This window comes from uncultured Alteromonas sp., from assembly GCF_963976965.1.
Classification (GTDB): Bacteria; Pseudomonadota; Gammaproteobacteria; order Enterobacterales; family Alteromonadaceae; genus Alteromonas; species Alteromonas naphthalenivorans.
In genome coordinates, this window is record NZ_CAXBMP010000012.1 from 1 (window position 1) to 57,671 (window position 57,671).

Sequence of the window (57,671 nt, forward strand, 5' to 3'; positions counted from 1 at the left end):
GATCACTGAAAATAAATATATTTAGCTGTCAATAGGGCCCTGCTGAACGGTTACAATTGTTTATATTACCGAATTGTAATGTGCCGGTAATCTGGTTGTCAGGCGAGGGTGCTAACATCTCATTCAGTGATTAAGCTGTCATCGACTGCTGTCTGTCAAAAACTATGGAATGACGAGAACTTGAAAAGCGCTTTCATTAAAATGTTTATTGTTATTGCATTGCTCAGTGTGCAAATGAGTGAGTCATTTGTATTCGCGCAAATGCCATGCAGTGACGAAATGGCAGCGGTGATGGATCTCGGATCTCACGATATGCAAAGCGCTCATGACATGATGAAACACTCACAAAGCGATGATATGAATGATTGTTGTCAGCAAGATTGCTGTTGTCCAATGGCGATGTTTCATATTGGTCTTCTCTCTAGTCAAGCTCATTCGTCACCCGATGGCGTGTCGCTGAGTATTCAGTCTCTTAACCCAAACCTAAACCAAATCTTTTTAGGTGGATTGCAGCGCCCTCCGAAACACTCTCTCATTTAAGCAGGATAAGTCCGTCTAGAATCCGGGCAATGATATCGCTTGTTAGTCGAATGTTCGTAGCAAGCCATTTATTTAAACAATAGAAATGAGAAAGTAATTATGTCAATTATTACGCATCGCTCGATGTGGATAGCCTTGGTGTTTGCACTGTTTTTATCAGCATGTACCGACGCAACACAGATTAATAACGATTCAGAGGCAGTGACTGAATCCCCGATAACATCCTTAACAGTCTACAAAAGCCGTTCTTGTAAGTGTTGCCAAAAGTGGGTGAACCATATTGAAGAGCACGGGTTCGACGCAGACGTATCCAATGTTACGTTAATGTCTCGAATTAAAGACAAATATGGTATTGCGCCTAATTACCGTTCGTGCCATACGGCATTGTCCCCAGGCGGTTTTGTTTTTGAAGGTCACATTCCAGCAAAATTCATTCAGCAATTTTTAGACAATATACCTGAAGGCGCCATCGGACTCAGTGTGCCGGCTATGCCAATTGGCTCACCTGGTATGGAAGTCGGTGATCAATTTCGTCCTTATCTTATTCTGCAACTCAATGACGATGGCAGCGCAACCACTTATGCCGAAGTTAATACCTATGAGGAGCAATTCTAATGAGACGCTTTTCATTTCATGTCATTGTACTAATGACGCTTTTGAATACTGGGCTCGCCCAAAGTCAAACCAAGTCGGTATTGACATTGGAGCAGGCTGTTGAAATCGCGATTAACAACGACCCTTGGCTTGTAGGCAGTGAGTATCGCGAGCAAGCCATTGTTTCAAGTAGCGTGGCAGCCGCTAGTTTGCCGGACCCGGTAGTTAATATTGGTTTGGCGAACTTACCAACAGATGGATTCGCATTCGATCAAGAACCCATGACGCAACTTAAGGCAGGGGTTTCGCAGATGTTCCCCAGAGGGGATTCGTTAGATATTCGTTCTCGTCAATTAAGAGAGCAAGCCGCCGAGCACCCATTAATGCGTGCTGATCGCATCGCCCGCACACGTGTGCAGGTCTCTGATATTTGGCTTGAAATTTATCGCGCGCAGCAGAGTATTAAGCTAATCCATCAAGATAGGGCATTGTTTGAGCAACTCAGTGACATTGCCAAAGCGAATTATGCGACCGCCCTTGGACGCGTGCGACAGCAAGACATCATTAGGGCAAAGTTAGAATTGACGCGGTTAGAAGACAGATTAACAAAACTACAAGCACTGGAAGAACGCGCCACAGGTAAGTTATTGGAATGGATCCTAAAAAACCAGCAGTCTGCACGCCAACTTGGCTTTGATGCATTTAGCGCGTTGCAGTTGCCTAATACATTACCTGCCATTGCAAAAATCACTGACAACACGTTGTTAATGGTAAAAAGGAAAAACCAACAACAGCTCGCGGAATTACTCGCAGATCACCCTTATATTTTATCCATTAATCAACGTATCAGAGCGAGTCAAACCGGGGTTGAGTTAGCTAAAGAAAAATACAAACCCCAATGGGGCGTAAATGCCAGTTACGCTTTTCGCGATGATACCCCGGCAGGTGCAAGTCGAGCTGATTTTTTGTCAGTCGGTGTTAGTTTTGATTTACCTATTTTTACTGAAAACCGTCAAGACAAAGAAGTCTCTGCAGCCGTAAATCAATCAGAAGCCATAAAGACTGACAAGTTACTCGCACTGCGCGAAATGATGTCTGCCATCCAGTCGTTATACGCTGAGCGAGAACGTTTAACTGACAGGCAATCGTTATACAACGACGAGTTATTAGCACAAATGCAAGAACAAGCTGATGCGTCCTTGAATGCCTACACCAATGATGACGGCGATTTCGCCGAAGTTGCTCGCGCGCGTATCGCGGATTTGAATGCGCGTATTGATGCATTGGATATCGATGTGGATCTCGTCAGAACAAACATTCGACTTAATTATTACTTCAATACCACCGCAGGTATTTCCAAGACTCAATTCGGAGAACAATAATGAATAACACGAAAGCCATTATTTTAGGATGTGTTATCGGCGGTGCAATGACTGCGTTAGCATATACATTCCTACTTCCTTCTGATGCACCATCTAACGCAGCAGGGCAAAGCACAGAACCCCAGCCACTCTATTGGGTGGCACCGATGGATCCCAATTACCGTCGTGATGAACCGGGTAAATCTCCGATGGGAATGGATCTCGTCCCCGTTTATGAGGAGAGCACGGGAGGTAATGAAGGTCCGGGAACCATTAGCATATCACCCAATGTAGTTAATAATTTAGGGGTAAGAACAGCATCGGTTCAACGCCGCTCGCTGCATGTCCCTATTCGTACGGTTGGCTATGTGCAATACAATGAAGACACTTTGATACATATCCACCCACGCGTTGAAGGTTGGGTAGATACACTGCATGTGAAAGCCTCGGGAGAGTATGTCAAAAAAGGCGAACCATTGTATTCGCTCTATTCCCCAGAATTGGTCAATGCGCAAGAAGAGCTGCTGATCGCGATGCGCCGCGGGAGCGACGATTTGATCAATGCTGCTCGGTCGCGGTTAGACGCGTTGCAAATGCCAAATGAAGCGATTCAGTCCTTAATATCGAGCAAAAAAGTTCGTCAAACGATCACTTTTTCGGCACCGCAAACCGGGTTTGTTGACAATTTAAATATCCGCGAAGGATTCTTTATCAAGCCAGGCAATACCCTCCTATCCATTGGTGCGTTGGATGAGGTGTGGGTTGATGCTGAAATCTTTGAACGGCAATCCGCGCAAGTCACTGTTGGACTTCCCGTCACAATGACGTTGGATTTTTTACCCGGCAAAACATGGGAGGGTGAGGTTGATTACGTCTACCCCACACTTGAACAGAGCACTCGAACGCTGCGGGTTCGGTTACGCTTTAAAAATGCCGATTACGCGCTTAAGCCGAACATGTTTGCCCAGATCACAATACATTCAGACTTTGACTCAGACAACGTTCTTGTGCCATCAGAAGCGGTTATCAGAACCGGCACGCAAGATCGTGTTGTCTTGGCGTTCGGTGACGGGCAATTCAAGTCCATTGCCGTAGATGTAGGTCGAGTGGTAGAGGACTACACTGAGATTACTACAGGTCTCATCGACGGGGATCAGATTGTCACCTCTGCACACTTTTTACTCGATTCAGAAAGCAGTATCAGTTCAGATTTTAAACGTATGGAAGCACCTGATGCACTCCCGTCGTCGGTTTTTACCGAAGCCACCATCACCGATGTTATGCCCTCACATAACATGATAACAGTGAACCATGGCGCCATCAGTGAATGGGATTGGCCAGAAATGACAATGGATTTTACTGTCGCCAACCACGTAGACCTAACGAGTTTGCGGCAAGGTATGGGGGCGCATATTGAAATTAGTAAAGAAAACGATGGTCAGTATGTGGTAACGACGGTGCATATCATTGACGACAATGCTGATACACAGACTATAAATGGACGCACTATATGGACTGAAGCAACGATTAATTCAGTTATGTCCTCACACAAAATGCTAAATCTTGACCACGGAGCAATTGAAGCGTGGGATTGGCCCGCGATGACAATGGATTTCTTTGTTGCTGACACTATCGATTTATCACAGTTGGAAGCTGGTATGGATTTGCATATTGAAATCACCAAAACCGGTGATAGCGACTATCTGGTAACAACCATCCATGTAAAATCAGCAGAACCAAGTTCAGCGCAAAGCGCAGTGGTGACAGGCACCATTAATGCCATCAATACGCAGTCTCGTGTAGTCAATATTTCACGTGAAGCGATCCCAAAGTGGGATAGGCCTGCGGCAACTCTTGACTTTACCGTGAGCGACGCTATCGATATCAGCCAATTTACGGTCGGTGCTGACATTACATTTACGTTTGAGATCACTGACGGCAACTTTAGGATCCTGAGCATTCAGTCTGAAAGCCAAGATGCTTCGATGGATCATAGCAACCATGGAGGAGCACACGAATGATCGCTGCTATTATTCGATGGTCAGTTTCCAACCGCTTCTTCGTATTACTGACGACCTTAATTATTATCGGCGGTGGTTTATTCACGCTAAAGAATACACCAATTGATGCATTGCCCGACCTATCTGATGTCCAGGTCATCATTAAGACGAGTTACCCTGGACAAGCACCTCAGGTGGTTGAAGATCAAGTGACTTATCCGCTTACCACAGCGATGTTGTCGGTACCAGGCGCTAAAACAGTCAGGGGTTATTCTTTCTTTGGCGACTCATATGTCTACATCATTTTTGATGACAGCACGGATCTCTATTGGGCCCGAAGCCGTGTATTAGAATACCTGTCTCAAGTTGCTCCCAATTTGCCTGAAAATGCTCGGCCACAATTAGGCCCAGATGCAACGGGTGTGGGTTGGGTTTACTTGTATGCATTGGTTGACCGCACAGGCAAAAACGACATATCACAACTACGTAGTCTGCAGGATTGGTTCCTCAAGTACGAACTGCAAACCGTTCCCGGTGTCTCTGAGGTTTCTGCGTTAGGCGGCATGATAAAGCAATATCAAGTTAAAGTTGATCCTGAAAAACTGCGGGCTTATGGGATCCCGCTATCGCATATTCAAATGGCCATCAAAAGAGGCAACCAAGAAGTTGGCGCATCTGTTATTGAAATGTCTGAGGCTGAATATATGGTCAGGGCGACAGGGTATATTTCAAGCAAACAAGATATCGAAACGATCCCTCTCGGCGTGAATGAAAATGGTACGCCGCTGTTGGTTAGGGATATCGCGGATGTGCAATTAGGTCCTCAAATGCGCAGGGGTATCGCTGAGCTGAATGGCGAAGGAGAAACCGTAGGCGGCATCGTTGTTATGCGATTTGGAGAAAATGCTCAAACAACCATTAACGGAGTCAAAGCTAAACTCGACGATCTTAAAAAAGGATTGCCGGATGGCGTCGAAATCGTCACGGTTTACGATCGCTCAGCTTTGATTGAACGGGCGGTAGATAACTTGGCCTCTAAACTGGTAGAAGAGTTTATCGTCGTTGCCCTAGTGTGTATCGCGTTCTTATTTCATGTACGTTCATCGCTGGTCGCAATTATAAGTATTCCTGTCGGGATCATCACGGCAATCATCGTGATGTATATGCAAGGTATCAATGCGAACATCATGTCCTTGGGGGGGATCGCTATTGCTATTGGTGCAATGAGCGATGGGGCCATTGTCATGATCGAAAATATGCATAAGCATATGGAGCGAACCCCCCTGACGAAAGAAAATCGATGGCAGGTCGTCATAGATTCAGCGTCTGAAGTCGGACCTGCGCTGTTTTTCAGTTTGTTGATCATCACCGTTAGTTTCGTACCAGTGTTTACGCTGGAAGCGCAAGAGGGCAGGATGTTCTCGCCGCTTGCATTCACCAAAACATATGCGATGGCCGCTTCCGCAGCGCTTGCGATCACCTTGGTGCCAGTTTTGATGGGGTACTTTGTGCGCGGTAAAGTACTTGCGGAGCATAAGAATCCTGTAAATCGGTTCTTGACGTTTTTATACATGCCAACACTGAAAACGGTATTACGTTTTCCCAAGTTGACCATGCTGGTCGCCGTTATAGTACTGGGAATTGGGCTTTGGCCAATTGATAAGATCGGTAGCGAATTTATCCCGCCGCTTGATGAAGGTGACTTAATGTATATGCCGACGACTTATGCCGGTATTTCGATAGGTAAAGCACGCGAGTTATTGCAACAAACCAATAAACTGATCAAGACCGTTCCTGAGGTCGAAACGGTGTTTGGCAAGGTCGGACGAGCCGATACGGCAACCGATCCTGCGCCATTAACAATGATAGAAACGTTTATACAATTAAAACCTCAAGATCAATGGCGTGAAGGCATGACGACCCAGGATCTGATCAAAGAATTTGATGCTGTGGTTAATTTGCCGGGGTTAACGAACGCATGGGTTATGCCAATTAAAACGCGGATTGATATGTTGGCTACCGGTATTAAGACCCCCGTGGGCATCAAGATTGGAGGTCCAGATCTTATGGAAATTCAAAAGATTGGTCAACAAATTGAAACGATACTTTCAGATGTTGAGGGCACTGCATCCGTTTATTCAGAGCGCGTTGCCGGCGGGCGTTATGTCAAAGTCGATATCCAACGTGAACGGGCCGCTCGCTATGGTCTTAACATAGCAGACGTTCAACAAGTTGTTTCTAGTGCGATTGGAGGAATGAATGTTACACAAAGCGTCGAAGGATTAGAGCGCTACCCAGTGAATATTCGATATCCACAATCATATCGCTCATCACCTGAATCATTGTCATTGTTGCCTATTGTCACACCACAAGGCAAACGCATTGCGTTGGCTGATGTCGCGGATGTGTATATTGAAGATGGTCCCCCAGGCATTAAAAGTGAAAATGCACGCCTTAATGGCTGGGTGTATGTGGATATTGATGGTGTAGACATTGGCTCTTATGTCGTCGCAGCGCAGCAGGTCGTCAGTGAGGAGCTGGTATTGCCTGCAGGATACTCCATAACGTGGTCGGGACAATATGAATATATGTTGCGGGCAAAAGAAAAATTAACCTATGTAGTGCCATTGACTTTAGCCATTATCGTGATCTTGTTATACCTCAACTTCCGCAATTTTATTGAAGTAGCGATCATCATGGGAACGTTGCCTTTATCGATGGTCGGTAGTATTTGGCTTATGTACTTAGAGGGGTTTAACTTTTCAGTGGCAGTGGGCGTTGGCTTCATTGCATTGGCCGGGGTCGCTGTCGAGATTGGCGTCATTATGCTGGTGTACTTGAATCATGAGTACCAGGCGTTAATCGACAAATGCAAAATGGACGGTATCAAACCCACCGTAGGAATGCTAACCGAAGCCGTATTGCATGGCGCGGGTTTGCGTGTCCGGCCAGTCATGATGACGACCGCAACCATTATATTCGGACTATTACCGGTACTTTATGGCTCAGGTACGGGGTCTGAAGTGATGAGTCGTATCGCTGCGCCCATGGTGGGCGGGATGGTCAGTGCGATTTTATTGACGCTACTTATTTTACCAGCCATTTATTTAATATGGCGAAAACAGCAGCTCAAAACGATGAGTAATTGGTAGTTATGCGTCGCCTTGCTCGTCGGTTACATCGTTTTCTAATGCTGTTAGTCGGCGGGCAGATATTTCTGTGGGCGATGAGTGGACTCTACATGGTGTGGTTTGATATTCACTATATTCATGGCGATCACTTTGTAAAAGGGCCTCCTGTACTCTCGTCATCATCAAGGTTAGAGATTAGCTTCAAAGATGCACTTAGTCGCTTTCCTGAAGCGACCTCAATCATCTTAGAAACCTTGAGAGGAGAGCCTGTTTATCGATTAATGCATGCCGGTGAAACAGTTCTGATCAGTGGTTTGTCTGGTGACATTATAGAGCCACTTTCAGATAAGCGAGCCGCTGCCATCGCAATATCGCGTTTAAACCAACCGTATGAAGTTGACAGTGTCACGTTGCTGGGTGAAAACGAAGAGGATAGTCCGGTTGGGCAACGAGGACGTCCATTATGGCGAGTTGAATTTAAAGGCGCACTTGCGCCAACATTTTACGTCAGTCAAGACACAGGTACGGTTGAATATATTCGACATGCCCCTTGGCAAGTATTTGATTGGTTATGGCGCCTCCATATTATGGATTACCAAGAAGGTGAAGACGTTAGTAATACACTATTAGTGAGCATGACTATCATAGGGCTGTTGGCCGCATTAGCAGGCTTGCTATTGCTGCCTTATTCCTTTTCGTCATCGCGAAAGGCAGCTGACTGAAATGTTCTGGCGGATCATTCACAAATACCTTGCATTAATTGTGTTTTCACAATTAATGGTTTGGCTCGCTACGGGTTTTTTACTCGGACAGGCTGAGCACAGTAAACCGCTCTCCAGAATCGCAAGTGACGCTATTGCAGGAAGTGTATTAACGCCAAACCTAATATCCGTCGAGAACGTCCTTATACGCTCACCCAATGCACTCTCTATTGAGCTGCTTAGCTTGTTGGGAAACCCGACCTATAAGGTTATGACGCACTATGCTAGACATGCCAATGAAAGAGAGTATGAGTTAATAGACGCGATAAAGGGAAATAAAATAGAACTAACAGCGAACGATATCCGTGATCTGGTCAACAATCAGTTCCGGCTAACTTCGCCTATTCAAGATTTGCGCCGTGTTGATCCGCCGATAGAGCATCTACCCAAAGAGCAACAATCGGTTTGGCATGTACGTTTATCAGACAGAGAAACGACACACATTTATGTCCGAGCATCGACAGGGGAATTAGCCGGCGTCGTCGATAGCAACAGGGAATGGACAAACTTGTTGATGCTATTGCACTTTATGGATTATCAGAACACCGGCTCATTTAATCACTGGTGGATCAAGGCTCTCGCGTTACTGACTGTGCTGTTGAGTATTTCAGGAATTACGTGGCTGGTTAGCCTCGTTAAAAATAAGCAAGTATTCATTGGGTGGTCGTATAGAAAGCAAGACTTAGTGGTACGAGATCAGCAAGGTTACCTCCAAAACGTCGTTGCTAAGGACAATGAATCACTTCTGGATTGTCTACAGCACAACGCCCTTTCTATTGGGTCAGTATGTGGGGGAGGGGGAACATGCGGCCAATGTATTGTGCGCCTTGATCCATCGGCTGCCATTTCAGTTGCAGAACGATACCGCTTATCTCAAGACAGGTTGTTGTCCGGGTATCGTTTAGCTTGTCAGCAAAACACTGATTTGAAAGGCAACGTTCAGCTTGTAGAGTCTCCAAACCCCAAAACAGTATCATGCGAGTTGCTCTCAAACACATTCATTACACCCTTTATCAAAGAATTAAGATTTAAATATCAAGGCAGTGTTCCACTGGATTTTAAGCCTGGCAGTTTTGTTCAATTCACGATTAAAGAAGGTCAATCTTTAGCGTTTCCGAAAGACTTACCGAGACGCTATCAGCCTTATTGGCCGCGTTTTGAATCAGCTACATTTTCCCATCCAAACACTGTCAGGCATTATTCAGTTGCAAACCGAAATGATGGTAGTGGCGTGCTTACATTCAATATAAAAATGCAACCGGCACAATCTAACAACCAAAGACCTGGCATCGGTTCTTTTCACCTTGGTAATTTAAGCATCGGCACGGTGGTTGATATAGTTGCGCCTCGAGGGGGATTTAACTTACTTGATGACCTTGGTGTACGAGAAATTGTGTTGGTCGGTGGGGGCTCGGGTATAGCACCTCTAAAAGCTCTAATCGATGAACTAATATTTGGCTTGCATTCGACACTGCCTATAACCCTCTTTTATGGCGCCAAACACCCTGTTGAATTGGCAAATCATTGCTGGTTAAAAGCGGTTGAAACACAACATTCTAATTTTACCTATCAACCGATTGTTTCAAACGCCTCTTCAATTTGGTGTGGACCGGTGGGGCGCGTGCAAATACCTTTGGCCGTATTTTTAGATACACATCGCGACCTCCATCGGTGTTTGTTTTTCCTCTGCGGTCCTCCGGCAATGATGAACGATGTAACCCAATTACTATTACGCTACTCCGTCAATGAAAATGCTATACAAATCGATTCATTTTCACCATTTACTACTACTTAAAACTACCGAGGTTTATTTATGAAAACACTATTGTCAACGTTCTTACTGACCGCTCTTTTCTTGAGCACAAGCAGTTATGCTCACACATCGTTGAAAACGTCCATGCCAAAAAACAATGCGATGTTAATGTCATCGCCTCCACAATTGTCCGTTGTTTTTACTGAGCCAGTTCGTTTGGCCAAATTGACGTTAAATTCTCAAAACGGCGAGCCTGTCGACTTTAATTTTTCTCCATCGATGGAGTCTAGCACTTTCTTTAATTACGACTTACCGACGTTATCGCCGGGTAACTATACCGCACAGTGGATGTTACTTGGTGAGGATGGGCACAAAATGGACGGTTCATTTGACTTCATGGTTCACGGAAGCAAGTCCATGCAAGATGACAAAAAAGCCCATAGTCAACACAAAGACCATTAAAGAGGAAGATTAAAATGGCAATTTGGGAAGTATTGATCCTATCCACGAAGCTTACTGTCTATCTAGGACTGTCGGCGCTTTTAGGCGGATTTCTTATCCTTCTTTTAGTGCCATTTAGTCTGGAAAAACAATCTCAAGTTCGTCTGCTTCTGCAAGGTCATATTATTAAGTATATGGCTATGTTTGGTTTAGTTGGTGTTTTCGCGACTACGTTGGATTTCTTTTTCCAAGTGGGGTCGCTATCTCAAACGGGTTTCACAGGCATGTTTGATGCGGTCATGCGACGTATGGTTGCACAATCTACTTTAGGGACTATTGCAATAAGTCGGCTGTGCATATTCATCGTCGGCATTGCTTTTTGTGGATCGTTTTATTGGCAACTCGCTCGCAAAAAAACGCCTCAATTTATCGTGACTCTTCTTGGTGCAATAATTCTGTGGGGGAGTATTGGATATGTATTCATGCTTTCCGGGCATACCGTGCAACTGGAACGTTCATATGGTTATGCGTTAGCTGTGCATGTGATCATCGCGCTAAGCTGGATGGGCGCTCTTTGGCCGTTGTCAGCAGCATGCCTACACCTATCGCCTACACCGCTATACACTCTGATGCGGAAATTTGGTCATCTTGCTATAGGACTGGTGAGCCTGCTGCTCCTTGCCGGCACTCTGCTAGCATGGGAGCTAGTTGGTTCTGTAGGTAATTTATTCAATCAAATCTATGGACAAAGCCTGCTGTTAAAGCTGGGCTTTGTCAATGCGATCCTGCTGCTTGCCGCATGGCATAAATTAAAATCAACCCCCAAGCTTTTAACGCACAGTAACGCAGCGATAGAAATGCGCCGTTCGATCCAAATTGAAATGCTCATTGGACTATGCATTTTTCTGATCACCGCTGTTTTGACTACTGTTCTTGGTCCTCAATCTTAACTTTGGATTTATATGAAAATTAATTACGTTTTAACGATTGTTTTGTCTATTGCGCTGCTTTCATTTAGTACGTTTGCTCATGAGCCACTCAAATCAATAGAGCGCTCTGCAACTCACTTCAGTGGCTTGGATACTGCAGCGGGTCGCAGTGTGCTCGCTTATCACGAAGCATTATCTAATGGCCAAGCGGATGACGTCATGAGTGCATTGACATCCGAAGTCATTATTTTAGAGGGATCGCGAATAGAACGCAGTGCCGAAGAATATCGGCAACATCATTTACACGCTGATATGCGATTTTCTGCGGCTGTCAAAACCACAACAATTGAACATCATGTTCGCGTTTATGGGGATACGGCGGTCTCAATTGCCAGAAGCCACACCCTTGGCACATACAAAGGTAAACAAATTGATAAGCAAGGAAATGAAACACTGGTACTTAACCTTATCAATGGTCATTGGAAAATAAGTCATATCCATTGGTCCCATTAACACTTTAATTTATAGGAAAACTTTAAATGACGTTACTTATACGAATCTCACTCGTCCTGATGTTAAGCACAACTACACTGGGCGTCTTTGCATCACAGGCAGATGAAGACAAAGCGACGATTGAAGAAATTATCATTGCTATTGAAAACGGTTGGGAGTCGGGCCAAGGACGGCCTTTTTATGAACACTATCTCGACCATAAAGGTGCTCGATACATTGAATCAGGCGGCCAAAACACAGGATTAAGTGATCTCGTCGAAAATCATGTGGAGCCAGAGAAAGAAGTACTCAAACGCCTCACCATCGATATATTGGATATGGATATTACAATTGATGACGATATGGCATGGGCGATTACGACCGTAAATGTGTCTGGTGAAGTAAGAAAAACTGGCTCAACATTTGACAAAAAGGGCTACCAAACGTACTTGTTTAAACGAACGAGTAATGGATGGAAAGTCATACATTCACATTCGTCTACCCGCGATAAAAAGCCCCACAAGCATCATTAAGCGACGTCAGTATGCCCATCACTCGCAACGTTACCCTAGACATCATGCGCACGGTCGCCATTGTATTAATGGTGATCTTTCACTTCGCGTATGACTTGCGGTTCTTTGGCTGGGTAGATTGGAATGTGCCAAATGGTCCTGGTTGGAAACAATTTCGGTATGTCATTTTATCACTCTTTTTCTTAAGTGTGGGTGCATCATTGGTGTTCGCTCATCACCAACGCGTGGATTTGAAATCCTTTGCGAAGCGAATAATGTGGATAGTGGTATGGGCATGCGTTATATCACTATTTACTTATTGGTTTTTCAATAGTAATTGGATATTTTTTGGTGTTTTACACTTTATCGCCGTGGCCAGTGTACTATGCCTTCCCTTCGCACGTTATCCAGTCATGGCTTGTTTTATTGGGATAGGGATTATTACACTGTTCTTAACGAATGTGGTTACAAGTAAATGGCCGTTTAACTTATGGGAATTGGGGCTGCCGTCATCACCCAACGATTATGTTGCACTATTTCCTTGGGTTGGCGTTGTATTGCTGGGCATTGGCGTTGGCCATATGTTTATTAAGGGTATAGATCCCTGTGCTTCACTGAAATTATCAACTAAAATCACGTTTTTAGGACGTCACAGTCTTGCTGTGTATGTGTTACATCAACCTCTGTTTTTTGTAACATTAGGCAGCGTGTATTGGCTTTCGCATTCGGTTATGTGAGTCTAAGTTGAAGGTGAGACAATGATAATAAGGGACCTTTGACAAAAGTAGAGCGTTGTTTGTTTTACAAGTAGTCTCGGCGTTTCTAGCACTTGTATATCAGTAATAGTGTGGGTTCATCCAAGCAATAACCGCAGAAATAACGGCAACTAGGATGGCTGTTAATGTTAATACTGTGTTGGCCAAATTGCGTGTCGCTTCATTATATAACGTTTTCACCGCATCAATATCTTGTTCAATACGCGCAAGTCGACGATTAACTTCTGCATTGGAAAGCGTAGCATTTTCCAATAGTCGTAAATCTCGATTAATCTCATCAACCTGTTTTTTAAGGCCAACTAATCCGCGATAGAAGTCTGCGTGAACATAGTCATCGGTATCGGCAAAGCAAATGGTGGGAAGAAGTAGAGTAAAAACTAACATCCATTTAAACACTGTATATATCCTAATTACTGCAACTGACGGTTGATCGCCATAGCGCTTGAGTAAGTATTACACCAGCTTAACGGTTTATTGTAAATCCCGCTGCAAAGAGCCTGCAAACCTAAGTTGAGGGTCGTATTTCTTTTTTAAAGCAATCAAACGCTCTACATGGTGACCGAAATAACTGGTCAATGGACAGTCGTTGCCCATGTCATAATTTTGGTAGGCATGGCCATTAAAAAATGGGGATAATCGTTCATAGGTTTGATTAACCCAGTCTATAACCTTGGTATTGTCTTGATCGGGCAGAGTCACACCCGTGATGCTACATACAAATGAGGCATCGCGATGAATAAATGCGGTTTCATGGGTCTCGATATCCTGGATCGCGCCACATAACGGATCGAGCATAATGCCCGCTGCGTTGTCTGGGCAAGACTGATAGCATTGCAAAAGCGCATCAATAAACTGTTCCGTAAGTTCACCTTCAATGATCCCATTGCGCCAATAAAGTGCGTGCCCTTGTTCATATTCATTTGACTGGCACTCTATGTATTGTTTATGCGTAACAGAGATATCGGCATCCGTTTCCCATTTTGCTATGTTATTTAGGTTGGAGTCAGGGTCTTCACTAAACCCCATAATTGATATTTTTGCATTTTGTAACGCTGAACGAGCGATGTATGCATATAAGAATTGCGTTCTCGGCCCCTGCAGTACAGCATCGCTGTATTGCTTTAAAATAGGCTTTGCCTTTTGAATTGGCCATTCAATGATACCTCCTTGAACATAAGCTGGAGCCGGGTGCAGCCTAAATGTTATGTGGGTGATAACGCCAAATTGAGAGCCGCCACTGCCGCGTAGTGCCCAAAAAAGATCAGAGTGTTCCAAAGTGTTTATAACTCTTTGCTGACCATCTGCTGTGATCAGATTAAACGCCAAGACATTGTCGCAACTTAACCCATGTTTGCGTGACAAAAAACCGATCCCGCCGCCTAACGTTGCTCCTACAACACCGACATCCGGGCAGGTGCCTAATGGGATCACTTTCTTATATTTCGATAAGAACAGATCCAAATTATGATTTTTCACACCCGCGCCCACTCTTACTGACTGACCAACTGCGCAAAGTTCTATACTTTGAAAGGCAGACATATCAAGGACAATGCCACCGTCAATAACGGCCGCACCCGTTACCCCATGGCCGCCGCCTTTAACTGATATTTGTAAATTAAGGCGATTGGCATAGTCAATTGTATTAATGATATCGACGTCTGACTCAGGCACGACTATCGCATATGGAAAATGTGAAATGGCTCGATTAAAAACATGACGCCGCGCTGAATAGCCTGTACTTCCAACGTCCCAGACACTGCCGCTTAACTTGTTTCGCAACGACAGTGAGTCAGATTCAGTTGGCTTCGTTGAAATAGTTTTATTGGTATCAATTGGGTTGAGCGGCGCTTCGTCAATGCTTTGCAATAAATCCCAATTTGTTCTGCTAAATGTCTTTGGGTCTATACGATTTAACAATTGCCAAAGGTATTGTGCAACAAGGCGCGGCGGTAGTAGCTTGTTCTCTTCATGTAAGCCTCTTAAAAAGGCCGACATCGGCAGTACATCGCTTGGCACTTGCCGGATTTTTTTTTGCATCGCTGTATCAACATTTCCGGGAGCTGCGGTGGCAAAAACAGCTACATCTTCATTAACTTCTTGTCTAAAACAACTACACACCATATTTAAAGCCGTTTTACTCACACAGTATGCTGATGCGCCTTTCACTGCACTAACGGGTTGCTCGCTTGTCAAATACAGTACGCGGCTATGTTTAAACTTATCCAGGCACAGTTGTGTTATCAAAAAGGGGATATCGCAGTTGATTCTTTGTGCCGTGCGCCATTCTTTGTAGCCTATTGATTGAATAGGTTTAAGCGGTGTGACAATACCTGCACAATGCACTAAGTAATCAATCTGTTCGTATTGGCTAAGCGTTTCTTGAATTTCAATCGTTGCCGCTTCGTTATTAAAATCAACGTGTTCTATGATGAGGCGGGGTTCAAATTTTTCATTGAACGCTCCTAGTCCTGAGCTATCACGACACAGTGCAACAACAAGCATATTTGGATCCCTTGATAAGAATTCATTAGTCAATGCTAATCCAATCCCTGATCCTGCACCGGTAATTACCGCAATTTTGTGTTTCGTCATTTCTTATTATCCGCTCACCCAATTAAAAATTGCATCTGGTATTCAGCATATGCCGCTGCAAAGTAGCTATGAGGAGACCTGTTGACGCAGCTTGAGCATAGATAATTTTGAACCAAGGATAAATAAATCGATGATTAGATTACGGAAATGTAATGATTCTGTAATCCGATTGTCGTGAAGGATTGATCTAAATCAATTACATTTATCGTGTGATTTATAGGATGGATTTCATCAAAAGCAAAGGATAAATCGGGTGCAAAAAATTACGATAGCACTAATCTGCAATGCCACAAATGCCTATAACAGATGAAGAGCTTGAGGTTTTGGCCGAATTTTTATCGCCCAAATAGCACCTTGACCTGAGTCTAAGACATAGGATTAAGGTGACAAGTCGTCTATTTCAAACCTAAACCGCTCATGTGAGCACAATTAAAGGAAAAATTATGAAAACATTAACGTCATTATTACTGGCCAGCGCCCTTGTCGCTGCGCCAATTGCGACTTCTTACGCGCATCAACACACTGATAAATCTGACATGCCGATGATGGACGGTCAGATGATGAAGAAAATGCAAACACATATGGAAGAAATGCAAGCAGTTTTAGATGCAGTAAAAAGTGAATCTGATCCTGAAAAGCGTGAAGCCATGTTGCATGAGCATGCCCAAAAGATGCAAGACATGATGGGCATGATGGAAGGCAAAGATTCGATGGGAATGAAAGATGGAAAAGGAATGAAAGGCGGCATGGGCATGGAGCATAAACACAGTGATATGTCGACCGATGAGAAAATGAAAATGATGGAACAGCGTATGGCCATGATGGAAGACATGATGGGGCAAATGATGGGACATACGGCTGAAAAAGCGAAGCCAATACACAAGCATAAAAAGAACTAATCAATGCGTTATGAGGCTGGAAAAGCGACTGCCTCTTTTCTTTTAATAATCGCGGGAGTTTTACATGAACAAATTAATCAAGCTTTTATCAATTGCAGTCTTGTCTGTTGGGCTACTAGGGGGCTGTGCAAGCCAGGTATACCATGACTACATCATGAGTGGGCAGGTTGTTACCGTCGATGATAAACAAGTAGTGGTGTGTGTCTCTGACACCGATGGTCTCAAAGAACATCAAGTCTTTAATGTTTATCGCACCGTTTTTGATGCGACAGCAATTTCTGAAGGGGAAGACGGCTACTCGCGCGAATTCGTGGGCAAAATTCGATTAGGTAAGACGAAGGATGAGCATTTTGCAGAGGCTATTGTACTTGATGGCGAACTTGCACGTTATGACATGGTCGAGTTTGATCGTGGGTTTTAATCGATATTTTTGAATAGGAGCATGCCGTTGTGAAGATTAGAGAGTGTCACCAAACCTACCGTTTAGCGGCTATTGTGAGTCTGGTATTATCTAGTGTCTTATTCACAACCGCGTGTTCAGCGGTAACACAACAAACTAGTTCGAAAGAAAAATCTCAAGAAACACAATCTTCAGACACTGCGCCCGAGTTAGCACCGGCTGACTTTGCAAAGATCCAATCAGCTTTGCGCTCATTAGACAACTCACTGGCAGCGCGATCAAAAAGCAATATCGGCGTTAAACAAAGCGATGCCAGCCCTCAACTCAACGAATCATCTACGCCCCCCAAAGCGACGAGCAAGATGAAGATGGGCATGGGAAAAGGGAAAAAGAAGATGACAATGAACGGAAAGTCTTGCATGGGGATGATGTGTAAGATGATGATGAAAAATAGTTCGATGATGGGTATGCCTCCTGAACAAAATACACCGGAGATATCCAAACCTTCATCAACGATAAGCTTGCCAGGTGCGAGTAGTGCACCTCATATTTACCACCTTGGTGAACAAGCCTTTTTCTTAAACCACACAACAACATTAGAACTAACAGATACGCAGTATCAAACGTTGTTATCGATTCAATCTGAGTGGGAGTCTTCCCAAAAAAGCCTTGCGCAGCAGCGTAGTGCATTAGAGGCATTATTGTGGGAATTGACAGCCCAAGGATTGCCTCAATACGACAATATTAAAGACACCATTAGTGAAATAGAGGCCATAAACAGCACCCTACGCCTACAGTTTATTGCTTCGGTGGGGAAAGCCGTCTCAGTATTAACACCCCCGCAGATTGCGAAAATAAATGCGCTATGGGCGGCTGAACAAAAGGATGCGTCATGACTAGGGGGAGTAAACGCGCATCAATCATTCACCGCTATTGTGTCATTCTAAACGTCGTTCTTTTTTTCGTGATTATAAATGCGCACGCACAGCAACAGACTGAGGATAGTGAGCATGCCAGTCATCATCCTGAGGCAGCGAATGGGCCGATTGTTGCGGCAAGCACAGATTCTCCGCCTTTAGCCAACCAAGTTAAAGGTCAGCCGGGCAATGCCAACGCAATGATGGGGCCAGGTATGGCAAAAGGCATGGATAAAATGATGGAGAAAATGGGAGCGCCTAAACCTAAAGATCTCTATCCAACTTTAATGCGGATGCAATCAACCACGCCGGAACAAAGAGATAGTATCTTAGGCAAAGCGTCGGCGCGTATGCAACAAGGAAGTGAACAACTGACTACCGGGTTTGAATCGCTCGCCCGTGCCGCAGCCGTTGATGACTATACCCAAATGCAAGTAGCTGTTGAGACCGTTAAAGAAGGGATCGCGCATTTTGATAGTGGTCTTGCGGCAAAACGGGCAATACAAGATGGGCAAGATCCCAGAAGAGTGGCATTAACCTGGTTTAAATCGCAAATGAATTTGCTACCCAGTTCACCAGTGAATGATTCCTCAACACTATTTGGCATGACGCCGTTTCATACTGCAGTGATGCTTGTTCTGCTGATCTTCACTGTCGTCATGGTGTATGTTTATGGATTTAAAATGCGCAGAGCTGCCGCATTGCTAGAAGAGCTTAGGTCCACTGAGACCGCAAGCGCTTCTGCGCCCACTAAGCAAACATCACCTAACGAGATACCTACTAACGCACCTGTAGGGACTGACGCTGTTTTAATACCCGCTACAGCGCATGTATTACCTTCTACGACTATGTCACCGCGTAAAGGTGTCTATAGTGGCAGTATGCAAGTCACCGGTATTTTTCATGAGACCCATGATGTTAAAACGTTTCGACTTGCCAGCGCCGATGGTCAAGTCATCCCATTTAGTTTTGAACCTGGACAATTTGTGACTTTTACGCTCACGATTGATGGTGTTGAAAAACCGGTGAAACGGTCTTACACCATCGCATCATCACCCACTGAGCAGTATTACTTTGAAGTCACCATCAAACGCGAGGAATTCGGTGTTGTTTCTCGTCATATGCATGACGTCGTAAATGTGGGAGATACGCTTTCAATTAAAGCGCCTGGCGGCAAGTTTTACTTCAATGGTCAAGATGCAAGTAGCGTTGTATTGATTTCAGGGGGGGTTGGGATCACGCCCATGATGAGCGCGGTACGTTATTTAACCACGACGTGCTGGGACGGTGACATTTATTTTCTGTTTTGTACGCGAACGTCTAACGATTTTATTTTTGAACAGGAATTAAAATATCTACAAGCACGTCACCCAAGGTTGAAAGTACTCGTCAGTATGACACAGGCGGATGGCACATCTTGGATGGGACCTCAGGGGCGTTTTTCATCGGCATTGATAAATGAATTCGTGCCGGACATAGCATTAAAAACAGCACACATTTGTGGGCCGCCGGCAATGATGGATGCAACCAAGGATATTTTATCTGAATTGGGTATGCCTGAAGCGAATATTAAAACAGAAGCTTTCGGTGGTGCGAGTCCGAAGAAAACGGCCACTAAAACGGAGGTCGCCCCAAACACGCCTGTAAACAATACGCGCCAAGTGCGATTTAGTTTATCAAATGCACAGGCACAAGCCGGCACAGATGAAACCGTATTGGACGTTGCTGATGGACTTGATGTTGATATTGAGAATTCGTGCCGGGCAGGCTCTTGCGGCAGTTGCAAAGTGAAATTACTGCGCGGCGATGTTGATATGGAGGTTGATGATGGGTTGGAGCCAGAAGATAGGGTCAGTGGTTATATTTTAGCCTGTCAAGCCATCCCTAAAACTGATGTGGAGGTGGAAGCATAGTGAATAGTCAAGAACGAACCATTGTAGGCAGCTTGGTGGTCTTAATGATCTTACTTTGGCTAGGGTTTGTGTGGCACCGTGACCCAGCATTCCCTGGCAGCTTTGCTGGATTTGTCGTTGGTTTGACTGCGCTGGTATTGATGTTTATTCCGTTGCTTTACATGATCATTAAACGCAACAAAGCACTTAAGAAAGTCGTGACCAAGCAAATAGCCATGCCTACGCTACTGCGCATTCATATTTATGCTGGAGTATTGGGACCTATTCTTGCACTCATCCATAGCGCCCATCGTTTTGATAGTGCTACTGGAGTCTCCATCATCATCTTTATGATGGTCGTTGTGATCAGTGGGTTTGTTGGTCGGTATGTACTAGGACTTATTTCCTCAAATGTGAAAGAGAAAAAGCGTCAAGTGACCGAACTCCAAGGTGCACTTTCAAGCGCCAAACAATCTCTAAAAGACGCGGTCTGCGACGTAAGATATTCGACTTTCGCCCAAACATCAGCGAGACACATTCCATACATTGCTTTAAGTGTACCTACTTCAGCGCAAAGTAAGCTGTTTCGACAAGAGAGTAAGGTTCTATCTATTATCGATGCCATTTCTGATGTTGAATACAGCATTCTGATTCACGACACTGCGAAAACTTGGTTTGCTCGTTGGTTGAAATTTCATATCGTGATTTCGATAACGCTCTATGGCGTATTGTTCTTTCACATTTTCAGTGAAGTTTACTTTGGACTACGCTGGTTATGATCAAGTGGATAATAGTCATTCTGGGCTTAGTCGCAGCGGGCTTTGGTGTTAGCCATTTTTTTCACACACCAGAGGATCTTTCAAAAATTCCATGGGAACAAATGGTAGAGCCTGGTTCACTGAGCAAAGCGCATGCGTTTTTGGCGGATGACTGCTTGAGTTGTCACACGCCAGTAGAAGGCGTTGAGCGCGACAAGTGTGTCGCCTGTCATGCAAATGATACCCATATCGTCGCGCGTCAACCTACTGCGTTTCACGCCGACATAACAGAATGTGCTAGTTGTCATACTGAGCATCAAGGTGAGGATGCTAGGATTTCACTGATGAACCATATTGCATTGGTCGATATTGGGTTCAATATGCTCCCCAACCCAAACGTGCCATTTGACGAAGGCGCAGCCACGATGGCTTTTTTAGAAAATGTTCTAGCGAATAAGCAAACGGCTGATCCCCTATTTGTGCATCCCGACGTCAGTGATAAAGAAGCATTATTGAATTGTTCACAGTGCCACAGCAACGATGATCGCCACTTCACGTTGTTCGGAGAGGATTGCGTGCAATGCCACAGTACAGACAAGTGGTCACTGCCGACGTTTATTCACCCCTCGAGTCAATCTCGTGATTGCAATCAATGTCATGAAGCGCCGCCCAGTCACTACATGCAACATTTTAAAATGATTTCCGCCAAAGTCGCTGGCGAGCCAAAAGCCAAAGTGGAGGCGTGTTATGCCTGTCATCAATCGACTTCCTGGAACGATATTAAGCGTGCCGGCTGGTACAAGCATCATTAAGGGGGAGAAACTGTGATCACAAATTCCATTGCGCTGGCAACCTCACTGTTGGTAGCAATAGTATTGTTTCTGCCTCGCCTACGACAATCTGTCCAATGGCGAGCGACAGTAACACCGCTGGCTTCAATTATTGGCAGTGGCTTTTTGATCATTGCACCACTGCTGCATTCGGTAATGGGTAAATGGGCGCTACTGGGCATTATTTTATTGTCGACTCTGGCATATTTGTTGGGTTCAGTCATTCGCTTCAATATACGTCATGCAGAGCCTGAGCTTGCTCGCAATTCACACGGCAGTATCGCAACGCTTGAGAAAGCCAGTCAATGGGCCCTCGGTGCTGCATACGCAATTTCTGTGGCGTTTTACATTAGCTTGTTTGCCGCGTTTGTCTTTGACCGCTTTGCTATTGACGATACAACGCTCATCAAATTGTTTACCAGTGGGCTGCTTGTCATTATTATGTTGGTCGCTTGGCTTCGTGGTGCAAGAGGATTGGAAACCATCGAGTTATTCGCAGTCACAATTAAGTTGGCGATTATTATTGGTGTACTAACAGCACTAGCAACTTACGATATACAAGTAAAAAGTGCGTGGTTTAAACATGAGGCGATACAATCCCTCAGCCATTTTGAAACCCTTAGCATGCTTGCCGGTATGCTCATGGTGACACAAGGGTTCGAAACCACGCGTTTTATGGGCAATAGCTATAATGCAGAGCAGCGTATTAAAGCGGGACGATATGCCCAGTGGATTGCCATTTTCCTTTACGTTGTTTTTATTGGTTTAACCTGTCCCATTTTTCTCGATTTTCCGATAACCGAACTGAATGAAACAACCATTAGTTATACCCTGGGTCAAGCCATTTGGGTATTGCCGATATTATTACTTGTGGCCGCGACGGCAAGCCAGTTAAGTGCCGCATTAGCCGATACCATAGGTGGCGGTGGTTTGCTAAAAGAGCTCTTCCATTTATCTATATCTCCTCAGTTTTATTATGTTCTTGTCATCGCGATTGCCGGCATATTAGTTTGGTCATCCAACGTATTTGAAATCATTAATCTCGCGTCAAAGGGATTTGCACTTTATTACCTTATACAAACACTCATCGCATTCAAGCTCGTACTACTGCGGCCCAAAGAACAACGCTTCAAATCGCTTCAATTGCTTGGTCTTTGCGCGATTGTTGTTTCCTTATCCTTTGTGATTGGCTGGTCAATACCAGCACCGCACAGTTAATAGAGGACAGAGGCTAATGCAATCCGCAAAAACATGTACGCCAGCAGTTCGCGTCGCAAACAAGGTTAAGCAATATACCATAATAGGGGTAGGAAACATTTTACAGCGTGATGATGGCGTTGGTATACATGCTATCCAAGCCTTACAGCCCATGTTTGAAGACTATTCAAATGTGTCGTGCATTGATGCTGGGACACTGAGCTACGAATTATTAGAATGGGTGTCAAATTCAGATCATACCATTGTCATAGATGCCGCCTATATGCGATGTCCAGCTGGCACGGTTAAAGTCTTCAAAGATGATGAAATCGCGCAGCAATTTGAACAGGCAACGGCGCACTCTGTTCACCAAATTACGTTACGCGATACCTTATTAACCAGCCAAACATTGTTCTCAAAACCGACTGAAGTGACGTTAATTGGCGTAGAGCCTGAAACAATCGAGTGGGGGACGTCCTTAAGTCCAAAAGTCAGTGTCGCGCTCTCTTCCATCATGGATATCGCGTGTGCGTGTCTTTCTACCGATAATTTTCACGCCAATACTCCAGCGATTGAAAAGGAGTCACGATGAACGAAGAACTCATTTTTATAACATCTAATGCTGACACTACGGGCAATGTGATCCCGCTTTTGCATCAGATTCGTCATGCCTTATCCCAGTTACTTGCGCAGCAAGAAGAAACCACGATAGACCTGCGGCGATTGCCATTGAGTGCAAGTGAAGAATCACAGTTGGAGACTTTTCTGGGTCATGGAGAAGTGAAAGCAGATATTCAGGCACTGGGTGACACAGTGGTAATCGAATCACGATATACCGGCGTCTGGCTTGAAACGCATTACAACGAGGAAGCCGAGATCATGGGCAAATATGTGCATATCTGTGACTGTCCACCGCTCATAAAATCTCAACCAGAAGATATGGTGTTATCGCTCAATAATATCGTATCAGACATTCAATCAATGTCTGATACATCGACGAATGACGCGGCTGAGGAGGATTAAAATGTCTCTACCCACACTAAATGCGCAGTTACAAGCGTCAGGTATATCCAGACGCACATTTCTAAAGTTCTGCGCTACGACAGCATCATTGCTCGCCTTACCTCAAAGTGCGGTTGCCGACCTCGCCAATGCACTGGGGAATGCAAAACGACCTTCTGTTATTTGGTTGCCCTTTCAAGAATGTACTGGGTGCACCGAGGCGATTTTACGCTCTCATGCCCCCACTCTGGAAAGCCTTATCTTCGATCACATTTCATTGGATTATCAACATACAATAATGGCTGCCGCTGGAGAGCAAGCAGAGGAGGCACGACGCGCTGCAATGGAAGCGCACAAGGGACAATATTTGCTGTTGGTCGATGGTTCGGTTCCGATGGGGAATCCCGGTTACTCAACGATCAGTGGAATGAGTAATGTTGATATGTTGCGTGAATCGGCCAAAGAGGCTGCGGGTATTATTGCCATTGGTACCTGCGCATCTTTTGGCGGGATCCCCAAAGCTAACCCAAATCCGACGGGCGCTGTTGCAGTCAGCGACATCATTACTGATAAACCAATCGTCAATATTTCAGGATGCCCACCACTGCCTATCGCGATAACAGCAGTGTTGGTTCACTACCTCACATTTAAGCGTTTTCCTGACCTTGATGCACTGCAACGACCACTCGCCTTTTTTGGTGAAACCATTCACGACCGATGTTACCGGCGTCCGTTTTTTGAACAACGTAAATTTGCAAAATCGTTTGATGACGAGGGGGCTAAGAAGGGCTGGTGTCTGTTTGAGCTGGGTTGCAAAGGGCCTGAAACTTTTAATGCGTGTGCAACCGTTAAGTGGAATCAAGGCACCAGTTTTCCTATTGAATCTGGGCACCCGTGTCTTGGCTGCTCTGAGCCCGACTTCTGGGATAAAGGCAGTTTTTACCAAGCCCTTTTTCCATGGGAACGATACAAATCTAAACCGGGTAAAGGTGGACAGAAGCACGCCGGTAAAAACGCATAAGACACAATAGGCAAAGCATATGGACAAGACATCAAATAATGACCGATTGGTCGTCGATCCCATCACTCGAATCGAAGGCCATCTTAGGATAGAAGCTGAAATGGATGGTAATACGATCAAACAGGCGTTCTCTTCGGGTACCTCTGTACGAGGAATTGAACTGATCCTGCAAGGCAGAGATCCTCGGGATGCGTGGGCGTTTGCTCAGCGTATCTGTGGCGTTTGTACATTGGTACATGGCATGGCATCGGTTCGCGCAGTCGAAGATGCCCTCAGAAAAGCGTGGCGTACAAACGCCAAGTTAGGAGTGGCTATTGGACATCCGGCCATGACGTCCATGCCAAAAGGGCCGCTGCAACATGGTAAAAAAGGCAAAGGGCACCGTCATTCAGGCACCGTGATAGGTTCATTGAGTGAAGCTGAGATGGCTATCCCACAAAATGCACAATTAATCAGAAACATCATGATCGGCACCCAGTATGTGCATGATCACGTGATGCATTTTTATCACTTACATGCCCTTGATTGGGTTGATGTTGTATCGGCTTTAGATGCGGATCCAGCTAAAACGGCAGCGCTTGCTGGTCAACTTAGCGATTATCCTCGTTCATCTCCTGGTTATTTTAAGGATATGAAACAAAAAGTTAAAACGCTGGTTGAGTCGGGACAACTGGGGATATTTAACAATGCATATTGGGGGCATCCGGGCTACAAACTGCCACCTGAAGTAAATTTAATGGCGCTAGCGCATTATCTAGATGCGCTAACGTGGCAACGTGACGTTGTTAAAGTTCACACCATATTTGGTGGCAAAAACCCTCATCCCAATTTTGTCGTCGGCGGTGTACCGTCACCCATTAATTTGAATGCATCAACAGGAATTAACACACGACGATTAGTGCAATTACAAGATGCCATCACCCAAATGAAGACATTTGTCGATCAAGTGTACTATCCAGATATTTTGGCCATTGCGGGTTATTACAAAGAGTGGGGAACACGAGGCGAGGGGCTGGGTAACTTTCTAACCTATGGGGACCTACCGACGACCTCAATGGATGATCCCGCGTCATTTTTATTTCCCAGAGGCGCAATACTGGGTCGCGACTTGAGCAAGGTATATGAAGTCGACTTAGATGATCCATCTGAAATTCAAGAATTCGTTTCTTCATCTTGGTATCGCTATAGCGGCGGAAATACAAGTGGCTTACATCCTTTCGAAGGGCAAACAAACCTTGAATATACCGGCCCAAGGCCCCCGTATAAGCACCTTAATACGAGTGCTGAATATTCATGGTTGAAAAGTCCGCGTTGGAAAGGCCATGCAATGGAGGTCGGTCCGTTAGCGCGTGTATTAATGATGTATGCGAAAAAGGATGCTGCAGCGCAAGACATCGTCAACCGCTCTCTTTCTATCTTGGACTTAGCGCCCTCAGCACTTTTCTCGACACTCGGCAGAACGCTCGCCAGAGCGGTTGAAACCAAAATTATCGTCAACCAGCTACAGGATTGGTATGACCAATTGCTTGATAATATTGCGAGCGGCGATACCGATACGTTCAACCCTTTATATTTTGACCCAGCGAATTGGCCTGTAAAAGGTCAAGGCGTCGGGGTTATGGAAGCGCCCAGAGGCGCTTTAGGGCATTGGTTAGTCATGCAAAATGGAAAGATTGATAACTACCAATGTGTCGTGCCCACTACATGGAACGCAGGACCTAGGGATCCTAATTCACAGGCCGGCGCGTATGAAGCCGCGCTGCAAGATAAACATACACTACATGATCCTGACCAACCTTTAGAGATTTTGCGAACGCTTCATAGTTTCGATCCGTGCCTTGCATGTGCTGTGCACGTGATGGATGAAACCGGTGAAGAGCGTCTGCAACTGAAAGTTCGTTAGTCATAGTTGAGGAACTATTATGAGCATCCAAAATATTACAAAGCATCTTACTAACCCACTAATATTAATTTTCTACTCGGTGTTGGGCTCACCAGCGAGCTACGCGCATCCGGGCCACCAAGGCGATCATTCCTTACTGTTAGTCGCACTCCTGTCAGTCACAGTGTTAGTGGCGGTTGGGCTCTTTGTGTACAGAGCGAGAGTGAGAAGTGACGCAATACGGGTACCACAGTAATGTGCCTCGCTGTTCCAATGAAAGTCACAGGAATAAAAGGCTTTAATGCGATATGCGAAGCCAAAGGTGTTTCTCGCGAGGTCAGTTTACATTTAATACAAGGATCAGGTGTCAAGGTGGGTGACTATGTAATGGTGCATGTGGGTTATGCACTGCAAGTGATCACGTATGATGAAGCGCAAGTGACGTGGGAGTTGCTCGATCAGGTGATTGCTTACGATGCATGAAATGAGTCTGTGCTATAGCTTGCTTGACACAATTGCCGTTTACCAACGTGCAAATATGGATAAGTGTGTCGGTCTTGTCCACGTCAAAATCGGCCCACTTTCAGGTGTTGAGCCTGATTTACTGCATCAGGCTTTTTTGACTTGTAGGACACACTCTATCGGCGATCAGGCAGCGCTTCAAATTCACACTAGCGCTATCAAAGTGCGCTGCACATTGTGTGGGAAACATAGCCGTGCAGTAGTAAACCGTATCATATGCGCTAGCTGTGGTTCGTGGCAGACAGAACTCATTCAAGGCGATGAGTTTGTTTTACAGCGAATTGAATTCATCCCGTCCGAAATATCAACCGAACCAAAGGAAAGACAATATGTGCGGTAATTGTGGGTGTGAAACACCTAGGAAAATCGAAAAGCCTATTCAGCAAATGACAAACGTCGTTGAGGTTCATGCGAATCTAAAAAGTAGCAATGATACCCAAGCGATCACAAATTGTGCTTTGTTTGATGCACATGATGTGATGGTGATTAATTTGATGTCATCGCCAGGCAGCGGAAAAACACGGTTGCTGGAAGAAACCATCACTGCGCTCAAATCTCAATACAACATGGCGGTGATTGAGGGCGATCTCGAAACTGAAAATGATGCTAACAGGATTAGGCGTCATGGTGTGCAGGCTGAGCAAATTGCGACAGGGCAAGGGTGCCATTTGGACGCTAATATGGTGTTTAAGGTACTCGGGAAATTTAACCTCGAAAAGCTAGACGTTTTGTTTATTGAAAACGTTGGCAATTTAATTTGTCCCGCATGTTTTGATTTAGGGCAGCACTTGAATGTGATCTTGTTGTCGGTACCAGAAGGCGACGATAAACCCGAAAAGTACCCCGTTATGTTTCGTGCCGCAGATGTCATGCTGATTTCAAAGACCGACTACTTGCAGTTCCACGACGAATTCAATGTGGCGCGTGCGATCCAGTCATTTCGTAAAGTGGGCAATAACGCCCCTGTTATAGAAGTGTCTTCAACGCAAAGTAACCAGCTTGAGGCATGGTTTGCTTACTTTATAGAAACCATTAATGCTCGTGACTCTCGCTCATTGCAAGAACGGGGAGCTTAAGAGTATGTATAGTGTTGAATCGTTACTATCTCTGATCAAGAAAACGCCGCTTACAAAACCGCTCCGTATTCTCAATGTCTGTGGTGGTCATGAGCGCGCGATCACGCGCGCTGGCTTTAGAACGTTATTTCAACACAATATTCATCTGATCCCCGGCCCAGGCTGCCCCGTCTGTATTTGTCCAGAAGAAGATATCGCATTCGCGATTCACTTAGCACTCAACGAAAACGTCGTCATTGTGAGTTTTGGTGATATGCTCCGCGTGCCCATCGATTGTGCTATCGATGGTTGTGATTCATTGATAGCAGCAAAAAATAGTGGAGCAGATGTTCGTCCTATTTCGTCTGTGCAAGAAGCAGTATCTATTGCGATAGGTGAACCTGAAAAGGCGGTTGTATTTTTTGCGGTCGGTTTCGAAACCACCATGGCACCGGTTGCAGCAGCATTGCTTGCTGATTTGCCCAATAACCTTAAAGTTTTATTGTCTGGACGTCTTACTTGGCCAGCTGTTGCCCATGTGCTTAGAAGTCAAAAAGATACATTTGACGCCCTTATTGCACCAGGCCATGTCGCAACCATTATGGGATGTGAAGAATGGCAATTTGTTATCGACCATCATGATTTACCCGTCAGTATTTCAGGATTTCATCCAGAAAGTCTGCTTTTGTCGATCCATGCACTTATCAAAAACTGTTCTAGCAGAGTCATTACACTGAACAATAGTTATCCCGAAGTGGTCAAGCACCATGGTAACTCAGCGGCTAAAACTCTTTTAAAAACAGCGTTTACCCAGGTTGATGCGCATTGGCGTGGAATTGGTGTCATACCGCGTTCTGGATTTTCATTGGCTGCAAAATTGTCGCACTTAGACGTTACCAACCATTATGAGCCAATCGATTCTAGTTCACGAATTATACAAACCGGTCTAAAAACACCCCCGTCCTGTGAGCAAGTGATACTTGGGCAAATGGCACCTGATGGGTGCCCATTTTTCGGTAAGGAATGTATACCGGCTTCGCCCAAAGGAGCCTGTATGGTTTCCGACGAGGGGGCTTGCAGAATCTGGTATAGTACTGGTGAGCGCTCAGTAATAGAAGTTATTGAAAAGGGAAATACGCAAAAAGTGGAGATAAAGTCATGACGGCTTCCGGCTCGCACGAAGCAAATCAAAATAATGCAAAAACGATTGCGTATGAGCTAATCATTACAGGGATGATCCAAGGCGTTGGCTTTAGACCCTTGATTTACCGTTTAGCCCATGAAAAAAACCTTGTGGGATGGGTCAAAAACGATTGTGGGTGTGTGCGCATACATATTGAAGGCTCAGAATCAGATGTTGAACAGTTTTCATATGACTTACTAAATAATGCGTCACTGGTATCGTTGTGTTTGCTCGAAAAGAAAAGCATTAAACCCAATGGCTTAGGCACATTTTCGATAGAAGAAAGCAGTCATGACCCATTAAGCGGGACGGTATCAGTGCCTAAAGACTTGTATTTGTGTGACGCTTGTCAGTCCGAGTTACTGTCTACAGCTAACCGGCGCAGTGATTATAGTTTCATCGCGTGCAGCGAATGTGGACCACGATTCTCGATGTTGCGGGCAATGCCCTATGACAGAAAAAATATTAGTATGTCTGCGTTTCCTATGTGTGAGACGTGTCACCAAGAATATCAATCCCCGCATGACAGGCGCTTTCACGCACAGCCTATCAGTTGTCGCGCATGCGGACCTGAAGTGTTTTGTTCAACAGTTGGCGGTCGTGTGATCGCGCAAGGTGATGACGATGTTGTGACTGCGGTTGTGGGATGCCTTAACCAAGGTGCAATCATTGCGTTAAAAAGTGTCGGCGGGTATCACTTAATTTGTGACGCGCAAAACACTGAAGCGGTTGATCTACTGCGGCGACGAAAGAATCGACCCGACAAGCCTTTTGCGGTGATGCTTCCAGAGCCGCAAAGCGATGTTCCTGGACAGAGTTGGCTCGATAACTGTGTGGTGGTAAACAGTCAAGATAAAGCGCTCCTATCAAGCTCTATAAGACCTATTTTGCTTGCACCAAAAAAACGCAATGCACCCATTGCAGAAAACGTAGCGCCAATGCTTAGTGATTTGGGGGTGATGTTACCATGCAGTGGTTTGCATTTGATGCTCATGAAGCAATTCAATCGTCCGATGATCGCAACCTCAGGCAATGAATACGGTGAACCTATGGTCACATCGACGTCGTCTGCACAACAACAGCTTTCCATGTTGGCTGATTTTTTTGTTCATCATAATCGCGATATCTGTCACACACTTGACGACTCCGTTCTAAGAACTGTGATGTCAGGCGCTATACCGTTTCGTCTAGGGCGGGGCTTAAGTCCCCTGGAATTAACGCTTCCCTATGACGTGGAAGAACCCCTTCTCGCGGTGGGGGCGAATCAGAAAAACACGGTATCGTTTGCATGGAAGAACCGACTAGTGGTAACGCCGCATATTGGCGACCTAGATTCGCCTATAATGCAGGAACATTTTGAAAAATGTATCAGTGATTTTCAAGACCTTTATCATGTCAGTCCGCAGCGTATTCTGTGTGACCGACATCCTGGCTATATTAGTTCTCGTTGGGCCAAGGAAAGCCCATTACCGTCCAGTGAAATTTTACATCATCGTGCCCACGCATCCGCCTGGGCGTTATCTGCTGAAGTCTCGTCACCTAGTTTGGTTTTTGTATGGGATGGGGCAGGGATAGGCAGTAATGGTGATTTGTGGGGTGGTGAAGTGTTTTGGGGCTCACCGGGCAATTGGAAACGCATTGCATCATTGGCTCCTATGAAACTGCAAGGCGGGAATAAAGTACCATATCAGCCTTGGCGCAGCGCCGCAGCACTTGCATGGGAGACTAGTTTCACGGAGGTCGATTTGACCCACTTTGACCCAGAGCACCTGAGTTTCAAGGCATGGAAAAACGAACTTAATTGTTATTTTAGTAGTTCGATGGGAAGACTGTTTGATGCAGCTGCGTTTGCCTGTTGTGAACAAAGTGAAGTCTCATATGAAGGGCAAGCACCGATGATGCTTGAGAGTGTTGCATCCACGCCATCCAAGATTGTGCCGTTATCCTTGATACAGAAAAGTGATGATTTCATTCTAATGGACTGGCGAACGATGGTGCCTGACCTATTTGATAAAACAGTACCCGCACAAATCCGCGCCGCAAATTTTCACGCATCACTCATTGAAACTGCGTGGGAGTTAACCCAGCGTTGTCGCAAAAAGTATGATTTCAAACATATTGGTTTGGCCGGAGGCGTCTTCCAAAACCGCATTTTATGCGATGGCCTAGCTGAACGTTTTGCACAATCAGACATTCCTGTTGTTATCCCAAGCAGTTTACCTTTAAACGATGCAGCAATAAGTGTCGGGCAAATTCACGAATATTGCTCAAGGAGATCATCATCAAAGGCATAGAGCGTAATAATCGAGCATCATCAGAACCGTTGGACACCGATACTATTCGGTTAGCGCAAGGCAATGGTGGAATATTGACCAAAAAACTTATTAATGATGTGTTTAAAAATACTGCCAATAAGGAACTAGATCTGCTACACGACGCGGCTTCGGTAACCTTCGCCGGTCCCTTTCTGAGTATGACAACCGATAGCTTCGTTGTCTCACCTTACACATTTCCAGGTGGCAATGTGGGGGCATTAAGTATTTACGGTACCGTGAATGATCTGGCTGTCGTTGGCGCGACCCCTCGGTATATCAGTACTGCATTCATTATTGAAGAAGGCTTTTCGATGACGGCTCTCAAGGAGGTTGTCCATAAAATGCATCAAGCTGCTGTAGAAACCAATGTGTCCATAATAACGGGAGATACTAAAGTCGTTCCAAAGGGATTCGGTGGTGGCGTTTATATCAATACAACGGGTGTGGGTGACAGCCAAGAAACACCAATTTGGGATACGAGTCTTATAAGGCCGGGCGATCATGTACTTGTCAGTGGCTCTGTTGGCGATCACGGTGCTTGCGTATTACTGGCGCGTGAGGACTATGGGTTGCATGGCCAATTAAAGTCCGACTGTGCCAGCGTTTTCCCGTTAGTCAATGCAATCAGAGACTTAGAAGGCGTTCGTTTTGTCCGAGACCCAACGCGTGGAGGACTATCAGTGTTACTCCATGACGTGGCAACTGAAACGGGTTTCAATATCGAGCTAATTGAAAATAACATTCCGGTGCGTCCAGAGGTCGCAAGCGTGTGTGACATTCTAGGCTTTGATCCTTTCGTTTTGGCTTGTGAGGGACGCGTTATTGCAATTGTCAGTCCCGATATTAGCAGCGAAGTACTCACTCATTGGCGGGGTATAAAAAACGGTGAAAATGCCCAACATATTGGTGTTATATCAAAAAATACAGACTTAAAGGGCCGCGTGTCGATTATTACGCCAATGGGAGGGCGACGCTTCATGAGTGAACTTGAAGATGAGCCACTTCCACGGATCTGTTGAAGGTTTAGGTGTTGACCTGTGAGCGGCTCACAGGTTTATCGTATGAAGGTGAGAGTAAAACATAGGATTAAAGGCGTGTTGTAGCAGCACAACTATGTTGATAAAGAAGGGGGTTTAAAATGCGGGTAAAACAAATAGCAGATGCACTAGATATTAGCGTTGATACCGTACGCTATTATACGCGCATTGGACTTTTGGTCCCAAATAGATCCCACAATGGATACAAGTATTATCGGCCGGCGGATGTGACGCGACTACGATTCATTTTAAGTGCTCGGTCACTAGGTTTTTCGGTCAATGATATTAAAGAGATCCTAGTTACATCTTCACAAACCAATGCGCCGTGTCCAACGGTAAGGCGTGTTATTGAAAAGAGGTTGAAAGAGACTGAACAGCGGTATCAGGACATGCATGAACTTAGAGAGCGCATGCGCTTAGCCACTTCAGAGTGGCAAAACAAACCCGATCAACCTCCAACGGCCGATACGATATGCCATTTAATTGAAGGTTTCACAGCGCTTAAGTCATAACAAGGTTTAAATAGGGAGTGGTTTATGAATTCTAAAACAGACAGTGCGAAAGCACATGGGTGTTGTAGTGGCGGCGATAAAACATCAACTGCGAACGAAGCGGTTGACACTAAAACGCAGACCAGACAGGTGTCTTCCGATGCAGGCGAGATACAACTTAATATTCAAGGGGCGAGTTGTGCCAGTTGCGTCACTAAAATTGAAATAGCCTTAAAACAAGTCGCAGGCGTCACCAGCGCAGAAATGAACTTTGCACAGCGTACAGTGCTTATCAATGGTAATGCCTCGCCAAGCGAACTGGTTCGTGCGGTAGAAGAAGCTGGGTATAACGCAACGCTGGCAAATGCCGATTCTGATGAGGCTGCCATTGAAGAAAAAGAGCAAGCGGATTGGGCATATTATAAAAAGCTAATGCGACATATGGTCATTGCATTGTCGCTTGGAGTACCGCTCATGATCTATGGTTTGGTAACCGGGGAAATGAGCGTCAACACGACCACGGAGCGAATTGTATGGTTGATTATTGGGCTCATGACATTAGGTGTCATGGTGTTCTCTGGTCGTCATTTTTATGTGGGTGCATGGAATTCGTTTAAAAATCATTCGGCCAATATGGATACTTTGATAGCCTTGGGTACAGGAACCGCCTGGTTGTACTCGATGACAGTTGTGTTCTTTCCGGGGTATGTCCCTGAAATGGCACGACATGTTTATTTTGAGGCAACCGCCATGATCATCGGCCTAATTAATTTGGGCCTGGCCCTTGAGATCAAAGCACGCGGTAAAACCTCAGAGGCCATTAAAAGGCTGATAGGCTTGCAAGCCAAGACTGCACGTGTCATTCGAGATGGCGATGATATTGATATTCCTATTGAAGATGTTTTGCTCAATGATCTTATCCGGGTTCGACCCGGAGAACGCATTTCTGTAGATGGTGTAGTCGTCGAGGGCCAAACCAGTATTGATGAATCAATGCTAACGGGTGAGCCTATGCCAATTGAGAAGCGAAAAGACGATGAGGTTGTGGCCGGTACCATCAACAAATCAGGCTCTATCGTCTTTCGGGCAGAACGCGTGGGAAAAGACACCGCGCTAGCTCAGATCATCAACATGGTAAAACGTGCACAAAATTCAAAACCACCTATTGGTCGATTGGCAGATGTTATTTCTGCCTATTTCGTGCCGGTTGTTATGATCATTGCCGTAATGAGCGCACTAGCGTGGCTCAATTTTGGTCCGGCTCCCGAGGTTGCCTTCGCAATCGTGTCAGCAACCACGGTACTGATTATTGCATGTCCTTGCGCATTAGGTTTAGCCACGCCGATGTCGGTCATGGTGGGGGTTGGCAAGGCGGCTGAAGCAGGCGTACTTATCCGCAACGGTGAAGCGCTGCAATCTGCTTCGAAAATTACCACAATGGTATTAGATAAGACCGGCACCATAACAGAGGGGGCGCCTAAAGTTACCGACGTTGTTATTGCGTCAGCTCACAATCAAGATGACGTGCTTTCGTTAGCTGCAAGCCTGGAGTCGGGTTCCGAACACCCACTCGCAATGGCGATCGTTGAATCAGCGAAAGAGCAAGGTGTGCCGATCCACTCGGTGACTGATTTTGAGTCCATTGCAGGGAAGGGCGTAGCGGCAACACTGAATTCTCAGCGTTTGCTATTTGGCAATGAAAAATTGATGAAAGAAAAATCAATAGAACTTCATCATTACGTTGATAAAGCGCAGAGGCTGGCCGCAGAGGCTAAAACCCCAATGTATTTCGCGATTGATTCAAAATTAGTTGCCGTCATTGCTGTTGCGGATCCAATAAAATCAGACTCAATAGATGCGATTAACCGCCTACAGCACAACGGAATACGTGTGGTGATGTTGACGGGGGACAATCGTATGACTGCAAAAGCCGTTGCTCGAAAGGCGGGGATTGTTGATTACGTTGCTGAAGTGATGCCAGAAGATAAAGCAAACAAAGTGCTCGAACTTCAACGTGAGGGTGAAATCGTCGGAATGACCGGCGATGGGATCAATGATGCGCCCGCCTTAGCCCATGCCAACGTCGGATTTGCTATCGGAACAGGCACTGATGTCGCAATAGAAAGTGCAGATATCACGTTGATGCGAGGCTCCTTACATGGGTTAGCGGATGCGATTGCAGTGAGTAAGGCAACGCTGAGAAACATAAAGCAGAATCTCTTCGGAGCATTTATCTATAACGTCGCGGGGATCCCATTTGCTGCAGGTGTTTTTTATCCATTTTTAGGCTTACTACTAAGCCCAGTAATTGCCGGTGCAGCGATGGCATTCTCGTCGTTAACGGTAGTGACCAACGCGAATCGATTACGTTTATTCAAAGCTAAAGAGCACTAGGAGAACCTAAAGATGATGTGGATTAATTTGATAGGGTTAGTCGTGATTGGGCTTATTGTTTGGTGGTTTTGGCTTTACCAAACAAAGTCAACTGAAGTACGAGACGGCAGCATCGAAGTCCGCGTGAAAGATGGCGTGTATCAACCTGCCAATATCACAGTGCCCGCGAATGAGTCTGTACAACTGATGTTCTACAGAGAAGATGCGACTCCCTGTGCGGAAACACTACTAATACCCGAGTTGGAGATCAGTGAAACATTAGTGCTTAACAAGCGTGTGATGGTCACTATTCCCCCCAAAAAGGCAGGTCGCTATCCGTTTCATTGTCAGATGCAAATGTACCGTGGCACTTTGGTGATCAAGTGATTTACCGTTTTCTGAAAACTTAAACGACACAAAAGCGAGGTGTATTGTGAATAAACAAAAATTACCTTTTTGGCGCACCCCCAGTGGTTGGTCCGCCATCGGACTTATAGCGGCGGCAAGCTATTTCTTGTTTGTCGAGCATGGTGAACATGTTTTCCCTTATTTACCATACTTGATCCTGCTGCTATGCCCAGTGATGCATATCTTTATGCACGGAAGTCATGGTAAAGGGCATGAGACACATACTAACGACGAGCAAACATTTAAAGAGCAAACCGAAGACAATGATCAATACAGACAAGGTTATATCGAAGGGTTAGAGCAGGCACGCAAGGAAAGACGTAAAACGGAGAGCGACAATGCACGGTGAATCAGATTATGGGCTTTGGACGTTAGTCATCATTAACTCCGCAATATTTATCTTTTTTGCGTTTAGTTTCGTCAAGCCGAAGTCAAAAACAGACTGGCGAAGCTTAGGCGTATTTTCCGCTTTTATCGTGGCGTTATTTACTGAAATGTATGGTTTCCCGCTTACCATCTATTTTTTGTCCGGTTGGTTAGCCGAAAGTTACCCAGGCGTAGATTTTTTAAGTCACGAAAATGGTCACTTGTGGCATACACTGTTGGGGTTATCTGGCGATGCGCATTGGGATGTACTGCACATCTTGAGTAATGTTCTCATCGTTTTAGGATTCTTTGTTTTATCTGCTTCGTGGAATGTCCTGCATCACGCGCAAAAAACGAGCAGCTTAGCGACCAGCGGTTGGTACGCACGTTGTCGGCATCCCCAATATGTTGCCTTCATTGTGATCATGTTTGGCTTTTTACTGCAATGGCCAACACTACCCACTTTGCTCATGTTTCCCATTCTCATTGTTGTCTATGTTCGACTGGCCAAACGCGAAGAGCAGCACGCCGAAACTGAGTTTGGTGATACCTATAGGCAATATAAGCAAGCCACGCCAGGTTGGTTCCCACGATTTCTCAATTCAAACGTTTCAAGCCCCGTGTAAGGATTTCAAAATGAAGAAAGCATTAGTTTCAATATTGTTTGTCGCAGGCGTTTTATCCGCTACCTTTACGAGTGCTCAGACATCCATGAGTGCCGATGAGATGTTACGCAGTAACGAGCGCGTCATGGATGCATTAATGCAACGCATCCAACGGATCAATGACGTTTCTGAGAGGCAAACGTTGATTGTTGAGCATATGAAGATGATGGATACCTACTTAACGAGTATTGAGAAGAGGATCCAAAGTGAATCTAATACTGAACAAAAGATACGATTAAAAGAGACATATAGAAAGGCCTGCAAAGAAGTCTTGTTCTTATCGAGAGCGGCATATCAGCAAGCGACATTGTTGTGATGGGGAACTCGATAGATGAACATTTGTTGTTAATAGAACAAAGAATGACAGTTTTACGATCGTTAATGCAGCAAGTGGTTAATGCCAATAGCGTTTTAAGTAATTAGAGACGTGACTGACATAACTGCGTAGGAAATTAATTTATAGGAGAAAAGTATGAGCGATTTAGATCACAGAGTGGGCGTTTCTGAGGCTAATTTAGTGGTACGGCATTTGAAGTTAACCGGCATTACCGACGGTAATTTATTAGCAATTGTTGCTGAAATTGATGGGACCTTTGGTATTGATGCCGTTTCATTTGAAGAAGCCAAAAACACTTTGCATATCGGCTATGACGCGACCCACTGCAATTTAGATGGCATTGAGACAATCATTCGTGCACACGGTGCAGACATTTCTGATGATTTTTGGACAAAGATGAAAGAAGGCTACTACCAATTCGTTGACGAAAACATTCGTGAAAATGCGAAACATAAACCCTGGAGCTGCCATCGTGTCCCACCCGGGCAAAGCAATAGACAGAAATAGTGTAGCGCGAATCGAGCAACTTTGTGTTGGACTTCACCAATCAGCACTAATTAAAACAGGATATTAGCACTGTGGATCATAGTAAGAATGAAATGGACAGAATTAAGTCATTTAATTCGGCAATAATTGCAAGAAACCCAGCTGAACATGAATTCCATCAAGCTGTGCAAGAGTTCACAGGGGCAGTAATGCCCTATGTTATGGCCAATGCCAAATATGATGATGGGCATGTATTAGAAAGAATGACAGAGCCAGACCGTATTGTCATTTTTAGAGTATGTTGGGAGGACGATAACGGCCATATTCACTGCAATAGAGCATGGCGAGTCCAATTTAACAATGCTATTGGACCCTATAAAGGAGGCTTGCGCTTTCATCCCAATGTTACGCAAAGTGTTCTTAAATTTTTAGCGTTTGAGCAAGTCTATAAAAATGCATTGACTGGACTTCCGATGGGAGGTGGTAAAGGGGGAAGTGATTTCGATCCGAAAGGAAAGAGTGATCGCGAAATCATGCGATTTTGTCAGTCATTGATGATCGAACTTTCTAAGCATATTGGGGAAGATACTGACATTCCAGCCGGCGATATTGGGGTGGGTGGAAGAGAAATTAGTTATCTGTTTGGTCAATACAAAAGACTAAAAAACAGATTCGTGGGTACGCTAACAGGCAAAGGACTTTCTTATGGTGGAAGTCTTATTCGAACGGAGGCGACAGGCTATGGTGTTGTTTATTTTACTCAGCACATGCTGAATATGCGTAACGAGACATTAGCAGGAAAAACAGCCTTAATTTCGGGCGCCGGCAATGTTGCGATTTTTTGCGCAGAAAAATTGATTAATGAAGGTGCCCAGGTCATGACACTGTCTGACTCAAGTGGTTTCATTTACGATCCTGATGGATTTGACCATCAAAAATTAGCATTTCTAAAAACGCTTAAATTTGTCAAACGGCAACGCTTGAGCGAATACACGGAAAACTACCCACACGCCATATATCATCAAGGCAAAAGGCCTTGGCTTATAAAGGCTGATTTGGCCTTTCCTTGTGCAACGCAAAATGAACTCGAACTTGAGGATGCTAAACTCCTTGTTGATAACGGTATACAGTTGATCGCAGAAGGCGCAAACATGCCTTGTACCCTTGAGGCGGTCAAATACTTTCAGGCTAAAAGTGTACTGTTTGCACCTGCAAAAGCGGCAAATGCTGGAGGCGTTGCCGTTTCTGGGCTAGAGCAAACACAAAACTCACTTCGGCTTCCTTGGACAAGAGAGGAAGTTGATTCACGACTTCAACAGATCATGGCGCATATTCATCGCCAATGTGTTGAATATGGAAAAGAAGACGGTGGCATCAACTATGTGAAGGGGGCCAACATCGCTGGATTTGTAAAAGTCGCCGATGCGATGCTTGCGTATGGAATAGGATAGGGCACTGAGTGACTCGTTTCCGTATGCGGTCGTTTTTCTGCCTAATTGTGTTGGGCTTATACCCGTATAAGGTGAGCGCCTTTTGATTCGTTCAGAAAAATTTTGTGATTTGTGGGTGTCGATACTCTCGCGGTATCGGCTCATTGCCCTGTTTGCCTTACTCATTTTGATAGGCGGACTAAGCATGGGTATCAACCATGTGGTTTTTAATGCGGACTATCGTGAGTTTTTTGAAATCAACGATCCGCAGCGCATGAAGTTTGACGAAATCCAAGACGTTTTCGGCAGTAGCGACAATATCATGTTTTTACTGGTTCCCGCATCGCGGGATGTCTTTACGGAAGAAGTTTTTACGGCCATTCATCAACTAACCGAGCGAGCCTGGCAGATCCCGCATTCCTATCGTGTTGATTCACTGACTAACTATCAATATTCATGGTCTGTTGGCGACGATCTTATGGTTGAAGATCTACTCCCCGACATTGATAATTTATCGTTTGAAAGACTTGCGTGGGCAAAGGAGGCTGCGTTGAGTGAGCCTGGACTAATGGGGCGGTTACTCAATAATGAAGCCTCGGTAACAGCCGTAAATGTTTTGGTCAATGTTCGCGGTAAACCGGCTAGTGCAGAGCATAATGCGGTGCAATATGCCTATGCATTGAGTGAGGAATTGCGTCGTGAATACCCTCAACTCGATGTTTACCTCTTAGGCGAGGTGATGGCAAATGCGACGTTCAACGAATTATACGTTCAAGATACCACGACACTTTTACCGCTGATGGTACTGCTTATTTTACTGTTGGCCATGTTTGCGCTTAAAAGCGCAGTGGCATCAATCCATATTCTTGTCGTAGTAATTGTGTCTGTAACAGCTTCAATCGGTTTGATCGGCTGGCTAGGCGGCGCGTTAACGAGCCACTCATCCGCTGCGCCAATTATCATAGTCACGCTGGCAATTGCAGATTGTGTTCACCTGTTAACGCACTATTTACGATTTCGTCAAGAAGGAATTCTCAATGAGGACGCTATCGCTAAAAGTGTCGATCGCAATGCAAAAGCTATCTTTTATACCAGCTTGACGACCATAATTGGTTTCTTAAGTCTCAATGCAAGCGATTCACCGCCATTTAGAGATCTCGGTAATTTCGTTGCGCTTGGCGTCATGATGGCGTTTTTATTCAGCGTTTTATTACTACCGTTATTACTCATGTTCTTTCCTTGTTCGCCGCGGGGCAACCTCATTCAAATTACATGGAAAGCGTGGATAGATATGTGCCATAGAAACGCGAGAAGCATCGTCGCCTTAACTGTGATGATACTATTAGGATCTGTGTATGGCTTGAAAAAAATGATTTCAACGATGACTGGATTGCATACTTTGATGAGTCTGTTTCTTTCCGACAAGCCGTGGATATTAGTGAACAACACCTTAGTGGCACAACGACATTAGAATACGTGCTCACGAGTCAAACTCGTGTTACAGATCCCGTTTACTTACGAGATGTGGAGTCATTTACACAGTATTTGTATTCATTGCCACAAACAAGACACGTATTTACATTTACTGACGTGCTAAAGCGACTAAACCGCAACATGAATGGTGATGATCCTGCTGAATATTTAATTCCAAAAAACAGAGAGCTCGCGGCGCAGTACTTATTGCTCTATGAAATGTCTTTACCGTTCGGCTTAGACGTGACCAACCAAATAAACTTAGATAAAACTGCAATGCGCATTATGGTGACATTCAAAAACTTGTCTTCTACTCAATTGATTAGTCTGGAAAACGAAATAGCTGTGCACTTGAACAAAGTCGAATCGTTTGATTTTTTTGTCACTAGCCCCAGTAGCATTTTCGCCCATCTAAGCCACAATAATATTCGAAGTATGCTGATAGGGACGGTACTTGCGATGATATTGATAGCCTTTGTACTGATGTTTGCGTTGAAATCAGTCAAGCTTGGCGCACTTAGCGTGATCCCGAACGTTTTACCTGCTTTTGTAGCATTTGGCGTATGGGGACTATGGGTATCAGAAATAAATCTAGGGTTGTCGATTGTAGCGAGTATCACGATGGGCATTGTTGTCGATGATACTGCACATTTCTTGACACATTATCAATATGCTTGGGAAGCCTGCAATTGTAATCGAGTTGACGCATTAGTGAGAACCCTTGAAGAATCCGGTCACGCCATTGTGCTGACGACATTTATTCTAATGATGGGATTTTTAGTATTGGCAAGCAGTGATTTCATCATCAACGCAAACCTTGGGTTGTTGACGGCAATTACCCTGGCACTGGCGTTAGTCGGGGACTTACTGGTGTTACCTGCGATTCTATTACTACCGCAAAAGCGCAATACAAACCCCACTAACTTGGCGACATAAAGCAAGCAAAATGGAAACAATGATAAGGAGAAACGATGTATTATCCCAACTTACGTGTAAAAGCTGGAGAGCTTAAAGCATTGTCACATGCCCCAAATGATTGGCAGGAGAAAATATGCCCCATTTGGAATGTAGAATTTTTAGCATCATTTGAAAAAGCGATCCCAGCGATTGCCGCCACTTGGCCAACTAACAATATAATGGACCTATCTCGTTTTCAATTAAAACGAGTATCAGCACATATTCAACAAATGATTGTTCAGCATGGGTTGCGTTTTGCTATCGATCCGTTTGAAATATCTGATTTAGACAGCAGCGTTGTGTCCGCGTTTGAAGCAAATCCGATATTTCGAATTGAATTTAGTAACGATGTAAGTATCTTTGACGATTCAGTGATTGACGAGCTTGAAACCGCTCTTATACCTTTTGCCTTTAATACTAACACACTACTGCTCATTGATATGGGTGAAGCCAATGATGCAATGATTGCGAGGGCATCGAGCGTTGCAACTGCCATTGAGCAGTTGCATGACGTTGGCTTTTCTAACATTGTCTTTTCATCAGGCGCTTTTCCCACCACACTACAAAATATTGTGGGCGATGAAGAGATCCCCCGGTTGGATAAACAGCTTTATCAAGATGTGGCGGGTGCATTAACATTTGATCTCCACTATGGAGACTATGGCACGTTAAGTCCTCTTTGGGATTCTGGCGAAACACGACGCTCTGGTCATATTGCAATTAAGTATACACTTGATGATCATTGGCTGGTTTTGCGACAAAAAGGTAAGAATACCCAAGCGATAATAGAATTAGCCGAATTCTTAATATTGCATCCCGATTATCGTGGCCCGGCTTTCTCGTGGGGAGATGAAAACTGGCACAACAAAACACTGACACCTCCGCAAGCTGGACCCGGCAATTCAACCGGTCATGTAGCAGAGTTTATGAATCACCATTTTGCTCAGGTGTTGTTTAATGGATAACGATGTAACCATGATAAGCGCTCTATAGCGCGTCTAAGCAACTTGCTCGCTGGGACGCCAGCGAGACAATTGTCGCTGGGTCAATGCCTTTTTTGTCGCCTCTCTTAATTGTGAAAGCGTCAGGTGCTCTGCAATTGTCTTGCGCAGTTGCTCATGATGCATTCGCCCGATGCCTTTAGTGATCCCAGACTGTTGTAAAATGGCACGAGCATCTTGGTTCTCTAGTAGATCAGCCATTCCACTGATATTCACATGAGGGTTGGACTGGGCTGTCCTGACAGTACGTAATTGACCCGAGCCAGATACTTCAAGCACTCCCCACCATTTCGGGATAATGCCAAATGCCTTATTCAAGTGTTTTGTCGCACAGACTAAGGTGACTCTGTCAAAAGACTGTTCATATTGCCACCCTTGGGAAAAGAGGCGTTTCAATGTATCTCGGTGACTCTTGATCTCAAAGCACTCAAGTCGGCTGCCACAGAACACAACATCGGCCCGAGTAAGCCCATTTTGAATAGGAACTTCTTCGCACAGTTGGTTTTCTGAGAATGACTTACGTCTTGCAAGTCGCGCAAATAATAAGTGTCTAATTTCCGGATCAGTCATGTTGATAGCTTACTTGATTTAGTCTGTAAATGATAATAACATAAATAGTCAATTATGCATTTAATATATATATAATGAATATCGATAAATTACAAAAAGATTTACTAAAAAAGTACTGTGACAAGGGATTTAACACATCTGTGTCTATCGCTGAACATGTAAACATGTGTCAGTCGACGGTTTATAGAAATTTGTTCCAGCCACAGAAAAAACTAACTAAAGGGTTATTAGTATTATGCAATTATGCAAATATTAATTATAAAAAGTATCAAGAAATTGATCCTAAATCACATCAATACTTAATGGATGTGTTAACTAACGTTTGGAATGGTACTGACGGTCACGCAAAGCAATTGGGGAGGCTGTTATTGGCGGCACACTCATGTAAACTTGAGCAATAATAATGACATTGGGGGCGAGATGACCGCATTCAAGCTTCCGTCGAAGTCGGCGGTTTACAAACAGATCCGAGATGTCGGCATTAGTAGGGCTACCCTCAATAGAGTGCTGCCTGCGTGGTGGGATGATGCATTATTACAAAGCAACTCAGGTTTTTTACAGTTTGCCAAAGTACTTGATCAACGATTAGGATTAAGTGTCTCAGTCAACGATGGCAACGTATCATTTTTACCCGCTGCTTACACGGTACAATTTAAAAAGCGCGCTCATATCGATATTCAACAATTGTCTGACGCAACTTTTTTATGTCAAGCGGTGGCAAATACACTTATCACAGTGCTCGAGTACAATCACTGCACACCCGATCTTATCCGTTTACAACAGTCGTTGGACTCATTAGGGGAACTCACATTAGCCAACGTGTTGCCAATTTTTTGGGCGTGCCATATACCAGTCATTCATGTGTCTCGCTTTCCAACCAATATTGCACGACCTGCGGGAATGGTGATGCGCTCTAATGAGCATTATGCCATCGTACTGGGTCATAAACACAAGAGTCCCTCTACGCAGCTTTTTGTATTGTTACATGAGCTTGGGCATATCATGTGTGATCACCTTACGCAGGATGGAAGCTTAACGGATTCAGTGTTACCTGAATTAGGGGAATCATTAGAAGTTGAGACCGACCCACAGGAAGACGAAGCCGATGCGTATGCGCTTCGACTGCTGCGCAAAGAGACAGATATTGTTTCAATGGTAAAGCGACTTGGGCGATTGAGTCGACCTGCTGAATTGGCTATTCAGGCTAAGCGTTCAAGCCAAGCGAGCGGCGTCAGTGCTGGGCACTTTGCATTGACGTATGGGCGCGAAACAAGAGATTGGATTTTGACTCAGCAAGCGCTGCGGTTTTTAGAAAAGGGAAACGCCATAGCGACATTACAATTTTCATGTGCTGAGGCAATGCAGCAGCTAGACGTGCGTTCAGAGGATAGTGAGTATCTAATGAGTATGCAGTCTGGGTAGCATAGTGAAAATTAATATTTTTACGGATAACGATGTCATTTTTAAATTGGCACGTTATGCATTATTGACTGACTGTGTCGACCTGTTTACTCATCACAGCTATGTGTTCCGTTACCTTGATGCATTGCCATATGTTGCGGGCATACACACCCCTTCAAGAGCGAATAAAATGGGATTCGAACCGGCGCACATACAAAGTATTCTTTATTTTGTATCTCACAGCGAACCTGTCACAATCTCCGACGAGCAAGCCCTTGATGTTATTGCACAACTTCGTACCCCTCACCTTGACGCAGGAGAACTTATTCTCACGTTTGGCGCTCAAGAAAACAAACCATCAAACCTTTTTACGGGTGATAAACGAGCTTTAAAGGTGGTTAACCGAATGCAACATAACGGTGTATTAGCAATGGAAGGTTGCCATATGCTCCTGTTGGAAGAGGCTATCCGTTTGCTTATGATGTCTGGTGATAGAGATCAGGTTATTGCAAGTATCCAATCTCGTCCACATGTAGATAAAGCGATTGATATATGTTTTCGTGACATAGCGTCGGTAGACGACGCCTTGAAAAGCTACATAGAAAGCATTCGTTCTCAGTGCAGTTTACTGTCATTCGGGTTAACCCAAAACATTTGTTAACATGGAAATTTGGCCTGTTATTTGCGTTAGATAATGTGTGTGTTATCCGGCACACCAGTTTTTAATGAGATCAACGCGAACAGAAGGGTTTCCACGATGCTAAATACCGATTTACTCCAAGTCACGAACACGCCAAATCAAGCCATTAAACCAACAGACAACGAAACCAAACAAAGTGAAGACGGGGGTTGTAACAAAGAGAAGTTTGAAGATTCGCTAGAAAAAGCTTTCAAAGCATTCTCGACAAAGAGTGACGATTAAAAACGTGGCAAGTTTTGGCCGCTGGAAGCGCCTATTTTCCCATTGCGGGCAAATGGGCGCATAAAGTATTTTAGAGCAATTTGGAAAGTGATTGTGGCTTCATCAATAGGTGTTAGAGCAACACCCAATGTTTAAGCTCCAATTGCTTGATAAAGCATCCAAATTCCAGCACCAATCATAAACAAATTTTCAGTAAGCGAAACAAAACCGAGGGGAACATTACTGTCTCCGCCGACGCAAGCGCATTTCAACTCGCGTTTATCTACGTAAACAGCTTTAAATACCGATACTGCACCAATGGTTCCAATAAAGAGAGATACGGGGCCAACGACATAGCCTGATATTCCGGCAAGCATACCAATCCCAGCGAACGCTTCCGCAAATGGATAAACGTAACCGTATCGCACACTGCGCATCGCTAGTAAATCATAAGTAATAAAAGAATTAGTAAAGCCATATAAATCGCGTAATTTTTGAATCGCAAGAATCGACATACTAAGTGCAACAAAGACTTCGATGACTGGAACGGTCGAAAGTGACCCAATTGTGCCGGCGTGCGCGAATACAATACCTAACGCCATTAGAAATGCGGTCGCAAAAATGGCAATAACCGGCGTGTAGGTTGTGCCAGTCTGCCCCGCTTCTCCCATATCAAAAAATTCCCTTAGCTCGTCATATCCCCCAATACGGTTGTCATTAATAAATGTTTGAGGTGTTGTTTCAACGCCATGTTTACCCTTAAATTTATCCGTTTCTTCACGAGAGCTAAGTTTATGATCGTCGATTTTATAACCTTTTCTTTCTAACAGGTCTTTAGAACGCAAGCCATAGGGGCAAATATGTTCCTTCGTATGCATTCTGTATAACGTTGCAGATTTACTCATGTTTGCTATCCGGTATAAAATAATAATAAAAGATAATCGTTACTTTTTACTAAAGTCGGGGACTGGGCGCTGAGTTGCTTCATTCGCTGAGGCCACGATGCCATTATTGTTGATATCTGAGATTAACCATTTCATTTCCTTAATCTCACGCTCTTGCGCGTTTATAATTTCTTCGGCCAATTTTTGAACTCGGACATCATCAATATTTGCACGCTCACTGGTTAAGATCGCAATAGAGTGATGAGGTATCATTGCTTTCATCCACGCGCGACCTTCAATGGTGACTTGCGATCGCACCAAAAACAGCGCCAAACAAAAAACAACGACACTACCTACTAAAATTGAAGCGTTTTTAATTTTGCTTTCATACATATTCAGCATAAATAGCAGCATGATGACCGCCATCATCGCCCCCATGTAGATAGCCATGTATAAGCGAGTCTCGCTAAAGAAAACGTGTTCAATTGAATATGAATTTAAGTACATCATAACCAACATAAAGGCGGTAGAGGTAAGTATCATCACGAAAAATTTAGTATATTTAGTCATGTTTAATTCCTTGAATTCTAGATTAATGTTTCATGTATTTAATTAAAACTGAGGCCGAACAGCTCACGAGTAAAAAGCCAGTCATTGCTTCTATTCCAGCAAGAAATCTCAAATGAGAAGTCGCTTCAATCTGGCCTAGCCCAAGCGTAGTCAAGTTGATTAGCGAAAAGTAGAAAAGCTCAATAAACTGGTTTAAGCTGCCACCCTTTAAGTTCCCTAGGTCTATTGCTATGGAAACTTTAAAAGCAAATGTAAACCACAGAGCTGCTAGCAATTGAGACGCTGTAATCCCACAAAACAGTACAATTAAACCGCGTGCTCCATTGCGAAGACGAACTATGAATTTCGTCAAGTACTGCAATATACGGTAATGGCTAATTGCACTTGCAATAATTGCTAGTAATGCGACTGACAACTGAATCAGTAACGCCATAAACTGTTGGGATAATTCAGACATTAGAACCACACTCGGGCACCGAGAACCACACCTGCTTCATGCACAGGATCGCCTAGGCCACGTAGATTATCCGCTGAGTTTCCCAAAGCTCTAGACCAATAGGCACCAATATACGGGGCAAATTCCCGTGAGACCTCCATTCGATAGCGAAGGCCAACACGAATTGAATTAAACCCAGAAGGTCTATCAAACCGTTCTGACTCAGAAAGTGAAGCAGAGAGTGATATTCGCGGTTGCAAATATGAGGTTTGTGAAATGCGATAGTCATACTCGGCTTCCATTGAGACACTGACATCACCTTCTTCGTTAATAATAAGTGAACTATCTACTTCGAATTGATAGGGTGCCATTCCAAAAAGACTAATAACAGCATAATTTTCCATATTACTGTCACTCGTCAATTCGCCACGGGCGCCAATTCCAACCTGAATTTCCCAAAAAGGTGCAATTAAGCGACTAGCAAGCAGTTCAGCTCTTTCAATATCCGTTGGCTCCCCATCGTTTTGTTTATTTTCACCTTCACTTTTAAAATAAAGACGGTACGTGTCGCCTCCATACCATGCGATCATATCCCAAACCGCGATGTTCTCCTCACGGTTGTTGCGCGCTACTTCTAGCCTGTCAAATAGAACAATACCATTAAGTGTATCTTTGACAGGCGATGGCCAGCTTTCAGGTGTTTCTTGTGCGACACTACGAAGTGTTACGGTAAGTATTATTAGTCCAAATATAATTCGTAAATTCATGAAGGTACCCCTTAAGAAACGTTTACAACGCGGAACATACCAGCGTCCATGTGATATAGAAGGTGACAATGAAATGCCCAATTTCCGGGTGCGTCAGCGCTGATCAGTAAAGAGACTTTTTCGCTCGGTTTGAGACTGATCGTGTGTTTACGGGGGGAAGGGGAGTTACCATTTTCTAGCTCCATCCACATACCGTGAAGATGGATGGGGTGATACATCATCGAATCATTGACAAGAATAAGGCGCACGCGTTCCCCGTACTTGAAATGAACGGGCTTATCCACTTCAGTGAATTTTTTGCCATCAAAAGACCACATGTATCTTTCCATGTTACCGGTCAAATGCAGTTCGATGGTTTGTGTTGGTTCACGGTTATCTGGCCACTGCTTGGCACCTGTAAGGTCTGAATAAACAAGTACCTTGTGAGAAAGCCCATCAAACCCTATTCCAGGGTCGTCTAGTCGGCTGACCGGATTTTTGGCAATCATAGACGCACCTGGTCCGTGGCCGTCCGGTGAGTGCTTAATAGGAATTCCATCCACAGGAACTACCTTGTTTTGCATCGCTGCCATCGAATGATTAGGACCGTGATTTTCTTGGCCACCATAAGTCTCCTTGTTGTTCGTAGCGTCCATTGAATCCATGTCAGCCATTCCCGACATCCCCATAGCGTCCATACCTAATTCAGGCATTGGGCGAAGTGCCGGGATACTTGCTTCTTTGCCGACAGATGTTGCCAATGTGCCTCTGGCATAGCCACTTCTGTCCATGCTTTGTGCAAAAATGGTATAGGTTTTAGTATCTTTGGGTTTTACGATGACATCATAGGTCTCTGCAACAGCGATCCGTATTTCACCTACTGTTACTGGCTTAACAGGCTGACCATCTACTGCAACAACTGTCAGATCCAACCCTGGAACTTGGAAATCAAAATAGGTCATTGCTGACCCGTTAATAAGCCTAAGGCGTATGCTTTCTCCGGGTTTGTACAATGCAGTCCAGTTTGTTTGCGGGTCACGGCCGTTCATCAGGTATGTATAGGTCGCGCCGGTTACATCGAGTATGTCTCTTGGGTTCATGCGCATACGAGACCACATTGCTCGTTCTTTGACCGTATTGATCAGTCCTTGGCTCTTTATATCTTTAATCGTGTTTTCGACTGTACGCTGCTGATAATTATAATAGCCCTCAGCAACTTTAAGGTGACGGAAAACATCGTGAGGGTCTTCAAAGGTCCAGTCGCTGAGAATAATGGTGTGCTCCCGATCTGCACCGATGTCGCCATCTTTTGGTTCAATAACCATGGGGCCAAGGTGCCCAAGCTGCTCCTGAAGACCTGAATGACTGTGGTACCAATATGTACCGTTTTGTTCAATATCGAATTCATAGGTAAAGGTACTGCCAGCGGCGATACCGGGAAACGATACGCCAGGTACACCGTCCATCGTGTAAGGGAGTATCAATCCGTGCCAGTGGATTGACGTACTTTCAAGCAAGTTGTTAGTTACATTTATAGTGACATGCTGACCTTCTTTTAGACGCACTAACGGGCCCGGTGACGAACCATTAATTGTAATTGGTAGGCCAGCTGCGCTTGCAATACGCTTGTGCTGCCTGCTAATCATCATATTGATGTTTTCCCCGCTGACAACGTTGTTTCCAAAACTTGGTTTTAACTCTTGCCCAGCATGAGATAAGCCCTCTGGATTAGCCCAGGCTGGTGAAATTTGACGTAAAAGCGCTGTCCCACCTAATGTCAAAGCGGCAGACTTAACGAATCTGCGCCTATCTTTATTTAATTTGTTTAACATAAATTGTTCTCTAATTTGATGGATAGATTCAGACACATGCTTACGTTAAAACGGACCGAGCATGTACCGAGTTTTCGTAGTTAAAACTAGAACGGGCTTATGCTATTGGGGGTCTAAGCAATCTAGAAGGAGGAGACCGTAGTAAATCACCTTCGAATAATGAGAAAACATAATCAAATGACTTAATTTTGTAGTGATAATTGCCGGTCAGTAGCCAAATTGTAAAACAATTTCCATGAGAACAATCGCAAGATTCTGTACAGCACTCCTCATGACAGCTCTCATCAACATTATCTTCAATGTGCATTTGAACATGCAGCTTTGCTTGTTCAATTTCCGGTGTTCCCTTCATGGATGAGATGTTGCCAGTACCTTCACTTTCGCAACCCAATACAGATGAACCATAAGTCACACTTGCAATAAGCATCAAGCACTTGATAAGTGTACTTAAAGCTATTGTCGTGTGGTCGTCGTGAGTCATCTAAATTTACAATCCTTTAATAGCTGCAATTCGACACAGTGTAAAAATTACCTATCCGCGCATAACATTTACAGCGTCAGATGGCTTATGCCGTTTGCTTAGTATGTATTTACGGTTTACCTAAGACAATCCAATATTTGTGCCATAAGTTCTTTAATACGTGATATTGCTGTTACAATTATCAATCAATGAGCTGAATAAAGTAACGATTTTCATTCGCCGGAAAATACGGATTACAATTTAGTGTGAGATTACTTCTACTAAAATCAGAATGTGGAAAAGAGTTATGCAGACCTCAGTTACCTATCTATATAACAGTAAAATCATTTTCTTTTGCGGCTAAGATAAAGCTTCTCTGCGGTAATTATCAGAAACAAGCCCGCTAATGACGTCCAAATTACGATGCTATCCGTTTTCACCTTAACGACGATGAAAGCTATCAGTACAATTAAATCTAATGTAATGGCGGTTAACAGTATAAACCGGTTGGCAGAAATTTCTTTACGCAGGTAGTTTAGTACGCCCCAGTGAATCGCAATATCCATCAGCAGATAGAAAATCACACCCAAAGAAGCGATTCTGCTTAAATCAAAAAATATCGTTAACGTCATAGCAAGGACTATTGTATATACCAGCGTGTGTTTTTGGATATTTCCTGGCATACCAAAATGGCTGTGTGGTACAAGCTCCATGTCAGTTAGCATCGCTAACATACGCGATACAGCGAATACACTTGCGATGACGCCTGACACGGTAGCAATTATCGCAAAACCGACTGTTATCCAAAGTCCATATTGTCCGAAGGCTGGTTTTGCTGCTTCTGCCAATGCATAATCGCGCGCTGCGACGATCTCCTTGATTGATAGGTTTGTTCCAACTGCTGCGGCAACTAATAGGTATATGAAAATACAAATCGCAATTGAAATGACTATTGCGCGACCCACGTTTTTACGTGGATTTTCGATTTCACCGCCACTATTTGTTATTGTAGTAAAGCCTTTAAATGCCAATACGGCTAGCGCGACGGCCCCCAGAAAGTCAACAATCGAAGCGTCGGTCGTTTGAACAAAAGTGTCAACAACTCCTCTTTGGGCCGCATATATTCCTCCAGACGCTAATACCGCCAATCCTAAAGCTTTGGCGATTCCCATTACAAATGAAATAGATTGGATAGCCTTATTACTCATAATGTTTATGAAAAAGGCAAAGATCAATACTGCTACACCTAACGCTGGGACAAACCAATCGTTGGGTTTTGTATAAATTATTTGTACGGTATATTGACCAAATGTCCGCGCAACTAAGCTTTCATTAATTACCATTGAAAAGTACATGAGTAATGCAAAAACCGCAGTGGCAGTCCCCTTGCCATAAGCTTTTTGTAAAAACATGGCAATCCCTCCTGCAGAAGGATAAGCATTGGATAACTTCACGTAGGAATACGCGCTTGCTGATGTGATCATTGCCGCTATGATAAAGGCTAATGGGAACCACTCGCGGGCCAATTCAGCCACTTGTCCGGTCAAAGCAAAGATACCTGCACCGATCATGACACCTGTACCCATTGCAACCGCGCCAATAAGACTGAGACTTCCTTCTTTGTAATTTGACTTGTGTTGGTGCTTCCTCACAACCTCACTCCATAGTTTATGAATCCAATGAAAGGCTTATAATTCGTGCGCTCGGTTAATACCATGTGCCATTATTTTAATCTCTTGTTGTTCGGTTTCTAAAATAGAATCAAGTAGTTCTATTTGATGCCCAACGACCATTTGCTTCCTTAGATACGAAAATAATTCGATAATTTGTTGATGGCGTTTCATAACGTGCTCTATGACCTGTTCATAAGTAGTGCAATCATCTAGGTTAGGCGGACACAGTAAAGGTATGTCAGGCTTATCGTTTATGTACTCAACAAAATAAGTATCCAATTCTCCGGTTTTACCTAAGTTTTTGAAGGCTAAGATCAGCTTACTTAGGTGGTTTTCATGCATTGCGAGATAATCGAGTACAAGTTTGTTCAAATCTGTCTTCTTACAACAGCAATGCAGTTGTTCAGCGAGAGCCTTATGGTAATTAGCTGTCCACTCTAAAATGTCACTGAATTGCTCAATTTGCATTTGTTTTTCCTCGAAATAACGATAACTGCTAAGTTAGGCTACCGAACATAAGTAATTAACTCATGACGCTGCTATTACTGTTTGATTACATGTTTGTAATATTCCTCATGAATAATAGTCTGGAGCAGCAATTGTCGAGCAGTTGATTAGAAAAGCAAAAGCTAAATCTTTCACTTAAAAGGCTGAAAAAGCTGCGAGATATAATTTTGTGGGTAATTAGGTTGACTACCAATTCCTAGCTCCCCATTACGTGGTGAGGGTCGTTCATTAGAATTGGTGACGAATGTGCCAAGGAGGTGATCCCATAAATGTGTAAACAACCCAAAATTAACGTCACCTCTGGTACCGTCTTTTACGTGATGATGTCGGTGACCTGGGGCAACAGCCCAAACATATTTTAGCGGGCCAAGCCGCATATCAACGTTAGAGTGTTGCAACAGCAACTGTATGGTAGCACTAAACCCTAACAATGCGCCTATTTCTAAGGGCATACCTATCAAAAGTAATGGGAGTGTACCTGCACTTAGTTCAATCGCTTGGTGAAGGGGATGCTTTAACAATCCATTGAACCCGTACATTCGTTCAACGCTATGATGAACCGCGTGTAAGCGCCAAAGCACTTTGTATTTATGACTAAAATAATGTGCCATCGTTATCCCAAAATCAGCGACGATGATGGCAAACCCAAGTTGTAATAGTAGCGGCCAATGGTGTGGCCAAATACTAAAATGCGGCACTATCGCGGTCATTATTGGGATAAACGCGACCGTGAGAGCCAAAGAGCCTTCATTGACAATGGCATGCACTATATCTCGCCCGAAATCGCCCTGCGGTGTATTCCATGCTTTTTCATATGGTAACCATTTCTCAGCTACAAAAGATAAGGCGATGGCGAATAAAAGCAGGGGGATAAGCCAAGCTGGAGATCCTGTGTTTTGGGAAATACTGGTTGCAGCAAAGATAAAGCTTAAAAAAAATAATGGACTGAACATCCATTGGACCAACGTTCTCATAGTATTTACACATTCGCGTTTTTATTGATGCGTATATTATTCCCTAGTCAAACTTGATTCGGCTTGTATCAAACGGCTAATTACTGTGAATTTTAATGGTGTGCGGTTTGAATAACGAGGAAGGTGCAAATCCAAACAGCTGTTTAAACGTTTTACTCATATGAGGTAAGTCAGAAAAACCCGAAGCATGGGCAGCCTCAGTCAATGTTGCTGACTTACTCAGTTGTTCTATTGCGGCGCGCACACGCCACCAGACAATAAAACGACTAATAGGTATACCCACTTCTTGCTTAAAAAGATGTGTGAGACGACTTGGGGACAAGAAAACCTTCGATGATAAAAACGCCATATCGATTGCACAACCTCGCTGCGAAGCAATAATGTCGATGACCGCTCGTACCCGTTTATCCTCTGGGCGCGATGAAAGCGCAGGACTGTAGACTAGCCCTACCGCTTTATTTACTGTTTTCCACACTTTGTCGATATCGACGTCAGTAAATAGATGCTTAGAAATGTATCCCAATTCTTTACCAGTAAGCGGCAGAGTATTAATTCCATCACTCCTGGTTTGACGCAAGGCAGTGAGAAATTGTTGGTTATGCCTATCCTCAGGCTCTAAATAGATGACTACAATTTGATCATCCTGCGCAAAAAGCTTGTGAGGGACATCTTCGAAAATCACAATACATTGTCCGGTGTGAATACTTTGTGCCTTGTAATCTTGAACCGAGATGTCTCTGTCTAAACCAATGCAAATTTGGACTGCATGATGTGCATGAACATCATTATCAGGACTGACTCCGATGTAAATCGCTTTGTAGGGCCACAAATGAATATGCATGGCTGACTCATTATCAAAAGTTCAGGCTAGTATTTTTTGCTTCACAAATCTATACACATGACGAATGTTAGCCGATAGATACAAGTTAAGGTGAGCGCCCGCTATGAAATTGTATGCTTCTTACACTTTTAAGTGTGTAAATAATTTAAAATGCCACAGTCCCTAATGGTTTTGTTTTGATCACACTTTGACGCCATATTTTCGAGTGATGACTTTAATGCGTTTAGCTCTTTAATGCGAATAATGACGTCTGATAAATGCTTAGCTATTAACGTATTGATATTTGAACAGCTCTGATCTGGCCTCGAACGACTGTCCATGAGCGTTTTTACTTCCGTGATAGACATATCTAATGAACGACACTGTTTAATAAACAGGAGTTGTTCAATAGTCCCCTTGTCGTAGACACGATAATTTCCACTTGAGCGCTTGAGCTCAGGTAAGAGACCTTTCTTTTCATAAAAACGAATGGTCTGAATACTACAACCTGTCGTCTTTGCGACATCACCAATTTTCATTTTTTTCTCCTAACCGTTGACTCTATACCAAGTATAGACTTTATACTCATGTCATTCATCAGTAAAGAGTGTGTTTCTAATGAGCGGATGTGGGTGCGAAGTTGAAATAAAAGACCAGTCTCAACGACAGGTTTTGTATTGGCTTTTGGGAATAAACGCGACAATGTTTGTTATAGAAATGGGGATCGGGTTGCTTGCTGATTCAACCGCATTAATAGCCGATTCACTTGATATGCTCGCCGACGCAGTTGTCTATGGTGTTGCCCTTTATGCAATTGGTAAATCGCTATTACACAAAGCGAATGCGGCTAGAATTAGCGGCTTTTTTCAGATGGCACTGGGTCTGTTGATTATCATTGATATTGTAAGACGGTCAATTTACGGTAGCGAACCTGTATCGGGACTAATGATGGCTATGGGGGCAGTTGCACTGGTTGCTAATGTCATTTGTCTTGTGATCATACGCAAACAAAGAAATGAAGAAGTGCATATGCGGGCAAGCTGGATATTTTCAGCCAACGATGTGATTGCCAACTTAGGCGTTATTTTTGCTGGCGTTTTGGTGTTTTGGCTCGATTCTCGATGGCCTGATCTGGTTATCGGTGTGATAGTTTCGTGCGTTGTGTTGCGCGGGGCAAAAATGATCCTCGAAGATGCTGGAAATGAAAGACAGCGAGCGCTTAATGCGCAAAGTTGATAAGAACATGCCAATTTTTAATTGCACATCAAAACTGCGTAGGTTGGCATGGCTACTTATTACTTTGCTCATGTGTCAATCGGGCTTTTCGTTCGCCGCTCAATGCGATGACTACCCGGCGGAGGTATCGTCAGTCCCTGAACAATCAAAGTCCATAGGCACTTATGATGTTCCCGAAAAAAATGTAAATGCTGGTGTTAATACGTCGAGCGAAGAGTCACAGTGTTTCCATTGTGTGCTGTGTCAATGTGGACAGATTAAGTTTCTGGCACAACACCCAATAAATGACGTAGCTAAACCGTTATGTACCAATCAATACAGTTATTCCCGCAACGTCACTGACGGCCTAGTCGAAGGCCTTTTGCGCCCACCTCAACATTAATCCATTCCCTCCTATATGTTTGCATGGGCGCTTTCCATGTATGTCGTTATCTTATGAACAAAAGGTTCTTTTATGCGTTCTTCACGCCCATTGGGCATAAAAAAAGCTAGCTCAGCGTATCTGAAATTGATATCTGCTGTACTGGTAACCATGAGCATATCTGTTCAATCTGCCAATGCACAAAAGTCTTCAATCACGCTTGAAAATGCGCTCAAACGCACATTATCAAACAACCCAGATTTAGTTGTGTTCGAATTTAAATCTTCGGCTTTGGATGGTGAATCAAAAATGGCCAGCTTACGACCTGAAATGTCAGTTGGGGTTGAAGTTGAAAATGTGTTGGGAACAGGCGAAGTGTCTGGTATCAAAGATGCCGAATTGACACTGACCTTATCGTCGGTCATCGAGCTTGGCGATAAAGTCAGCGGCCGAATGAATGTGGTGAGTTCAAAAAAAGCACAACTGCTTACACAACGGCGCATTCGTACGCTGGACATCTTGGGTGAAACAACTCGACGATATATCAATGTCATTGTCCAACAAGCGTTGCACAAGACTGAGCAACGAGCTGAAATGTTGGCTCGCACAATGCTTCAGACAGTCTCTACACGGGTTGAAGCGGGAGCTTCTTCACCACTTGAGAAAAAACGTGCAGAGTCAGCGTTGTCGCAGGCGCGTTTGTCGTTATTGATAAGTGAACAAAAACTCAATGAGTATAAACGCGACCTGGCCATCATGTGGGGTGACACTAACGCTGCGTTTGCGGAAGTTGAAGGGACACTGTTATCGTTTCCAAATTCACTATCACTTGAACATATGCTTTCACAGCTTCAAAGCAATCCACACGTTTTGCTTTATGCTGATAATTATCGGGTTCAAGAGGCCCGACTAAGAGTGGTTCAGACTAGTCAGCAGTTCGACATTGCGTGGGAAGCCGGTATCCGAAGAATGCAGGGAATTGATGACACAGCGTTAGTCGCCAGTATTTCGGTGCCGTTAAATACCAAGCAGCGGAATCTAGGTGAATACGAACAACAGCGCGCATTGCTTGACAGTATAGACTATCAAAAACAAGCGAAAATTCGTGAACTCACTCGCCAATTAAATCAAGTCATTAGCGCAAAAGACCAAGCCTTGCTCACTGTTACGACCCTTCAAGACAATGTCGTCCCAACATTAGAATCTGCATTGAAATTGGCGCGGGATGGCTATGAAAGTGGTCGCTACAACTATATAGAGTGGGTGACAACGCAACAGCAACTCATAGATATGCAACGAACTATGATAAAAGCCGCAGGCTTAGTTCACCTTCGAAGCGCAGATCTGGAAGCACTTACAGGTCTTCCAATTTTTACGACGTCCCCTTCGACTTCTGCTCAATCATCACAATGAATAGAGAAAAAATAATGAATAAATCACAATTTACATTAGTTACTAGCGCACGTGACTTGCTTGGCATGTTAGTCATGCTAGTTACTTTACTGTTTGCTTCTGTCGCCC

General features: G+C 44.3%; 61 protein-coding genes (1 of these 61 running past the window's edge). 47 read left to right on the forward strand and 14 right to left on the reverse strand.

Annotated features, from left to right (window positions below; genetic code table 11):
- Positions 1-201 precede the first annotated feature (201 nt).
- From AAC006_RS10795 to AAC006_RS10850, 12 genes are all read left to right on the forward strand, one after another.
- Complete coding sequence (locus AAC006_RS10795) at positions 202-540, forward strand: hypothetical protein (RefSeq protein ID WP_231401119.1); 339 nt, start codon at positions 202-204, stop codon at positions 538-540.
- Positions 541-639: 99 nt separating this feature from the next.
- Complete coding sequence (locus AAC006_RS10800; RefSeq protein ID WP_126873371.1) at positions 640-1,155, forward strand: DUF411 domain-containing protein; 516 nt, start codon at positions 640-642, stop codon at positions 1,153-1,155.
- On the forward strand, positions 1,155-2,516 hold the full coding sequence (locus AAC006_RS10805) for a TolC family protein (RefSeq protein ID WP_123324646.1): 1,362 nt from the start codon (positions 1,155-1,157) through the stop codon (positions 2,514-2,516). Before AAC006_RS10800 ends, AAC006_RS10805 begins: the two co-directional genes overlap by 1 nt.
- On the forward strand, positions 2,516-4,516 hold the full coding sequence (locus AAC006_RS10810) for an efflux RND transporter periplasmic adaptor subunit (protein ID WP_044447422.1): 2,001 nt from the start codon (positions 2,516-2,518) through the stop codon (positions 4,514-4,516). Before AAC006_RS10805 ends, AAC006_RS10810 begins: the two co-directional genes overlap by 1 nt.
- Positions 4,513-7,647, forward strand: coding sequence for an efflux RND transporter permease subunit (locus AAC006_RS10815; RefSeq protein WP_126873370.1), 3,135 nt, complete (start codon positions 4,513-4,515; stop codon positions 7,645-7,647). Before AAC006_RS10810 ends, AAC006_RS10815 begins: the two co-directional genes overlap by 4 nt.
- Positions 7,648-7,649: 2 nt before the next feature.
- A complete protein-coding gene (locus tag AAC006_RS10820) occupies positions 7,650-8,348 on the forward strand; it encodes a peptidase (protein ID WP_126873369.1) in 699 nt (232 codons plus the stop codon).
- 1 nt (position 8,349) lies between these two features.
- The gene (locus AAC006_RS10825) at positions 8,350-10,182 is read left to right on the forward strand and encodes a 2Fe-2S iron-sulfur cluster-binding protein (protein ID WP_071978932.1); all 1,833 of its coding nucleotides are present in this window, start codon (positions 8,350-8,352) and stop codon (positions 10,180-10,182) included.
- 18 nt (positions 10,183-10,200) lie between these two features.
- Entirely contained in the window at positions 10,201-10,602 is a 402-nt protein-coding gene (locus AAC006_RS10830) for a copper resistance CopC family protein (protein ID WP_071978933.1), read from the forward strand.
- 14 nt (positions 10,603-10,616) lie between these two features.
- On the forward strand, positions 10,617-11,531 hold the full coding sequence (locus AAC006_RS10835) for a CopD family protein (RefSeq protein WP_126873368.1): 915 nt from the start codon (positions 10,617-10,619) through the stop codon (positions 11,529-11,531).
- Positions 11,532-11,543: 12 nt separating this feature from the next.
- On the forward strand, positions 11,544-12,023 hold the full coding sequence (locus tag AAC006_RS10840) for a nuclear transport factor 2 family protein (protein WP_044447434.1): 480 nt from the start codon (positions 11,544-11,546) through the stop codon (positions 12,021-12,023).
- Positions 12,024-12,049: 26 nt separating this feature from the next.
- The gene (locus tag AAC006_RS10845) at positions 12,050-12,535 is read left to right on the forward strand and encodes a nuclear transport factor 2 family protein (protein WP_117316847.1); all 486 of its coding nucleotides are present in this window, start codon (positions 12,050-12,052) and stop codon (positions 12,533-12,535) included.
- Positions 12,536-12,546: 11 nt separating this feature from the next.
- Positions 12,547-13,251 (forward strand): heparan-alpha-glucosaminide N-acetyltransferase, encoded by a 705-nt coding sequence (locus AAC006_RS10850; RefSeq protein ID WP_126873367.1) that lies wholly within the window; start codon positions 12,547-12,549, stop codon positions 13,249-13,251.
- A gap of 99 nt (positions 13,252-13,350) precedes the next feature.
- Here AAC006_RS10850 and AAC006_RS10855 read toward each other — a convergent pair whose 3' ends face one another.
- Positions 13,351-13,686 (reverse strand): hypothetical protein, encoded by a 336-nt coding sequence (locus AAC006_RS10855; RefSeq protein ID WP_232366234.1) that lies wholly within the window; start codon positions 13,684-13,686, stop codon positions 13,351-13,353.
- 75 nt (positions 13,687-13,761) lie between these two features.
- Positions 13,762-15,882 (reverse strand): SDR family NAD(P)-dependent oxidoreductase, encoded by a 2,121-nt coding sequence (locus tag AAC006_RS10860; RefSeq protein ID WP_126873366.1) that lies wholly within the window; start codon positions 15,880-15,882, stop codon positions 13,762-13,764.
- Between the two features lie 443 nt (positions 15,883-16,325).
- On the opposite strand from AAC006_RS10860, the gene AAC006_RS10865 reads away from it, so the two are divergent.
- The 28 genes from AAC006_RS10865 to AAC006_RS11000 all read left to right on the forward strand — a co-directional run bounded on the left by AAC006_RS10865 (position 16,326) and on the right by AAC006_RS11000 (position 42,743).
- Positions 16,326-16,781 carry a hypothetical protein gene (locus AAC006_RS10865; protein WP_105935250.1) on the forward strand — a complete coding sequence of 152 codons (456 nt, stop codon included), beginning with the start codon at positions 16,326-16,328 and terminating at the stop codon, positions 16,779-16,781.
- Between the two features lie 64 nt (positions 16,782-16,845).
- The gene (locus AAC006_RS10870) at positions 16,846-17,202 is read left to right on the forward strand and encodes a hypothetical protein (RefSeq protein WP_044447444.1); all 357 of its coding nucleotides are present in this window, start codon (positions 16,846-16,848) and stop codon (positions 17,200-17,202) included.
- Between the two features lie 29 nt (positions 17,203-17,231).
- A complete protein-coding gene (locus AAC006_RS10875) occupies positions 17,232-18,077 on the forward strand; it encodes a hypothetical protein (protein WP_105935249.1) in 846 nt (281 codons plus the stop codon).
- Positions 18,074-20,011 carry a 2Fe-2S iron-sulfur cluster-binding protein gene (locus AAC006_RS10880; RefSeq protein ID WP_105935248.1) on the forward strand — a complete coding sequence of 646 codons (1,938 nt, stop codon included), beginning with the start codon at positions 18,074-18,076 and terminating at the stop codon, positions 20,009-20,011. Before AAC006_RS10875 ends, AAC006_RS10880 begins: the two co-directional genes overlap by 4 nt.
- On the forward strand, positions 20,011-20,769 hold the full coding sequence (locus AAC006_RS10885; RefSeq protein WP_013755285.1) for a hypothetical protein: 759 nt from the start codon (positions 20,011-20,013) through the stop codon (positions 20,767-20,769). Before AAC006_RS10880 ends, AAC006_RS10885 begins: the two co-directional genes overlap by 1 nt.
- Positions 20,766-21,560 carry a cytochrome c3 family protein gene (locus AAC006_RS10890; RefSeq protein WP_126873365.1) on the forward strand — a complete coding sequence of 265 codons (795 nt, stop codon included), beginning with the start codon at positions 20,766-20,768 and terminating at the stop codon, positions 21,558-21,560. The genes AAC006_RS10885 and AAC006_RS10890 overlap by 4 nt, the downstream gene beginning before the upstream one ends.
- Before the next feature lie 12 nt (positions 21,561-21,572).
- Positions 21,573-22,796 carry a hypothetical protein gene (locus AAC006_RS10895; RefSeq protein ID WP_071978943.1) on the forward strand — a complete coding sequence of 408 codons (1,224 nt, stop codon included), beginning with the start codon at positions 21,573-21,575 and terminating at the stop codon, positions 22,794-22,796.
- A 16-nt stretch (positions 22,797-22,812) separates the two neighbouring features.
- Positions 22,813-23,367, forward strand: a complete 555-nt coding sequence (locus AAC006_RS10900) for a HyaD/HybD family hydrogenase maturation endopeptidase (RefSeq protein WP_071978944.1) — start codon at positions 22,813-22,815, stop codon at positions 23,365-23,367.
- Positions 23,364-23,798, forward strand: a complete 435-nt coding sequence (locus AAC006_RS10905; RefSeq protein ID WP_126873364.1) for a hydrogenase expression/formation C-terminal domain-containing protein — start codon at positions 23,364-23,366, stop codon at positions 23,796-23,798. The genes AAC006_RS10900 and AAC006_RS10905 overlap by 4 nt, the downstream gene beginning before the upstream one ends.
- 1 nt (position 23,799) lies before the next feature.
- Positions 23,800-24,798: a hydrogenase small subunit gene (locus tag AAC006_RS10910; RefSeq protein WP_126873363.1), complete on the forward strand. Its 999-nt coding sequence runs from the start codon at positions 23,800-23,802 to the stop codon at positions 24,796-24,798.
- Between the two features lie 19 nt (positions 24,799-24,817).
- Entirely contained in the window at positions 24,818-26,701 is a 1,884-nt protein-coding gene (locus tag AAC006_RS10915) for a nickel-dependent hydrogenase large subunit (RefSeq protein ID WP_126873362.1), read from the forward strand.
- A 234-nt stretch (positions 26,702-26,935) separates the two neighbouring features.
- Complete coding sequence (locus AAC006_RS10920) at positions 26,936-27,163, forward strand: HypC/HybG/HupF family hydrogenase formation chaperone (RefSeq protein ID WP_013755277.1); 228 nt, start codon at positions 26,936-26,938, stop codon at positions 27,161-27,163.
- A gap of 1 nt (position 27,164) precedes the next feature.
- The gene (locus AAC006_RS10925; RefSeq protein ID WP_240621976.1) at positions 27,165-27,542 is read left to right on the forward strand and encodes a hydrogenase maturation nickel metallochaperone HypA; all 378 of its coding nucleotides are present in this window, start codon (positions 27,165-27,167) and stop codon (positions 27,540-27,542) included.
- Entirely contained in the window at positions 27,532-28,278 is a 747-nt protein-coding gene (gene hypB, locus AAC006_RS10930; RefSeq protein WP_126873361.1) for a hydrogenase nickel incorporation protein HypB, read from the forward strand. The genes AAC006_RS10925 and hypB overlap by 11 nt, the downstream gene beginning before the upstream one ends.
- Positions 28,279-28,282: 4 nt before the next feature.
- Positions 28,283-29,419, forward strand: coding sequence for a hydrogenase formation protein HypD (gene hypD, locus AAC006_RS10935; protein WP_126873360.1), 1,137 nt, complete (start codon positions 28,283-28,285; stop codon positions 29,417-29,419).
- The gene (hypF, locus tag AAC006_RS10940; RefSeq protein ID WP_126873359.1) at positions 29,416-31,734 is read left to right on the forward strand and encodes a carbamoyltransferase HypF; all 2,319 of its coding nucleotides are present in this window, start codon (positions 29,416-29,418) and stop codon (positions 31,732-31,734) included. The genes hypD and hypF overlap by 4 nt, the downstream gene beginning before the upstream one ends.
- A complete protein-coding gene (hypE, locus tag AAC006_RS10945; protein ID WP_260563538.1) occupies positions 31,704-32,774 on the forward strand; it encodes a hydrogenase expression/formation protein HypE in 1,071 nt (356 codons plus the stop codon). The genes hypF and hypE overlap by 31 nt, the downstream gene beginning before the upstream one ends.
- 119 nt (positions 32,775-32,893) lie before the next feature.
- Complete coding sequence (locus tag AAC006_RS10950) at positions 32,894-33,304, forward strand: MerR family transcriptional regulator (protein ID WP_126873358.1); 411 nt, start codon at positions 32,894-32,896, stop codon at positions 33,302-33,304.
- A 24-nt stretch (positions 33,305-33,328) separates the two neighbouring features.
- Positions 33,329-35,677 carry a heavy metal translocating P-type ATPase gene (locus AAC006_RS10955; protein ID WP_185864189.1) on the forward strand — a complete coding sequence of 783 codons (2,349 nt, stop codon included), beginning with the start codon at positions 33,329-33,331 and terminating at the stop codon, positions 35,675-35,677.
- 12 nt (positions 35,678-35,689) lie between these two features.
- Positions 35,690-36,043, forward strand: coding sequence for a cupredoxin domain-containing protein (locus tag AAC006_RS10960; RefSeq protein WP_044447459.1), 354 nt, complete (start codon positions 35,690-35,692; stop codon positions 36,041-36,043).
- 46 nt (positions 36,044-36,089) lie between these two features.
- Positions 36,090-36,413 (forward strand): DUF2933 domain-containing protein, encoded by a 324-nt coding sequence (locus AAC006_RS10965; protein ID WP_013755268.1) that lies wholly within the window; start codon positions 36,090-36,092, stop codon positions 36,411-36,413.
- The gene (locus AAC006_RS10970) at positions 36,403-37,056 is read left to right on the forward strand and encodes an isoprenylcysteine carboxylmethyltransferase family protein (protein WP_013755267.1); all 654 of its coding nucleotides are present in this window, start codon (positions 36,403-36,405) and stop codon (positions 37,054-37,056) included. Before AAC006_RS10965 ends, AAC006_RS10970 begins: the two co-directional genes overlap by 11 nt.
- A gap of 10 nt (positions 37,057-37,066) precedes the next feature.
- Entirely contained in the window at positions 37,067-37,411 is a 345-nt protein-coding gene (locus AAC006_RS10975; protein WP_260563537.1) for a hypothetical protein, read from the forward strand.
- Between the two features lie 156 nt (positions 37,412-37,567).
- Positions 37,568-37,939 (forward strand): hypothetical protein, encoded by a 372-nt coding sequence (locus AAC006_RS10980; protein WP_044447462.1) that lies wholly within the window; start codon positions 37,568-37,570, stop codon positions 37,937-37,939.
- Positions 37,940-38,031: 92 nt separating this feature from the next.
- On the forward strand, positions 38,032-39,369 hold the full coding sequence (gdhA, locus tag AAC006_RS10985; RefSeq protein ID WP_126873378.1) for an NADP-specific glutamate dehydrogenase: 1,338 nt from the start codon (positions 38,032-38,034) through the stop codon (positions 39,367-39,369).
- Positions 39,370-39,451: 82 nt separating this feature from the next.
- Entirely contained in the window at positions 39,452-40,819 is a 1,368-nt protein-coding gene (locus AAC006_RS10990) for an MMPL family transporter (protein WP_126873357.1), read from the forward strand.
- Positions 40,777-41,757: an MMPL family transporter gene (locus AAC006_RS10995; RefSeq protein WP_126873356.1), complete on the forward strand. Its 981-nt coding sequence runs from the start codon at positions 40,777-40,779 to the stop codon at positions 41,755-41,757. Before AAC006_RS10990 ends, AAC006_RS10995 begins: the two co-directional genes overlap by 43 nt.
- A 35-nt stretch (positions 41,758-41,792) precedes the next feature.
- On the forward strand, positions 41,793-42,743 hold the full coding sequence (locus tag AAC006_RS11000) for a hypothetical protein (protein WP_126873355.1): 951 nt from the start codon (positions 41,793-41,795) through the stop codon (positions 42,741-42,743).
- A gap of 33 nt (positions 42,744-42,776) precedes the next feature.
- Here AAC006_RS11000 and AAC006_RS11005 read toward each other — a convergent pair whose 3' ends face one another.
- Positions 42,777-43,349, reverse strand: a complete 573-nt coding sequence (locus tag AAC006_RS11005) for a sce7726 family protein (RefSeq protein ID WP_126873354.1) — start codon at positions 43,347-43,349, stop codon at positions 42,777-42,779.
- 74 nt (positions 43,350-43,423) lie between these two features.
- Between AAC006_RS11005 and AAC006_RS11010 the strand changes: the two genes are divergently transcribed.
- From AAC006_RS11010 to AAC006_RS11025, 4 genes are all read left to right on the forward strand, one after another.
- Positions 43,424-43,750: a hypothetical protein gene (locus AAC006_RS11010; protein ID WP_105934407.1), complete on the forward strand. Its 327-nt coding sequence runs from the start codon at positions 43,424-43,426 to the stop codon at positions 43,748-43,750.
- Between the two features lie 19 nt (positions 43,751-43,769).
- Positions 43,770-44,771, forward strand: a complete 1,002-nt coding sequence (locus tag AAC006_RS11015; RefSeq protein ID WP_126873353.1) for an ImmA/IrrE family metallo-endopeptidase — start codon at positions 43,770-43,772, stop codon at positions 44,769-44,771.
- A 4-nt stretch (positions 44,772-44,775) separates the two neighbouring features.
- A complete protein-coding gene (locus AAC006_RS11020; RefSeq protein ID WP_126873352.1) occupies positions 44,776-45,411 on the forward strand; it encodes a hypothetical protein in 636 nt (211 codons plus the stop codon).
- Positions 45,412-45,507: 96 nt separating this feature from the next.
- Entirely contained in the window at positions 45,508-45,672 is a 165-nt protein-coding gene (locus AAC006_RS11025; RefSeq protein ID WP_044447465.1) for a hypothetical protein, read from the forward strand.
- A gap of 131 nt (positions 45,673-45,803) precedes the next feature.
- Here the strand turns inward: AAC006_RS11025 and AAC006_RS11030 are convergent, their stop codons facing one another.
- The 11 genes from AAC006_RS11030 to cadR all read right to left on the reverse strand — a co-directional run bounded on the left by AAC006_RS11030 (position 45,804) and on the right by cadR (position 55,092).
- Positions 45,804-46,556: a MauE/DoxX family redox-associated membrane protein gene (locus AAC006_RS11030; protein WP_044447467.1), complete on the reverse strand. Its 753-nt coding sequence runs from the start codon at positions 46,554-46,556 to the stop codon at positions 45,804-45,806.
- A 39-nt stretch (positions 46,557-46,595) separates the two neighbouring features.
- Positions 46,596-47,105, reverse strand: coding sequence for a DUF305 domain-containing protein (locus tag AAC006_RS11035; protein ID WP_044447469.1), 510 nt, complete (start codon positions 47,103-47,105; stop codon positions 46,596-46,598).
- A gap of 22 nt (positions 47,106-47,127) precedes the next feature.
- Positions 47,128-47,562 carry a two pore domain potassium channel family protein gene (locus tag AAC006_RS11040; RefSeq protein ID WP_185864188.1) on the reverse strand — a complete coding sequence of 145 codons (435 nt, stop codon included), beginning with the start codon at positions 47,560-47,562 and terminating at the stop codon, positions 47,128-47,130.
- Positions 47,562-48,308, reverse strand: coding sequence for a copper resistance protein B (locus AAC006_RS11045; RefSeq protein ID WP_126873350.1), 747 nt, complete (start codon positions 48,306-48,308; stop codon positions 47,562-47,564). The genes AAC006_RS11040 and AAC006_RS11045 overlap by 1 nt, the downstream gene beginning before the upstream one ends.
- Before the next feature lie 11 nt (positions 48,309-48,319).
- Positions 48,320-50,119, reverse strand: a complete 1,800-nt coding sequence (locus tag AAC006_RS11050; RefSeq protein WP_126873349.1) for a copper resistance system multicopper oxidase — start codon at positions 50,117-50,119, stop codon at positions 48,320-48,322.
- Positions 50,120-50,216: 97 nt separating this feature from the next.
- Positions 50,217-50,600, reverse strand: a complete 384-nt coding sequence (locus AAC006_RS11055; protein ID WP_044447478.1) for a hypothetical protein — start codon at positions 50,598-50,600, stop codon at positions 50,217-50,219.
- A gap of 323 nt (positions 50,601-50,923) precedes the next feature.
- Positions 50,924-52,231 carry an APC family permease gene (locus tag AAC006_RS11060; protein WP_126873348.1) on the reverse strand — a complete coding sequence of 436 codons (1,308 nt, stop codon included), beginning with the start codon at positions 52,229-52,231 and terminating at the stop codon, positions 50,924-50,926.
- 36 nt (positions 52,232-52,267) lie between these two features.
- On the reverse strand, positions 52,268-52,720 hold the full coding sequence (locus tag AAC006_RS11065; protein ID WP_044447482.1) for a hypothetical protein: 453 nt from the start codon (positions 52,718-52,720) through the stop codon (positions 52,268-52,270).
- A gap of 170 nt (positions 52,721-52,890) precedes the next feature.
- Positions 52,891-53,733 carry a sterol desaturase family protein gene (locus AAC006_RS11070; protein ID WP_126873347.1) on the reverse strand — a complete coding sequence of 281 codons (843 nt, stop codon included), beginning with the start codon at positions 53,731-53,733 and terminating at the stop codon, positions 52,891-52,893.
- Positions 53,734-53,809: 76 nt separating this feature from the next.
- Positions 53,810-54,574: an AraC family transcriptional regulator gene (locus AAC006_RS11075; RefSeq protein ID WP_052806655.1), complete on the reverse strand. Its 765-nt coding sequence runs from the start codon at positions 54,572-54,574 to the stop codon at positions 53,810-53,812.
- Between the two features lie 128 nt (positions 54,575-54,702).
- Positions 54,703-55,092, reverse strand: coding sequence for a Cd(II)/Pb(II)-responsive transcriptional regulator (gene cadR, locus AAC006_RS11080; RefSeq protein ID WP_044447485.1), 390 nt, complete (start codon positions 55,090-55,092; stop codon positions 54,703-54,705).
- Positions 55,093-55,171: 79 nt separating this feature from the next.
- Here cadR and AAC006_RS11085 point away from each other — a divergent pair, with 79 nt between their 5' ends.
- From AAC006_RS11085 to AAC006_RS11095, 3 genes are all read left to right on the forward strand, one after another.
- Positions 55,172-55,789: a cation transporter gene (locus tag AAC006_RS11085; protein ID WP_012518514.1), complete on the forward strand. Its 618-nt coding sequence runs from the start codon at positions 55,172-55,174 to the stop codon at positions 55,787-55,789.
- Between the two features lie 454 nt (positions 55,790-56,243).
- A complete protein-coding gene (locus AAC006_RS11090; protein WP_126873346.1) occupies positions 56,244-57,563 on the forward strand; it encodes a TolC family protein in 1,320 nt (439 codons plus the stop codon).
- 14 nt (positions 57,564-57,577) lie between these two features.
- Positions 57,578-57,671, forward strand: the start of a protein-coding gene (locus AAC006_RS11095) for an efflux RND transporter periplasmic adaptor subunit (RefSeq protein ID WP_100971747.1). 842 nt of this gene lie beyond the right edge of the window; the window shows 94 of its 936 coding nt (coding positions 1-94); its start codon is at positions 57,578-57,580; its stop codon lies beyond the right edge, outside the window.

What these genes read in the sequence shown, in the direction of transcription:
- AAC006_RS10795 (WP_231401119.1), top strand. Translation starts at nt 202, where the DNA reads ATGTTTATTGTTATTGCATTGCTCAGTGTGCAAATGAGTGAGTCATTT.
- AAC006_RS10800 (WP_126873371.1), top strand. Translation starts at nt 640, where the DNA reads ATGTCAATTATTACGCATCGCTCGATGTGGATAGCCTTGGTGTTTGCA.
- AAC006_RS10805 (WP_123324646.1), top strand. Translation starts at nt 1,155, where the DNA reads ATGAGACGCTTTTCATTTCATGTCATTGTACTAATGACGCTTTTGAAT.
- AAC006_RS10810 (WP_044447422.1), top strand. Translation starts at nt 2,516, where the DNA reads ATGAATAACACGAAAGCCATTATTTTAGGATGTGTTATCGGCGGTGCA.
- AAC006_RS10815 (WP_126873370.1), top strand. Translation starts at nt 4,513, where the DNA reads ATGATCGCTGCTATTATTCGATGGTCAGTTTCCAACCGCTTCTTCGTA.
- AAC006_RS10820 (WP_126873369.1), top strand. Translation starts at nt 7,650, where the DNA reads ATGCGTCGCCTTGCTCGTCGGTTACATCGTTTTCTAATGCTGTTAGTC.
- AAC006_RS10825 (WP_071978932.1), top strand. Translation starts at nt 8,350, where the DNA reads ATGTTCTGGCGGATCATTCACAAATACCTTGCATTAATTGTGTTTTCA.
- AAC006_RS10830 (WP_071978933.1), top strand. Translation starts at nt 10,201, where the DNA reads ATGAAAACACTATTGTCAACGTTCTTACTGACCGCTCTTTTCTTGAGC.
- AAC006_RS10835 (WP_126873368.1), top strand. Translation starts at nt 10,617, where the DNA reads ATGGCAATTTGGGAAGTATTGATCCTATCCACGAAGCTTACTGTCTAT.
- AAC006_RS10840 (WP_044447434.1), top strand. Translation starts at nt 11,544, where the DNA reads ATGAAAATTAATTACGTTTTAACGATTGTTTTGTCTATTGCGCTGCTT.
- AAC006_RS10845 (WP_117316847.1), top strand. Translation starts at nt 12,050, where the DNA reads ATGACGTTACTTATACGAATCTCACTCGTCCTGATGTTAAGCACAACT.
- AAC006_RS10850 (WP_126873367.1), top strand. Translation starts at nt 12,547, where the DNA reads ATGCCCATCACTCGCAACGTTACCCTAGACATCATGCGCACGGTCGCC.
- AAC006_RS10860 (WP_126873366.1), bottom strand. Translation starts at nt 15,882, where the DNA reads ATGACGAAACACAAAATTGCGGTAATTACCGGTGCAGGATCAGGGATT.
- AAC006_RS10865 (WP_105935250.1), top strand. Translation starts at nt 16,326, where the DNA reads ATGAAAACATTAACGTCATTATTACTGGCCAGCGCCCTTGTCGCTGCG.
- AAC006_RS10870 (WP_044447444.1), top strand. Translation starts at nt 16,846, where the DNA reads ATGAACAAATTAATCAAGCTTTTATCAATTGCAGTCTTGTCTGTTGGG.
- AAC006_RS10880 (WP_105935248.1), top strand. Translation starts at nt 18,074, where the DNA reads ATGACTAGGGGGAGTAAACGCGCATCAATCATTCACCGCTATTGTGTC.
- AAC006_RS10890 (WP_126873365.1), top strand. Translation starts at nt 20,766, where the DNA reads ATGATCAAGTGGATAATAGTCATTCTGGGCTTAGTCGCAGCGGGCTTT.
- AAC006_RS10900 (WP_071978944.1), top strand. Translation starts at nt 22,813, where the DNA reads ATGCAATCCGCAAAAACATGTACGCCAGCAGTTCGCGTCGCAAACAAG.
- AAC006_RS10905 (WP_126873364.1), top strand. Translation starts at nt 23,364, where the DNA reads ATGAACGAAGAACTCATTTTTATAACATCTAATGCTGACACTACGGGC.
- AAC006_RS10910 (WP_126873363.1), top strand. Translation starts at nt 23,800, where the DNA reads ATGTCTCTACCCACACTAAATGCGCAGTTACAAGCGTCAGGTATATCC.
- AAC006_RS10915 (WP_126873362.1), top strand. Translation starts at nt 24,818, where the DNA reads ATGGACAAGACATCAAATAATGACCGATTGGTCGTCGATCCCATCACT.
- AAC006_RS10920 (WP_013755277.1), top strand. Translation starts at nt 26,936, where the DNA reads ATGTGCCTCGCTGTTCCAATGAAAGTCACAGGAATAAAAGGCTTTAAT.
- AAC006_RS10925 (WP_240621976.1), top strand. Translation starts at nt 27,165, where the DNA reads ATGAGTCTGTGCTATAGCTTGCTTGACACAATTGCCGTTTACCAACGT.
- hypB (WP_126873361.1), top strand. Translation starts at nt 27,532, where the DNA reads ATGTGCGGTAATTGTGGGTGTGAAACACCTAGGAAAATCGAAAAGCCT.
- hypD (WP_126873360.1), top strand. Translation starts at nt 28,283, where the DNA reads ATGTATAGTGTTGAATCGTTACTATCTCTGATCAAGAAAACGCCGCTT.
- hypF (WP_126873359.1), top strand. Translation starts at nt 29,416, where the DNA reads ATGACGGCTTCCGGCTCGCACGAAGCAAATCAAAATAATGCAAAAACG.
- AAC006_RS10950 (WP_126873358.1), top strand. Translation starts at nt 32,894, where the DNA reads ATGCGGGTAAAACAAATAGCAGATGCACTAGATATTAGCGTTGATACC.
- AAC006_RS10955 (WP_185864189.1), top strand. Translation starts at nt 33,329, where the DNA reads ATGAATTCTAAAACAGACAGTGCGAAAGCACATGGGTGTTGTAGTGGC.
- AAC006_RS10960 (WP_044447459.1), top strand. Translation starts at nt 35,690, where the DNA reads ATGATGTGGATTAATTTGATAGGGTTAGTCGTGATTGGGCTTATTGTT.
- AAC006_RS10970 (WP_013755267.1), top strand. Translation starts at nt 36,403, where the DNA reads ATGCACGGTGAATCAGATTATGGGCTTTGGACGTTAGTCATCATTAAC.
- AAC006_RS10975 (WP_260563537.1), top strand. Translation starts at nt 37,067, where the DNA reads ATGAAGAAAGCATTAGTTTCAATATTGTTTGTCGCAGGCGTTTTATCC.
- AAC006_RS10980 (WP_044447462.1), top strand. Translation starts at nt 37,568, where the DNA reads ATGAGCGATTTAGATCACAGAGTGGGCGTTTCTGAGGCTAATTTAGTG.
- gdhA (WP_126873378.1), top strand. Translation starts at nt 38,032, where the DNA reads ATGGACAGAATTAAGTCATTTAATTCGGCAATAATTGCAAGAAACCCA.
- AAC006_RS11000 (WP_126873355.1), top strand. Translation starts at nt 41,793, where the DNA reads ATGTATTATCCCAACTTACGTGTAAAAGCTGGAGAGCTTAAAGCATTG.
- AAC006_RS11005 (WP_126873354.1), bottom strand. Translation starts at nt 43,349, where the DNA reads ATGACTGATCCGGAAATTAGACACTTATTATTTGCGCGACTTGCAAGA.
- AAC006_RS11010 (WP_105934407.1), top strand. Translation starts at nt 43,424, where the DNA reads ATGAATATCGATAAATTACAAAAAGATTTACTAAAAAAGTACTGTGAC.
- AAC006_RS11015 (WP_126873353.1), top strand. Translation starts at nt 43,770, where the DNA reads ATGACCGCATTCAAGCTTCCGTCGAAGTCGGCGGTTTACAAACAGATC.
- AAC006_RS11025 (WP_044447465.1), top strand. Translation starts at nt 45,508, where the DNA reads ATGCTAAATACCGATTTACTCCAAGTCACGAACACGCCAAATCAAGCC.
- AAC006_RS11030 (WP_044447467.1), bottom strand. Translation starts at nt 46,556, where the DNA reads ATGAGTAAATCTGCAACGTTATACAGAATGCATACGAAGGAACATATT.
- AAC006_RS11035 (WP_044447469.1), bottom strand. Translation starts at nt 47,105, where the DNA reads ATGACTAAATATACTAAATTTTTCGTGATGATACTTACCTCTACCGCC.
- AAC006_RS11040 (WP_185864188.1), bottom strand. Translation starts at nt 47,562, where the DNA reads ATGTCTGAATTATCCCAACAGTTTATGGCGTTACTGATTCAGTTGTCA.
- AAC006_RS11045 (WP_126873350.1), bottom strand. Translation starts at nt 48,308, where the DNA reads ATGAATTTACGAATTATATTTGGACTAATAATACTTACCGTAACACTT.
- AAC006_RS11050 (WP_126873349.1), bottom strand. Translation starts at nt 50,119, where the DNA reads ATGTTAAACAAATTAAATAAAGATAGGCGCAGATTCGTTAAGTCTGCC.
- AAC006_RS11055 (WP_044447478.1), bottom strand. Translation starts at nt 50,600, where the DNA reads ATGACTCACGACGACCACACGACAATAGCTTTAAGTACACTTATCAAG.
- AAC006_RS11065 (WP_044447482.1), bottom strand. Translation starts at nt 52,720, where the DNA reads ATGCAAATTGAGCAATTCAGTGACATTTTAGAGTGGACAGCTAATTAC.
- AAC006_RS11070 (WP_126873347.1), bottom strand. Translation starts at nt 53,733, where the DNA reads ATGAGAACGTTGGTCCAATGGATGTTCAGTCCATTATTTTTTTTAAGC.
- AAC006_RS11075 (WP_052806655.1), bottom strand. Translation starts at nt 54,574, where the DNA reads ATGCATATTCATTTGTGGCCCTACAAAGCGATTTACATCGGAGTCAGT.
- cadR (WP_044447485.1), bottom strand. Translation starts at nt 55,092, where the DNA reads ATGAAAATTGGTGATGTCGCAAAGACGACAGGTTGTAGTATTCAGACC.
- AAC006_RS11085 (WP_012518514.1), top strand. Translation starts at nt 55,172, where the DNA reads ATGAGCGGATGTGGGTGCGAAGTTGAAATAAAAGACCAGTCTCAACGA.
- AAC006_RS11090 (WP_126873346.1), top strand. Translation starts at nt 56,244, where the DNA reads ATGCGTTCTTCACGCCCATTGGGCATAAAAAAAGCTAGCTCAGCGTAT.